At 67.2% G+C, this 55,953-nt stretch carries 53 protein-coding genes and 3 tRNA genes (2 of these 56 cut by a window edge); 35 read left to right on the top strand and 21 right to left on the bottom strand.

Annotated elements, in window-relative coordinates:
* The 21 genes from F7D01_RS02985 to F7D01_RS02890 form a co-directional block, all read left to right on the top strand.
* Positions 1 to 334, top strand: partial view of a penicillin-binding protein 2 gene (locus F7D01_RS02985; RefSeq protein WP_251567015.1) — the 3' portion only. It extends 1,397 nt beyond the left edge of the window; 334 of the gene's 1,731 nt are visible here — the last part of the coding sequence; its start codon lies beyond the left edge, outside the window; its stop codon occupies positions 332 to 334.
* Positions 331 to 1,812, top strand: coding sequence for a UDP-N-acetylmuramoyl-L-alanyl-D-glutamate--2,6-diaminopimelate ligase (locus tag F7D01_RS02980; protein WP_215228771.1), 1,482 nt, complete (start codon positions 331 to 333; stop codon positions 1,810 to 1,812). Before F7D01_RS02985 ends, F7D01_RS02980 begins: the two co-directional genes overlap by 4 nt.
* Positions 1,809 to 3,275 carry a UDP-N-acetylmuramoyl-tripeptide--D-alanyl-D-alanine ligase gene (gene murF / locus F7D01_RS02975; RefSeq protein WP_215228770.1) on the top strand — a complete coding sequence of 489 codons (1,467 nt, stop codon included), beginning with the start codon at positions 1,809 to 1,811 and terminating at the stop codon, positions 3,273 to 3,275. The genes F7D01_RS02980 and murF overlap by 4 nt, the downstream gene beginning before the upstream one ends.
* 20 nt (positions 3,276 to 3,295) lie before the next feature.
* Positions 3,296 to 4,366, top strand: coding sequence for a phospho-N-acetylmuramoyl-pentapeptide-transferase (gene mraY / locus F7D01_RS02970; RefSeq protein WP_215228769.1), 1,071 nt, complete (start codon positions 3,296 to 3,298; stop codon positions 4,364 to 4,366).
* A complete protein-coding gene (gene murD, locus F7D01_RS02965; protein WP_215228768.1) occupies positions 4,363 to 5,694 on the top strand; it encodes a UDP-N-acetylmuramoyl-L-alanine--D-glutamate ligase in 1,332 nt (443 codons plus the stop codon). Before mraY ends, murD begins: the two co-directional genes overlap by 4 nt.
* Positions 5,691 to 6,914 carry an FtsW/RodA/SpoVE family cell cycle protein gene (locus tag F7D01_RS02960; protein WP_215228767.1) on the top strand — a complete coding sequence of 408 codons (1,224 nt, stop codon included), beginning with the start codon at positions 5,691 to 5,693 and terminating at the stop codon, positions 6,912 to 6,914. The genes murD and F7D01_RS02960 overlap by 4 nt, the downstream gene beginning before the upstream one ends.
* Positions 6,911 to 8,134 carry an undecaprenyldiphospho-muramoylpentapeptide beta-N-acetylglucosaminyltransferase gene (gene murG / locus F7D01_RS02955; RefSeq protein ID WP_215228766.1) on the top strand — a complete coding sequence of 408 codons (1,224 nt, stop codon included), beginning with the start codon at positions 6,911 to 6,913 and terminating at the stop codon, positions 8,132 to 8,134. The genes F7D01_RS02960 and murG overlap by 4 nt, the downstream gene beginning before the upstream one ends.
* Positions 8,131 to 9,537, top strand: coding sequence for a UDP-N-acetylmuramate--L-alanine ligase (gene murC, locus F7D01_RS02950; protein WP_215228765.1), 1,407 nt, complete (start codon positions 8,131 to 8,133; stop codon positions 9,535 to 9,537). The genes murG and murC overlap by 4 nt, the downstream gene beginning before the upstream one ends.
* A gap of 47 nt (positions 9,538 to 9,584) precedes the next feature.
* Positions 9,585 to 10,511, top strand: coding sequence for a UDP-N-acetylmuramate dehydrogenase (gene murB, locus F7D01_RS02945; protein ID WP_251567180.1), 927 nt, complete (start codon positions 9,585 to 9,587; stop codon positions 10,509 to 10,511).
* Entirely contained in the window at positions 10,511 to 11,506 is a 996-nt protein-coding gene (locus F7D01_RS02940; RefSeq protein WP_215228764.1) for a D-alanine--D-alanine ligase, read from the top strand. Before murB ends, F7D01_RS02940 begins: the two co-directional genes overlap by 1 nt.
* Complete coding sequence (locus tag F7D01_RS02935; RefSeq protein ID WP_215228763.1) at positions 11,487 to 12,380, top strand: cell division protein FtsQ/DivIB; 894 nt, start codon at positions 11,487 to 11,489, stop codon at positions 12,378 to 12,380. Before F7D01_RS02940 ends, F7D01_RS02935 begins: the two co-directional genes overlap by 20 nt.
* Positions 12,380 to 13,633 carry a cell division protein FtsA gene (gene ftsA / locus F7D01_RS02930; RefSeq protein WP_215228762.1) on the top strand — a complete coding sequence of 418 codons (1,254 nt, stop codon included), beginning with the start codon at positions 12,380 to 12,382 and terminating at the stop codon, positions 13,631 to 13,633. Before F7D01_RS02935 ends, ftsA begins: the two co-directional genes overlap by 1 nt.
* 134 nt (positions 13,634 to 13,767) lie before the next feature.
* Positions 13,768 to 15,564, top strand: a complete 1,797-nt coding sequence (gene ftsZ, locus F7D01_RS02925; RefSeq protein ID WP_215228761.1) for a cell division protein FtsZ — start codon at positions 13,768 to 13,770, stop codon at positions 15,562 to 15,564.
* Positions 15,565 to 15,656: 92 nt separating this feature from the next.
* Entirely contained in the window at positions 15,657 to 17,378 is a 1,722-nt protein-coding gene (locus F7D01_RS02920) for an SPOR domain-containing protein (protein WP_215228760.1), read from the top strand.
* Positions 17,379 to 17,527: 149 nt separating this feature from the next.
* Positions 17,528 to 18,028 (top strand): YbjN domain-containing protein, encoded by a 501-nt coding sequence (locus F7D01_RS02915; protein WP_215228759.1) that lies wholly within the window; start codon positions 17,528 to 17,530, stop codon positions 18,026 to 18,028.
* 153 nt (positions 18,029 to 18,181) lie between these two features.
* Positions 18,182 to 18,928 carry a Bax inhibitor-1/YccA family protein gene (locus tag F7D01_RS02910; protein WP_215228758.1) on the top strand — a complete coding sequence of 249 codons (747 nt, stop codon included), beginning with the start codon at positions 18,182 to 18,184 and terminating at the stop codon, positions 18,926 to 18,928.
* Between the two features lie 185 nt (positions 18,929 to 19,113).
* Positions 19,114 to 20,169 carry a hypothetical protein gene (locus F7D01_RS02905; RefSeq protein WP_215228757.1) on the top strand — a complete coding sequence of 352 codons (1,056 nt, stop codon included), beginning with the start codon at positions 19,114 to 19,116 and terminating at the stop codon, positions 20,167 to 20,169.
* 105 nt (positions 20,170 to 20,274) lie between these two features.
* Positions 20,275 to 20,350, top strand: a tRNA-Ala gene (locus F7D01_RS02900).
* A 165-nt stretch (positions 20,351 to 20,515) separates the two neighbouring features.
* Positions 20,516 to 21,577 (top strand): GTPase ObgE, encoded by a 1,062-nt coding sequence (gene obgE / locus F7D01_RS02895; protein WP_215228756.1) that lies wholly within the window; start codon positions 20,516 to 20,518, stop codon positions 21,575 to 21,577.
* 35 nt (positions 21,578 to 21,612) lie between these two features.
* Positions 21,613 to 22,734, top strand: a complete 1,122-nt coding sequence (gene proB, locus F7D01_RS15125) for a glutamate 5-kinase (RefSeq protein WP_251567014.1) — start codon at positions 21,613 to 21,615, stop codon at positions 22,732 to 22,734.
* Positions 22,731 to 23,639, top strand: a complete 909-nt coding sequence (locus tag F7D01_RS02890; RefSeq protein ID WP_251567013.1) for an NAD(P)-dependent oxidoreductase — start codon at positions 22,731 to 22,733, stop codon at positions 23,637 to 23,639. Before proB ends, F7D01_RS02890 begins: the two co-directional genes overlap by 4 nt.
* A gap of 1 nt (position 23,640) precedes the next feature.
* Here the strand turns inward: F7D01_RS02890 and F7D01_RS02885 are convergent, their stop codons facing one another.
* The 9 genes from F7D01_RS02885 to F7D01_RS15405 form a co-directional block, all read right to left on the bottom strand.
* Positions 23,641 to 24,414: a phosphoadenylyl-sulfate reductase gene (locus F7D01_RS02885; protein ID WP_215228754.1), complete on the bottom strand. Its 774-nt coding sequence runs from the start codon at positions 24,412 to 24,414 to the stop codon at positions 23,641 to 23,643.
* Position 24,415: 1 nt separating this feature from the next.
* Positions 24,416 to 24,808: a DUF934 domain-containing protein gene (locus F7D01_RS02880; RefSeq protein WP_215229634.1), complete on the bottom strand. Its 393-nt coding sequence runs from the start codon at positions 24,806 to 24,808 to the stop codon at positions 24,416 to 24,418.
* Positions 24,809 to 24,884: 76 nt separating this feature from the next.
* Entirely contained in the window at positions 24,885 to 26,513 is a 1,629-nt protein-coding gene (locus tag F7D01_RS02875; protein WP_215228753.1) for a nitrite/sulfite reductase, read from the bottom strand.
* Positions 26,513 to 26,809, bottom strand: coding sequence for a DUF2849 domain-containing protein (locus F7D01_RS02870; RefSeq protein ID WP_215228752.1), 297 nt, complete (start codon positions 26,807 to 26,809; stop codon positions 26,513 to 26,515). Before F7D01_RS02870 ends, F7D01_RS02875 begins: the two co-directional genes overlap by 1 nt.
* Complete coding sequence (cobA, locus tag F7D01_RS02865; protein ID WP_215228751.1) at positions 26,806 to 27,564, bottom strand: uroporphyrinogen-III C-methyltransferase; 759 nt, start codon at positions 27,562 to 27,564, stop codon at positions 26,806 to 26,808. The genes F7D01_RS02870 and cobA overlap by 4 nt, the downstream gene beginning before the upstream one ends.
* A gap of 30 nt (positions 27,565 to 27,594) precedes the next feature.
* The gene (locus F7D01_RS02860) at positions 27,595 to 28,812 is read right to left on the bottom strand and encodes a mechanosensitive ion channel domain-containing protein (RefSeq protein ID WP_371819672.1); all 1,218 of its coding nucleotides are present in this window, start codon (positions 28,810 to 28,812) and stop codon (positions 27,595 to 27,597) included.
* Between the two features lie 4 nt (positions 28,813 to 28,816).
* On the bottom strand, positions 28,817 to 30,025 hold the full coding sequence (metC, locus tag F7D01_RS02855) for a cystathionine beta-lyase (protein ID WP_251567012.1): 1,209 nt from the start codon (positions 30,023 to 30,025) through the stop codon (positions 28,817 to 28,819).
* Entirely contained in the window at positions 30,022 to 30,861 is an 840-nt protein-coding gene (locus F7D01_RS02850) for a sulfurtransferase (protein WP_215228749.1), read from the bottom strand. The genes metC and F7D01_RS02850 overlap by 4 nt, the downstream gene beginning before the upstream one ends.
* 40 nt (positions 30,862 to 30,901) lie before the next feature.
* Positions 30,902 to 32,080 carry a hypothetical protein gene (locus tag F7D01_RS15405; protein ID WP_215228748.1) on the bottom strand — a complete coding sequence of 393 codons (1,179 nt, stop codon included), beginning with the start codon at positions 32,078 to 32,080 and terminating at the stop codon, positions 30,902 to 30,904.
* A 122-nt stretch (positions 32,081 to 32,202) separates the two neighbouring features.
* Here F7D01_RS15405 and queF point away from each other — a divergent pair, with 122 nt between their 5' ends.
* Entirely contained in the window at positions 32,203 to 32,661 is a 459-nt protein-coding gene (gene queF / locus F7D01_RS02840; protein WP_215228747.1) for a preQ(1) synthase, read from the top strand.
* 388 nt (positions 32,662 to 33,049) lie between these two features.
* Here queF and F7D01_RS02835 read toward each other — a convergent pair.
* The 3 genes from F7D01_RS02835 to F7D01_RS02825 all read right to left on the bottom strand — a co-directional run bounded on the left by F7D01_RS02835 (position 33,050) and on the right by F7D01_RS02825 (position 35,336).
* Positions 33,050 to 33,125: transfer RNA gene (locus F7D01_RS02835), tRNA-Thr, on the bottom strand.
* 19 nt (positions 33,126 to 33,144) lie between these two features.
* Positions 33,145 to 34,023: a hypothetical protein gene (locus tag F7D01_RS02830; protein ID WP_215228746.1), complete on the bottom strand. Its 879-nt coding sequence runs from the start codon at positions 34,021 to 34,023 to the stop codon at positions 33,145 to 33,147.
* Complete coding sequence (locus F7D01_RS02825) at positions 34,020 to 35,336, bottom strand: replication-associated recombination protein A (protein WP_215228745.1); 1,317 nt, start codon at positions 35,334 to 35,336, stop codon at positions 34,020 to 34,022. The genes F7D01_RS02830 and F7D01_RS02825 overlap by 4 nt, the downstream gene beginning before the upstream one ends.
* 193 nt (positions 35,337 to 35,529) lie before the next feature.
* Here F7D01_RS02825 and F7D01_RS02820 point away from each other — a divergent pair, with 193 nt between their 5' ends.
* Both F7D01_RS02820 and F7D01_RS02815 read left to right on the top strand, forming a co-directional pair.
* Positions 35,530 to 36,219, top strand: a complete 690-nt coding sequence (locus F7D01_RS02820) for a PadR family transcriptional regulator (protein WP_215228744.1) — start codon at positions 35,530 to 35,532, stop codon at positions 36,217 to 36,219.
* Positions 36,216 to 36,536, top strand: coding sequence for a DUF2218 domain-containing protein (locus F7D01_RS02815; RefSeq protein WP_215228743.1), 321 nt, complete (start codon positions 36,216 to 36,218; stop codon positions 36,534 to 36,536). Before F7D01_RS02820 ends, F7D01_RS02815 begins: the two co-directional genes overlap by 4 nt.
* A gap of 40 nt (positions 36,537 to 36,576) precedes the next feature.
* Here F7D01_RS02815 and F7D01_RS02810 read toward each other — a convergent pair whose 3' ends face one another.
* Positions 36,577 to 37,725, bottom strand: a complete 1,149-nt coding sequence (locus F7D01_RS02810) for a glycosyltransferase family 1 protein (RefSeq protein ID WP_215228742.1) — start codon at positions 37,723 to 37,725, stop codon at positions 36,577 to 36,579.
* A 174-nt stretch (positions 37,726 to 37,899) separates the two neighbouring features.
* On the opposite strand from F7D01_RS02810, the gene F7D01_RS02805 reads away from it, so the two are divergent.
* The 3 genes from F7D01_RS02805 (at position 37,900) to F7D01_RS02795 (ending at position 41,958) form a co-directional block, all read left to right on the top strand.
* Positions 37,900 to 39,024 carry a phosphoserine transaminase gene (locus F7D01_RS02805; RefSeq protein ID WP_215228741.1) on the top strand — a complete coding sequence of 375 codons (1,125 nt, stop codon included), beginning with the start codon at positions 37,900 to 37,902 and terminating at the stop codon, positions 39,022 to 39,024.
* Between the two features lie 123 nt (positions 39,025 to 39,147).
* Positions 39,148 to 40,731 (top strand): phosphoglycerate dehydrogenase, encoded by a 1,584-nt coding sequence (gene serA / locus F7D01_RS02800; protein ID WP_215228740.1) that lies wholly within the window; start codon positions 39,148 to 39,150, stop codon positions 40,729 to 40,731.
* A gap of 120 nt (positions 40,732 to 40,851) precedes the next feature.
* Entirely contained in the window at positions 40,852 to 41,958 is a 1,107-nt protein-coding gene (locus F7D01_RS02795) for an ATP phosphoribosyltransferase regulatory subunit (RefSeq protein ID WP_215228739.1), read from the top strand.
* Here the strand turns inward: F7D01_RS02795 and F7D01_RS02790 are convergent.
* Together F7D01_RS02790 and F7D01_RS02785 are read right to left on the bottom strand one after the other, a co-directional pair.
* Positions 41,955 to 43,073 carry a DUF5694 domain-containing protein gene (locus F7D01_RS02790; RefSeq protein ID WP_251567010.1) on the bottom strand — a complete coding sequence of 373 codons (1,119 nt, stop codon included), beginning with the start codon at positions 43,071 to 43,073 and terminating at the stop codon, positions 41,955 to 41,957. The genes F7D01_RS02795 and F7D01_RS02790 overlap by 4 nt on opposite strands.
* A gap of 23 nt (positions 43,074 to 43,096) precedes the next feature.
* Positions 43,097 to 43,915: an aldo/keto reductase gene (locus F7D01_RS02785; protein ID WP_215228738.1), complete on the bottom strand. Its 819-nt coding sequence runs from the start codon at positions 43,913 to 43,915 to the stop codon at positions 43,097 to 43,099.
* A gap of 284 nt (positions 43,916 to 44,199) precedes the next feature.
* On the opposite strand from F7D01_RS02785, the gene F7D01_RS02780 reads away from it, so the two are divergent.
* From F7D01_RS02780 to F7D01_RS02770, 3 genes are all read left to right on the top strand, one after another.
* On the top strand, positions 44,200 to 45,489 hold the full coding sequence (locus F7D01_RS02780) for an adenylosuccinate synthase (RefSeq protein WP_215228737.1): 1,290 nt from the start codon (positions 44,200 to 44,202) through the stop codon (positions 45,487 to 45,489).
* 7 nt (positions 45,490 to 45,496) lie between these two features.
* Positions 45,497 to 46,066 (top strand): murein L,D-transpeptidase family protein, encoded by a 570-nt coding sequence (locus F7D01_RS02775; protein WP_215228736.1) that lies wholly within the window; start codon positions 45,497 to 45,499, stop codon positions 46,064 to 46,066.
* A gap of 63 nt (positions 46,067 to 46,129) precedes the next feature.
* Entirely contained in the window at positions 46,130 to 47,104 is a 975-nt protein-coding gene (locus F7D01_RS02770) for a MarR family transcriptional regulator (protein WP_251567008.1), read from the top strand.
* Here F7D01_RS02770 and F7D01_RS02765 read toward each other — a convergent pair.
* The 4 genes from F7D01_RS02765 to argH are packed head-to-tail and all read right to left on the bottom strand — an operon-like array spanning position 47,062 to position 50,767.
* A complete protein-coding gene (locus F7D01_RS02765) occupies positions 47,062 to 47,868 on the bottom strand; it encodes a bifunctional precorrin-2 dehydrogenase/sirohydrochlorin ferrochelatase (protein ID WP_215228735.1) in 807 nt (268 codons plus the stop codon). The genes F7D01_RS02770 and F7D01_RS02765 overlap by 43 nt on opposite strands.
* A gap of 12 nt (positions 47,869 to 47,880) precedes the next feature.
* The gene (gene lysA, locus F7D01_RS02760) at positions 47,881 to 49,143 is read right to left on the bottom strand and encodes a diaminopimelate decarboxylase (RefSeq protein ID WP_215228734.1); all 1,263 of its coding nucleotides are present in this window, start codon (positions 49,141 to 49,143) and stop codon (positions 47,881 to 47,883) included.
* Positions 49,143 to 49,394, bottom strand: a complete 252-nt coding sequence (locus tag F7D01_RS02755) for a hypothetical protein (RefSeq protein ID WP_251567006.1) — start codon at positions 49,392 to 49,394, stop codon at positions 49,143 to 49,145. The genes lysA and F7D01_RS02755 overlap by 1 nt, the downstream gene beginning before the upstream one ends.
* Complete coding sequence (gene argH, locus F7D01_RS02750) at positions 49,391 to 50,767, bottom strand: argininosuccinate lyase (RefSeq protein ID WP_215229630.1); 1,377 nt, start codon at positions 50,765 to 50,767, stop codon at positions 49,391 to 49,393. Before argH ends, F7D01_RS02755 begins: the two co-directional genes overlap by 4 nt.
* A 169-nt stretch (positions 50,768 to 50,936) precedes the next feature.
* Between argH and F7D01_RS02745 the strand changes: the two genes are divergently transcribed.
* Entirely contained in the window at positions 50,937 to 51,353 is a 417-nt protein-coding gene (locus F7D01_RS02745) for a TlpA family protein disulfide reductase (protein ID WP_371819671.1), read from the top strand.
* A gap of 48 nt (positions 51,354 to 51,401) precedes the next feature.
* Here the strand turns inward: F7D01_RS02745 and F7D01_RS02740 are convergent.
* Positions 51,402 to 51,477 (bottom strand) — tRNA-Val (locus F7D01_RS02740).
* Between the two features lie 584 nt (positions 51,478 to 52,061).
* Between F7D01_RS02740 and F7D01_RS02735 the strand changes: the two genes are divergently transcribed.
* Positions 52,062 to 53,042, top strand: a complete 981-nt coding sequence (locus F7D01_RS02735) for an asparaginase (RefSeq protein WP_215228732.1) — start codon at positions 52,062 to 52,064, stop codon at positions 53,040 to 53,042.
* A 9-nt stretch (positions 53,043 to 53,051) separates the two neighbouring features.
* Here F7D01_RS02735 and F7D01_RS02730 read toward each other — a convergent pair whose 3' ends face one another.
* Positions 53,052 to 54,158 carry a zinc-binding dehydrogenase gene (locus tag F7D01_RS02730; protein WP_215228731.1) on the bottom strand — a complete coding sequence of 369 codons (1,107 nt, stop codon included), beginning with the start codon at positions 54,156 to 54,158 and terminating at the stop codon, positions 53,052 to 53,054.
* 88 nt (positions 54,159 to 54,246) lie between these two features.
* Here F7D01_RS02730 and F7D01_RS02725 point away from each other — a divergent pair, with 88 nt between their 5' ends.
* The 3 genes in view from F7D01_RS02725 to truB are tightly spaced (at most 44 nt apart) and all read left to right on the top strand, a layout consistent with a single transcriptional unit that may run on beyond the window.
* Positions 54,247 to 54,828: a thymidine kinase gene (locus F7D01_RS02725; RefSeq protein WP_215228730.1), complete on the top strand. Its 582-nt coding sequence runs from the start codon at positions 54,247 to 54,249 to the stop codon at positions 54,826 to 54,828.
* Positions 54,829 to 54,872: 44 nt separating this feature from the next.
* Positions 54,873 to 55,556, top strand: a complete 684-nt coding sequence (locus tag F7D01_RS02720) for a site-2 protease family protein (protein WP_215228729.1) — start codon at positions 54,873 to 54,875, stop codon at positions 55,554 to 55,556.
* A gap of 1 nt (position 55,557) precedes the next feature.
* A protein-coding gene (gene truB / locus F7D01_RS02715) for a tRNA pseudouridine(55) synthase TruB (protein ID WP_215229629.1) crosses the window boundary here: on the top strand, positions 55,558 to 55,953 show its start. It continues 585 nt past the right edge of the window; the window shows 396 of its 981 coding nt (coding positions 1-396); its start codon is at positions 55,558 to 55,560; its stop codon lies off the right edge, out of view.

Here is a 55,953-nt window from a genome sequence, read left to right as displayed (position 1 = left end):
CGCCGACGCGCCGGGCTATCGCGTCGGGGGCAAGACCGGCTCGGCGGAGAAGCCGGGCGCGCACGGTTATCAGAAGAAGCTGCTGATCTCGACCTTCGCGGCGGCCTTCCCGATGGATCATCCGCGCTATGTGGTGATCTCCATGCTGGACGAGCCGAAGGGCACGCTGGCGAGCTCCTACCAGCGCACCGCCGCCTGGAACGCGGCCCCTATCGTCGGGCGGCTGGTGCCGCGTATCGGCCCCTTGCTGGGCGTGCGGCCCGACGAGACTCGCGACGTCGATATCTCCGACCTGCGCCCGATGGTGCCGGAAGCGGGAGTGGCGGCCGAATGAAACTCGCCGATCTCGCCTACCAGGCCGGTTTCGACCTCGCCGACGATCCCGTCGGGGGCAAGAACGTCACCGGCTTCGCGATCGACCATCGCAAGGTCGCCCCCGGTACCGTATTCGGTGCCTTTCGCGGCGCGAAGGTGAATGGCGAGGACTTCATCCCTTCCGCCATCGAAAGCGGCGCGATCGCAGTGGTCGCCCGGCCGGAGGCGCGGGTCGAGGGCGCATTCCACTTCGCCGACGCCAATCCGCGCCGCGCCTTCGCGCTGCTGGCCGCGCAGTTCTTCAAGCCGGTGCCCGATACCATCGTCGCGGTGACGGGCACCAACGGCAAGACCTCCACCGTAGAGATGACGCGCCAGCTGTGGCGCATGGCGGGCGAGCGCGCGGCGAGCATCGGCACGCTGGGCGTCACCACGCCGGACGAGAGCGTTTCGACCGGGCTGACCACGCCCGATATCGTGACCTTCCTGTCCAATGTCAGCGGGCTGGCGCGCGAGGGGGTGACGCACATCGCCTACGAAGCGTCCAGCCACGGTCTGTCGCAATACCGCAACGAGGGGCTGCCCGTCGCGGCGGCCGCCTTCACCAATCTCAGCCGCGACCATCTCGACTACCACGTCGACATGGACGATTATTTCGCGGCCAAGATGCGCCTGTTCGACGAGGTGGTGGTCGATGGCGGCAGCGCGGTGATCTGGACCGATGGCGGCGACTGGTGCGCACGCGCGATCGATCATGCGCAGCGGCGGGGTCTCAAGCCGTTTACCGTGGGCACGGACGGCAGCGACATCCGCCTGGTCGATCGATCGCCGACCCAGCTCGGGCAGGACCTGACGCTCGAAACCGGAGGCGAAACGCGTAAGCTGCGCCTGCCGCTGATCGGCGCATACCAGGTATCGAACGCGCTGGTCGCGGCGGGGCTCGCCATCGCGACGGGTACGGACCCGGCCCGCGTGTGGGACGGGGTCGCGCGGCTTCAACCGGTGCGCGGGCGGCTCGAACGCGCGGTCATCACGCGCGACGGGGCGCCGGTCTATATCGATTACGCCCATACGCCCGAAGCGCTGGAGGCCGCGATCGAGGCGCTGCGCCCGCATGTGAACGGCAGGCTGATCACCGTCTTCGGCGCAGGCGGCGACCGCGATACCGGCAAGCGCGCCCCGATGGGCGAAGTCGCCGCGCGCGCTTCCGACATCGCCATCGTTACCGACGACAATCCGCGCGGGGAGGACCCGGGCGCGATCCGGGCCGCGGTGCTGGCCGGAGCGGGTGATGGCAATATTCGCGAGATCGGCAGCCGACGCGATGCCATCGCGACCGCGATCGGTATGGCCGGCGCGGACGACATCGTCCTGATCGCGGGCAAGGGACACGAACAGGGCCAGATCGTGGGCTCGGGAGACGATATGAAAATATTGCCGTTCGACGATGTGACGGTGGCGCGCGAATGCGCCTCCGGATCGGGAGACGAGGCATGAGCGCGTTGCGCCAGCCGCATCCCGCGCTGCGCCAGTGGCCGCGCGTCGCACGCGACCGGCTCGGCCTGGCGCTGTGGACGTCGGAAGAGATCGCCGCCGCGACCGGGGGTACGGCCAGCACCGCGTTCCAGTGCGCGGGGGTTGAGATGGACAGCCGCGATGTGCGTTCGGGCGACCTGTTCGTCGCGCTGAAAGGCGATGCGATGGACGGCCACCGTTTCGTCGAGAAAGCCTTTGCGTCCGGAGCTGCCGCCGCGCTGGTCGATCGCCCGGTCGATGGACCGCATGTGCTGGTGGAGGATACCACCGCCGCGCTCCACGCCCTTGCCGCCGCCGCGCGGATGCGCTCCGATGCGAAGCGGATCGGCGTCACCGGGTCGGTCGGCAAGACCGGCGTGAAGGAGGCGATCTTCGCCGCGCTGGACCGTTCCAGCCGCGGGCAGGCGCATCGTTCGGTGCGCAGCTACAACAATCATGTCGGTGTGCCGCTCAGTGTGGCGCGCATGCCTGCCCGCGCGCGTTACGGCGTGTTCGAAATGGGCATGAACCACGCGGGCGAGATCGCCGGGCTGACCCGGCAGGTCTGCCCGCATGTCGCGGTGGTCACCACCATCGCGCCTGCCCATATCGAGAACCTCGGCAGCGAGGAGGCGATCGCCGATGCCAAGGCGGAGATCTTCGCCGGGCTCGAACCGGGCGGGGTCGCGGTCATCCCGTTCGACAACCCGCATTTCGAGCGGCTGCGCGATCACCCGACCAAGATCGGCGCGCGGGTCATGGCCTTCGGGCGCGGGGCGGGGGCGGACGTGCGCCTGCTCGATGCGATCCCGGCCGCGAATGGCGGCTCGCTGATTACCGCGCAGGTGGGCGATACGCGGCTGTGCTGTTCGGTCGCGGAGCCGGGCGAGCATTGGGTCTCGAACGCACTCGCCGTCCTGGCGGCGGTGAAGGCAGCGGGCGGCGACCTGGCCGCCGCCGGTCTCGCGCTGGCGGAGATGGGCGGGCTGAAGGGGCGCGGCGCGCGACACCAGATCGGCGTGCCGGGCGGCAAGGCGCTGCTGATCGACGAAAGCTACAACGCCAACCCCGCCTCCATGCGCGCAACGTTGGCGCAACTCGGCCAGACGCCAGCCGGTCGCCGCATCGCGGTGCTCGGCAGCATGAAGGAGCTGGGCGACTTTTCGGATGGTTTCCATGCGCAGCTGGCGGAGCCGCTGCGCGCGACGCAGGTCGACTTCGCGGTGCTGGTGGGCGAGGAAATGCTCCCCCTCGCGCGCGAACTGGGGAAACCGACCGCCACCCCCCTTCCGCCGGCGCACGGCTTCGCCCATTGCGAAGGTCCGGCCGAGGCGATAGCCGCGCTGCAGGAATACGGCCTCGTCCCGGGGGACGCGATCCTGGTCAAGGGGTCGAACTCGGTCGGGCTCGGCAGGCTGGTGGACCACTTCACCCGCCGCAACTGAAGGGGAGCCGGGAAGGCCGCATGCTCTATCTGCTCGCCGATTGGCTGGATTACGCAGGACCGCTGAACCTCGTTCGCTACCAGACCTTCCGCGCAGGCGCGACGCTGATGACCGCGCTCGTCATCGGCCTGATCGTCGGCCCGCGTCTGATCGACCTGCTGCGCGTGCGGCAGGGGAAGGGGCAGCCGATCCGCGAGGACGGGCCGCAGACGCATCTGGCGAAGCGCGGCACGCCCACCATGGGCGGGCTGATGATCCTGCTGTCGTTGATCCTCAGCCTGCTGATCTGGATGGACCTGTCCAGCCCGTTCGTCTGGGCCTGCGTCGCCGTGACCGTGGGTTTCGGCGCGATCGGCTTCATGGACGATCTCGACAAGGTGACGAAGAACAGCCACCGCGGCGTTTCGGGCAAGGTTCGCCTGTTGCTGGAATTCATCGTGGCGGGGATCGCGAGCTACATCGTGGTCAGCCAGATCAGCACCTGGCTCTACGTCCCCTTCATATCGAACCAGGCGATTCCGCTGGGGCCGTTCTACTACGTCTTCGCAGCGGTGGTGATCGTGGGGGCGGGCAATGCGGTGAACCTGACCGACGGGCTGGACGGCCTGGCGATCATGCCGGTCATCATCGCGTCGGGCACCTTCGCCATCATCTGCTACCTCGCGGGCCGTGCCGACTTTTCGAGCTATCTCGGCATTCCGCATGTGCCGGGTGCGGGCGAGCTGGCGATCTTCTGCGCCGCGATCATGGGCGGGGGGCTCGCCTTCCTGTGGTTCAACGCGCCCCCGGCGGCGGTGTTCATGGGCGATACCGGCAGTCTCGCGCTGGGCGGCGCGCTGGGCGCGATCGCGGTGGCAAGCCACCACGAGATCGTGCTCGCCATCGTCGGTGGCCTGTTCGTGTTCGAGGCGCTGTCGGTCATCATTCAGGTGTTCTGGTTCAAGCGGACGGGCAAGCGCGTGTTCCGCATGGCCCCCGTCCACCACCATTTCGAACAACTCGGCTGGAGCGAGAGCAAGGTCGTGATCCGGTTCTGGATCATCGCCATCGTGCTCGCGCTGATCGGGCTGGCGACGCTCAAGCTGCGATGATCACGAACCCCACCTGGTCCGGCAAGCGCTTCGCCGTCCTCGGTCTCGCCCGATCGGGCATGGCCACGGCTGAGGCGCTGCTCGCGAGCGGGGCGGAGGTGCTCGCGTGGGACCGGCAGGACGAGCCGCGCGAGAAGCTGGCCGGGCGCGCCCGCATCGGCGACCCGCTGGCGGAGGACCTGACCGGGTTCGACGGTGTCGTCGTGTCGCCCGGCGTGCCGCTCAACACCCACCCGATCGGCCCGCGCGCGCATAGCTTCGGCGTGCCGGTTATCGGCGATATCGAGCTGTTCGCGCAGGCGCGCCCCACGCTGCCGCCGCACAAGGTGGTCGGCATCACCGGCACCAATGGCAAGAGCACGACCACCGCGCTGGTGCATCACATCCTCCAGACCGCGGGTGTGCCGACGCGGATGGGCGGCAATATCGGCATTCCAGTGCTGGAAGGCGATCCGCTACCCGAGGGCGGGGTCTATGTCCTCGAACTGTCGAGCTACCAGATCGACCTGACGCACACGCTCGATTGCGATGTAGCGGTGTTGTTGAACGTGACGCCCGATCATCTGGATCGGTACGAGAGTTTCGAAGCCTATGCGGCGAGCAAGGCGCGGCTCTTTAAGATGCAGACGCCGACAGGGCTTGCTGTGGTTGAGCAAGCCGCGGAGTCGGACCTGGACGTTCTTGATGGTGCGCCCGATAATCTTCCGATCCAATTTATCGACATGGTCGGACTCCCGGCCAATCAGAGTCAGTGGCCAAGTCTCCAAGGCCCGCATAACCTGCAGAATGCACAAGCCGCAGTCGCCGTGTGCCGCGGATTGGGCATTCGGGATGACCAAATCGTCCATGGTCTGCGCACCTTCCGCGGCCTGCCGCACCGAATGGAAGTAGTCCGCGAGCATGCGGGCGTGATCTATCTCAACGACAGCAAGGCGACCAACACCGCCTCCGCCGCTCCTGCGCTCGCCGCCTGGCCCCCGGACCCGGACCCCCGCGTACACTGGATCGTCGGCGGGCTGGCGAAGGAAGACGGGCTGGGCGAGTGCGAGCAGCATCTCGGAAACATCGCCGCCGCCTACACCATCGGCGATTCGGGGCCGCGGTTTGCGGAGTTGCTGGAAGGCCGCGTACCCGTGAACCGCTGCGAATTGCTGTGCGAGGCGGTGCGCCGCGCGGTTCTGAACGCGAAGCGGGGCGACGTCGTGCTGCTCTCGCCCGCCTGCGCCAGCTTCGACCAGTTTCGTGATTACGAGCAGCGCGGCGATCATTTCCGCCAGCTGGTCGACGCCATTCTGAATGATGGCGGCAGCGGGGACCACGCGGCATGAGTTCGCGGCCCTATGTTCCTGGCAGCCCCGCGCGCACCGGTGCACCGGTGCGGCGCGCGACCGGGCGCTGGTCCGAAGTGAAGATCTGGTGGCGCGAGATCGACCGCGTCCTGCTGGCGCTGGTCCTGTGCCTGATGGCGATGGGCAGCATCGCGGTCGCGGCGGCCTCCCCTGCATCGGCGCGGCGTCTCTCCAGTGGCGAAGTCACCTTGCCCGACCTCTATTTCTTCTGGGCGCACTTGCGCTGGCAGATACTGGGCCTGTGCGCGATGATCGGCGCTTCGTTTCTCGACCGCGAGCATGCCCGCCGGCTCGGCATCGTGCTGGCCGTGGCGATGCTGGGCGCGCTCGTCTTTGTTCCTGTGCTGGGTTACGAGGTCAACGGGGCGAAGCGCTGGATCAATCTGGGTTTCAGCTTCCAGCCGTCGGAATTCCTGAAGCCGGGCTTCGCGATCCTGCTCGCCTGGGTCCTGTCATGGCGGCTGCGCGATCCCAACCTCCCCGTGCTCAGCGTGGCGACCGGGCTGATGGTGCTGGTCGGCGGCCTGCTGATGCTGCAACCCAATTTGGGCGATGCCATCCTGTTCGGCGGGGTGTGGCTGGTGCTACTGACGCTTTCCGGCATGCCGCTGATCCGGGTCGGCGCGTTTATCGGCGGCGGGATGGGCGCGCTCGGCCTGGCCTATCTGTTCTACGACAACGCCCGTCACCGGATCGATTCCTTCTTCGGCGGGGGCGTTGCATTCGACCAGGTGGACCTGGCGCAGCGGACCCTGCTGGCGGGCGGCTGGTCGGGCACGGGGTTCTGGCTGGGGCTGCGCAAGATGCAGCTGCCCGAAGCGCATACCGATTATATCTTCTCGGTCATCGGGGAGGAATTCGGGCTGATCGTATGCGCCATCGTGGTGGCGCTCTATCTCGCCATCGTCACCCGGGTGCTGGTGCGGCTGGTGGAGGAGGAAAACCTCTTCGCGCTGCTCGCTTCGGCCGGGCTGGTGACACAGCTTGGCGGACAGGCCTTCATCAACATCCTCGTCAATTTGCGGCTCTTCCCGTCGAAGGGTATGACGCTGCCGCTGGTGAGCTATGGCGGTTCGTCGACCATCGCGGTATGTCTGGCGGTCGGGCTGCTGCTCGCGCTCACGCGGCGAAACCCCTTCATCACGCGGGAGACGCAGGGGCTCCGGGCCCTGTTCGCGACACGGGAGACATCGCAATGACCGGCACGACCCGCACCGGGGCTTCGCGCCATTACGTTCTCGCCGCCGGGGGCACCGGCGGTCACCTGATTCCCGCCTTCGCGCTGGCGGACGAACTGCACGCGCGCGGGCACCACGTCGCGCTCCTCACCGATGCGCGGGGCGCTGCGATTCCGGGCAAGCCGGACGATCTGCCGATCCACGTCATCCCGGCGGGCCGCTTCGGCAAGAACCCGCTTGGCTGGCCCAAGGCGATCGGCGCGGTGCTGCAGGGCCGGGCCATGGCCCGCCGCCTGTTCGCCAATTTCCAGCCGAGCGCCGTCGTCGGCTTCGGCGGCTATCCCGCACTGCCTGCGGTCATGGGCGCCAATGCCGAAAAAATCCCAGTGGTGCTGCACGAACAGAACGCGGTGCTGGGCCGCGTGAACCGGCTGATGGCAGGCAATGTCCGCGCGATCGCGACCGCTTACCCGGTGGTCGAGCGCCTGCCGGCGCAGCACCGGGACAAGGTGGAACTGGTCGGCAATCCGGTACGCCCGGAGGTGCTGAGCCTGCGCGACGAGCCGTTCCCGCCCTTCACCGAGAACGGCTTGCTCAAGGTGCTCGTTACCGGCGGCAGCCAGGGTGCGCGAGTCCTGTCCGAAGTGGTGCCGGACGGGCTCGCCATGCTGCCGACCGCCCTGCGTCAGCGGTTGCAGGTCACGCAGCAGTGCCGGCCAGAGGATCTGGAGGCGGTGCGCGAGCGCTATCGCAGCCACGACATCCCCGCCGAACTCGGCACCTATTTCGAGAATATGGCGGCGCGGCTCGCCGATGCGCATCTGTTCATCGGTCGCGCCGGGGCCTCCACCATTGCCGAACTGACCGCGGTGGGACGCCCGGCGATCCTGATCCCGCTGCCGATCGCGACCGACGATCACCAGGCGGCCAATACGCGCGAGATCGTGAAAGCGGGCGGCGCGCGGATGATCCGGCAGAGCGAGTTCACCGCGAAGGCCCTGGCCAAGCAGATCCAGGCGCTGAGCCAGCGGCACGAGACGCTCGCCACCGCGGCGCATGCGGCGTGGAATTGCGGGCGACCCGACGCGGCGAAGGACCTCGCCGATCTGGTCGAAAGCTTCGGCGGGGCGGAAATGATGGATGTGATCAAAGTGGGCGCGAACAATGCGCGCGGCGCGTCGCAGGGCGTCGCCGTGGGTCAGGGTGCCAGTCGCGAAGCTGCGCGGGACACCGCGGCATGAGGGGCGTGCCGACCAATATCGGGATGATCCACTTCGTCGGCATTGGCGGGATCGGCATGTCCGGCATTGCCGAGGTGATGCACAATCTCGGTTACCAGGTGCAGGGCTCCGACCTGTCGGAAAGCCAGACGGTCGAGCGGCTGCGCGCCCGCGGGATCGAGGTGATGATCGGCCATGTTGCCGAGAACGTGGAAGGCGCGTCGGTGGTGGTGACCTCCACTGCGGTGAAGCGGACCAATCCCGAAGTGGCCGCCGCGCTGGAAAACCGGGTGCCCGTCGTCCGGCGCGCCGAGATGCTGGCCGAGCTCATGCGCCTCAAAAGCACGGTCGCGATCGCGGGTACGCATGGCAAGACGACGACCACCAGCATGATCGCCGCGCTGCTCGATGCTGGCGGCATCGACCCGACCGTTATCAATGGCGGGATCATCGAGCAGTACGGCTCCAACGCGCGGCTGGGCGATTCCGATTGGATGGTGGTCGAGGCGGACGAGAGCGACGGTAGCTTCCTGCGGCTCGACGGCACGATCGCGGTCGTGACCAATATCGATCCCGAACATCTCGACCATTACGGCGATTTCGACGGGGTGAAGCGCGCCTTCGTCGACTTCATCCACAACGTCCCGTTCTACGGCGCGGCGATCCTGTGTATCGACCATCCGGAGGTGCAGGCGGTGATCGGCAAGGTCCGCGACCGGCGCGTGGTGACCTACGGCTTCTCGCTCCAGGCCGACATCTGCGGCATCAACGTGCAGCCGCACAAGGGTGGTAGCCGGTTCGACGTGATCGTGCGCCAGCGGGGGGAACAGGATCGGCGGATCGAGGGCGTCGAACTGCCGATGCCGGGGCGTCACAACGTGCAGAACGCGCTTGCCGCGATTGCGGTCTCGATCGAGATGGGTTGCGGCGACGGCGTCATTCGCGACGGCTTTGGCCAGTTCGGCGGAGTGCGACGCCGCTTCACCCGGGTCGGTACCGTCGGCGGCGCGACTGTGATCGACGACTATGCGCACCACCCGGTGGAAATTCGCGCCGTGCTGGCCGCCGCGCGCGAGAGCACCGGTAACCGCGTGCTCGCGGTGATGCAGCCGCACCGCTATTCGCGGCTCGGCGACCTGATGGAAGACTTCCAGAACTGCTTCAACGACGCCGACCGCGTCTATGTTACCCCGGTCTATGCCGCGGGTGAGGACCCGGTGGATGGCGTCGATGCGGAGACGCTGGTGGGCGGCCTGCAATTGCGCGGCCATCGCAATGCGCGGACGGTGCGCGACCAGGGCGATCTCGCGCAGGCGCTGGCCCAGGACATCGAAGAAGGCGACCTGATCGTGTGTCTCGGCGCGGGCGACATCACCAAATGGGCGGCCGGCCTTCCCGAAGCCATCGAAAGGGCGCGCGCGTGAGGGGCGGGAATACCCAGCCCGACGATTGGGCGATGCACGACGACGGGATGGCCCCGGACGGGTCGGTGGAGGGCACGGTCGATGCCATCGTGCCCAACGACGCGATCCGAGGAAAGCTGACCCGCGACGCGCCTCTGGCAAAGCTCGTCTGGTTCAAGAGCGGCGGCACGGCGGACTGGCTGTTCGAGCCCGCCGATCTGGAGGACCTCACCCGGTTCTTGGCGCATCTCGACGGGGACGTGCCGGTGATGGCGCTGGGCCTCGGTTCCAACCTGATCATCCGCGACAATGGCGTGCCGGGCGTGGTGGTGAAGCTGGGCAAGGCCTTCGCGCAGGTTGAAGTGGGCGAGGATTGCCTGGTCACCTGCGGCGCGGGCGCGCACGGCGTGCTCGTCGCCTCGACCGCGCGCGATGCGGGCGTGGCCGGGCTTGAGTTCCTGCGCGGCATCCCTGGCACGGTCGGCGGTTTCGTGCGGATGAATGGCGGGGCCTACGGGCGCGAGGTCGCCGACGTGCTGGTCGACTGCGACGTGGTGACGCATGATGGCGCGTTCCTGACGCTGCCGGTGGCGGACCTCGAATACACCTATCGTCACTCCGCGCTGGCGGACGACATGGTGGTGGTCGCCGCGCGCTTTCGTGGCCGGCCAGGCGATCCCGCAGCGATCGGGGCGGAGATGGACCGCATCGCCGAGGCGCGCGAGCAGTCGCAGCCGATCCGTACCAGGACCGGGGGCTCCACCTTCAAGAATCCGGATGGGGGCAAGGCGTGGCAGCTGGTCGATGCGGCAGGCTGTCGCGGGCTGACCCTGGGCGGCGCACAGGTGAGCGAGAAGCACACCAATTTCCTCATCAACACCGGCGACGCGACCAGCGCCGATATCGAGCAGCTGGGCGAACTGGTGAAGCGCAAGGTGTACGAGAATTCGGGCGTGACCCTCGAATGGGAAATCCGTCGGGTGGGGCGCCCGTGATGGCGAGTAAAGCTACCGATCTCCCCAAACTCCACGTCGCCGTCCTCATGGGTGGGTGGGCGAACGAGCGTCCGGTTTCGCTGATGAGCGGCGAGGGCGTCGCCAAGGCGCTGGAGGAGCGGGGCCATCGCGTGACGCGGATCGACATGGATCGGCAGGTGGCGGCGCGTATCGCCGAGGCGGCGCCTGACGTGGTGTTCAACGCGCTCCACGGCGTTCCGGGAGAGGACGGCACGGTGCAGGGCATGCTCGACCTGATGGGCGTGCCCTACACCCATTCGGGCCTCGCCACCTCGGTCATCGCGATCGACAAGGAGCTGACCAAGCAGGCGCTGGTCCCGCACGGCATTCCGATGCCCGGCGGGCGGATCGTCGCGAGCGAGGATCTGTACGAGCGCGATCCGCTTGCGCGACCCTATGTGCTGAAACCCCTCAACGAGGGCAGCTCGGTGGGCGTGGCGATCGTCACCGAGGAAAGCAATTACGGCCAGCCGATCCGGCGCGACGCGGCGGGGCCCTGGCAGGAATTCGACCGTCTGTTGGCCGAGCCCTATATTCGCGGGCGCGAGTTGACGACGGCCGTACTGGGAGCCGAAGATGGACCGCGCCCGCTCAGCGTCACGGAACTGGTCCCGCAGTCCGGCTTCTACGATTTCGACGCCAAATATACCGAGGGCATGACCGAGCATGTGTGCCCGGCGCAAATCCCCGAGAACATCGCCGAGCTGTGCCGCAAATACGCGCTCCAGGCGCATCGCGTGCTCGGCTGTCGCGGCACCAGCCGGACCGATTTCCGCTGGGACGACGAGCGGGGCGAGGCGGGGCTGTTCGTGCTGGAAACCAACACCCAGCCGGGGATGACGCCGCTCAGCCTCGTGCCCGAGCAGGCGAAGCAGTGCGGGATTTCCTACGGCGAGCTGGTCGAGATCGTCATCGCCGATGCGCTGGCCTTCTTCGCAGGGAAGGGGGAGGCCGATGGCCACGGTCGGGCGTAAGCCGCAGGGGGTCCGCCGCGCGACCGCGGCCAAGACACGCGCCGCGCGCGCCCGGCACGCGAAGCGGCAGGGGCAGGGGGTGGTCGATCGCCTCGTCGCGATGCTGCCGATCACGGAAGAGCAGCTGCACCGCGTCTTCCTGTTTCTGATCCTTGGCGTTGCCGCCATGCTCGTCTGGCTGGTCGCGAGCCTAGCCGGCGTACCTGCACTGGCGCAGGCGCAGCTCGCCACCATCGCTTCCGATGCCGGGTTCGAGGCGCGCCACGTCCGCGTGACGGGGGTCGAGCGGATGAACGAGCTCAAGGTCTATGAAGCCGCCTTCAGTCAGAAGGACAAGCCGATGCCGCTTGTGGACCTGGAGGCGCTGCGGGCCGATCTGGTCGCCATGCCGTGGGTGGAGGATGCGCGCGTGTCGCGCCAGCTGCCCGATCGGCTGGTGATCGACATCGTCGAGCGCACGCCCCACGCGGTGCTGGCCCGGAACGGCAAACTGACCCTGATCGACGGCGACGGGGTGGAGCTGGAGCCGATATCGGCTGCCAATGCCAAGGGCATGCTGCGCGTTTCCGGGGCTGGTGCGGCGAAGCAGGTGACGAACCTGTCTCGCCTGCTCGACACAGCGCCCGCGCTGAAGCCGCAAGTGGTTTCCGCCGAATGGGTCGGCAACCGGCGCTGGAACCTGACTTTCGCCACCGATCAGCTGCTGGTCCTGCCGCAGGGGCGCGAGGAAGCGAGCAAGGCGCTGATCCATTTCGCCCGCATGGACGGGCAGAACCGGCTGCTGGGGGGCAAGGTCGCGGCGTTCGACATGCGCGTGCCCGACCGCATCTATATGCGCGTTCCCGGCCGCGGCGATCTGGGGGAGGCGAACTGATGGGACTGCCGCGCATCGCCCGGGTCTTCGGCGCCGTAAATATCGGCAGCTTCCGGGTCTCGGCCATGATCATGGGCCAGTCGGAAACCGGCGAGATGGTCGTGCTGGGTGCCAGCCATCGCCAGAGCCAGGGGGTTCGCCGCGGCTATATCACCGACATGGCCGCGGCGACCTACGCCATCCGCGCCGCGGTGGAGCGGGCGGAGGACAATGCCGACACGCGCATCTCCAGCGTGTGGGTCGGGGCCGCGGGAGGCGGGCTTTCCAGCCGGATCGCACGGGTGGAAGTGCCGGTGGGTGGTCGGCGGATCGAGGACGAGGATATCGCGCACCTCCTCTATTCCGCGCGCGAGGCGATCGAACCCGACGGGCGCATGGTCCTGCACGCGCAGCCCGCCAGCTATATTCTCGATGGCGCGCACGGGGCAACGGAGCCGCGCGGCCTCTATGCGGAGCGGCTGGGGGTCGACATCCATATCATGCTCGCCGAGACCGCACCGGTGTGCAATCTGCGCGAGGCGGTGGAACGCGCGCATCTGACGGTGGAGGGGGTCGTCGCCTCGCCGGTGGCGGCAAGCTATGCCTGCCTCACGCAAGAGGAACGCGAGCTCGGCACGGTCCTGATCGAGATCGGGGGCGACGTGGTCAATGTCGGGCTGTTCTCGGGCGGGCTGTTGCAGGCGCTGCATACGGTGCGCATGGGATCGGGCGATATCACCGATGCCATCGCCTCCGCCTTCGGCATCCGCCGGACCCAGGCCGAAAGGCTCAAGAACCTCGCGGGCTCGGCGATCGCGAGCCCGACCGATCACCGCGAGATGGTGCCGGTCAACCCGCCGGGTGAAGATGCGGCCGAAGGCGATAAGGTCAACCGCGCCGAACTGGTTTCCGTCATCACCGAATCGCTAGGGCAGATGTTCGGCGAAATCGGTCGCATCCTGCGCCACGATACCTTTGCGAAGACGAAGGGGCAGGTCGTGATCACGGGCGGCGGGGCGCAGCTCGCTGGCATCGCCGAATTCGCGCAAGGGGCGCTGGGCCGCCAGGTCCGCATCGGCCGCGCGCCGGAACTGCGCGGCATGCCGGACGCGATGGCCAATCCCGGGTTCGCCACACTGGCCGGCCTGTGCCTCTATGCTGAGGCCGACCCGATCGACGTTCGCAAGGTTTCGGGCAATTTCACGGAGACCACCCGGTATGGCGGGCTCGCGCTGGCGCGGCGGCTCTGGCACGCGGCGCGCGACTATTTCTGACCGGGCGGGGTATCGCCGCCGCCCGTGGACATGCTTGTGGAAAAATGGCTGGATAACAATACAGCCCCAGCCGTTTGTGCCACAATAAAGCAATCAAGGGTCCGCCTCGATCGGACTGACGGAGTAACAGCGTTATGAGCATCAATATCGGCCCCGCTTCCGGCGACGAATTGCGCCCCCGGATCACTGTGATCGGGGTCGGCGGCGCGGGCGGGAACGCCATCGCCAACATGATGGAGGCGGAGGTCGAAGGCGTCGATTTCATCGTCGCCAACACCGATGCGCAGGCGCTCAACAATTCGACGGCGGAACAGCGCATCCAGCTCGGCCCCGATATCACGGGCGGCCTGGGTGCGGGCGCGCGGCCCGAAGTGGGCAAGGCGGCGGCGGAAGAAACGCTGGCCGATATCGAGGGTATGCTCGAGGGCGTGAACATGTGCTTCATCGCCGCGGGCATGGGCGGCGGCACCGGCACCGGTGCCGCGCCGGTCATCGCGGAGGCGGCGCGCCGCATGGGTGTGCTGACCGTCGGTGTCGTGACGAAGCCGTTCCTGTTCGAGGGGACGCGCCGCATGCGCGCCGCCGAATCGGGTATCGAGGAGCTGCAGAAGCACGTCGATACGCTGATCGTCATTCCCAACCAGAACCTGTTCCTGATCGCCAAGGCCGAAACCACGTTCAAGGAGGCGTTCCAGCTCGCCGACGAGGTGTTGCAGCAGGGCGTACGCTCTATCACCGACCTGATGGTGATGCCGGGTCTCATCAATCTCGACTTCGCCGACGTGAAGTCGGTGATGGAGGAGATGGGCAAGGCGATGATGGGCACCGGCGAGGCCGAGGGCGAGAACCGCGCTCTGGAAGCTGCCGAGCGCGCCATCGCCAACCCTCTGCTCGACGGCGTCTCGATGGCCGGGGCCAAGGGCGTGATCATCTCCATCATCGGGGGCGAGGATATGCGCCTGCTCGAGGTGGACGAGGCGGCGAACCATATTCGCGACCTGGTGGACGAAGATGCGAACATCATCTGGGGTTCGGCCTTCAACCCCGACCTCGATGGCAAGATCCGCGTATCGGTGGTCGCGACCGGCATCGATTCGGTGGGCGATCGACGCGAAGCGGCTCTGCCTCGCCAGGCCGCGGCTTTCGGCAGCAGCCAGCCCCTGCGTACGCCCGGCAGCGGTGCGCAGACCGGTGGCGAGTCCGGCGACAGGTCCGGCGGCGGGGAAGAGCGCGGTGCGACTGCCTTCGGATCGCCCGCTCCACGCTTCGATCGGTTCGATGAATCGGCGGACGAGGATACGCATCGGGACGGCGACCGGTCGTCCGATGATTTGGCAAGCGACGCGCTCGCCGATCTGCGCAACGACTCTGCCGGGCGAGAAACCGCAGCGGCCGCCGCGACGGACGATAGCAGCTTTGCCGCAAGACCGGGCTCCGACGGTGGCTATCCCAGCGCTGAACGTCGTGAAGACGACCGGTCTGCCCGCGCGGCTGAGGATGACGATGCGCTCGACCTGGCGGGCAGCGAAGTCGACCGGCCCCACTCGTTCGACGCTCCGTCCGACACTGCGACCCAATCTCCCGCGTCGAGAACGCGCGATAGCAATCGTGGGGGCAACGAGCGTGGCGAATTGCTGCTCGGCGACGAAGCGGAAGACGGCGGGGCCGCTGGCGACGACGAAGAGCGCGGCGGCCTGCTTCGTCGCGGTCGGCGTCTGGCCGATGGAGAGCAGACTGGTGGGCGATCCGAGCGGCCCGAACTCCCGCGCAAATCGCCGGGCGGGGGCGGCACCTTGTTCGAGCGTATGGCCAACCTCTCTCGCGGGTCTGGAGATAGCAAGGCCAGCCGCGCGGATGCAGACGGCGATGACGACGATTCGGACGGCTCATTGAACATTCCGCGCTTCTTGGGGCGGCAGAACAACCAGTAACGAGACGAGCCGCCTGCCTTGTCGGGTCTCCGTCGCCCCGTTCCCGCTTCGTTCAGGTGGTATCGCTACACGCGTCGGGGCATATGCGATTCATGATCCGAGCGTTCCCAACTCCCTTCGCGCTGGCACCGGTGGCGCTGGCGCTGACCGTGGCGGGTGTGGCCATCCCGGCGCATGCGCAGACTCGGATGGTCAGCCGCGAGGTCGTGCAGCCGCTTCCCGCGCAGACTTCCGCCGATCTTACCCGGGCGCTTTCGCGGCTGGCGCAGGATACGAAGGACGTCACCGCGCTGATCGATGCCGGGGTCGCCTCGCTCGAACTGGGCGACACCGATGCCGCGCTCGGGTTCTTCGGTCGTGCGCAGGAACTCTCGCCCCAGGATGCGCGGATCAAGGCGGGGTTTGCCGCGGCCTATGCGCGCCAGCAACGCCCGGTCGAGGCACTGCGCCTGTTCGACGAGGCGGAGCGCGCGGGCGTTGCCATCACGCGCCTCGCTGGGGAGCGGGGCCTGGCCTACGATCTCGTCGGTGCGGGGAAGGACGCGCAGCGTAACTACCATACCGCGCTCGACCTGTCGGACGACCCCGAGGTCAGGCGTCGCCTTGCCCTGAGCTATGCCATCGGCGGGGATCGGACGGCCTTCGAATCGACGCTGCGTCCGCTGCTGGACCTGCAGGACCCCGCCGCCTTTCGTGCGCGCGCGTTCGGGCTGGCCATTCTGGGGGATGGCGAGGCCGCCGTGGCAATCCTGGAAGCGGCAATGCCGCGCGAGACCGCGCGCAAGCTGACTCCCTATCTGCGCTACATGCCGCAACTGACTGCGGCGCAGCAGGCCGCCGCCGCGAACCTGGGCGTGTTTCCGCGCGCCACGCAGATCGGACGCGACGATCCGCGCATTGCCTCGGCCGCCGGATCCTTTGGAGCAGCCGAGGCTCGGCTGCGCCCCAGCGGCGCGCCGCTCGGTCCGGCGGTGACGCAAGCTGCCCCGGCAGCCAAGGCCGCTACGCCTGCGCGCAAGCTCGCGGCCGCCCCTGCGCCCAAGTCCAAGCCCGAGCGGGCACGTGCCGAAACCACGCAGGCCGGTGTCCGCGTGGCGGAAGCGGGTCGACCGCGCGGCGAACTGCCGCCCGTGACCGCCGCCGCGGTCCCGCCCACTACCTCGGCCAACACCGCGCCCGCGCGGGCTCTCATCTTGCCCGACGACGAAACGCCGGCCCCTGCTGCGGTGACGGTCGCCGCGAGCGCCCCCTCCGCGCCTCGCTTCGATCTCAGCAAGGTGCCCGATACGCCGCTCGCCCAGACCGGTCGGTCGGCATCGACGGAGCCTGCGCCGAGTCCCACGTCCGCACCGGCATCTGCGCCGGCTCCAGCCGCCAGCGTGGCGAGCGCCTTCGCCGATCTCACTCTGCCTGCCGACCCGATTCGCGCCCGGCCCGGAAACGCGGTCGACATCACGCGGATCAAGGTCCGCCGCGAGGTCGCGGCGGCACCCGAACCCGAACCGGCCGCAAAGGCGGAGCCGCCCAAACCGGCCAAGCCAGTGAATCCCAGCCGAATCTGGGTGCAGGTCGCGACCGGGAAGGATCGCGATGCGCTGGGATGGGATTGGCGACGCTTCACGAAGAAGGCGGGCAAGGTCCTCGACGGGAAGGGCCCGTTCACGGCCCCCTGGGGCGAGGCCAATCGCTTGCTCGCGGGTCCTTACACCAGCCGCAAGGAAGCCGACGCCGCGCTCGACGAACTAAAGGAAGCGGGGATCGACGGCTTCCTCTTCACCAGTCGGGCGGGCGAGGAGATCGCCCCGCTAAGCTAGGGGAATAGAACCGGTTTTCCCCGGAAAGCTGTGCACATGGTTTTCACAGGGAAGGGCGAATTTCCCCAGCCGCGATGGCCTCGCCAGGTTGCCAGCGGAGGGGTCGGCAAGCGATGTAGCGGCCATGCCCGATCGCTATGGTAAATCCCATGCTCGCTAACGCCGCCCTGCTGGCCGACGACGCCCCGCCGATGGAGATGCTCGCCGCGCTGTTCGACGCGCGCGGATGGCATATCGCCGCCAGCGAGACCGACGATTTCGCCGGTGAGATCAAGGGGGCCTGGTCGACCTATCAACTGCGCGCGATCTGGCGCGGGCACGACCGGGTCCTGCAATTGCTGTGCCTGCCCGACATCCGTGTCGCGGCCGACAAACGAGCCGGAGCGCACGAATTGCTGGCGCTGATCAACGAGCAGCTCTGGCTCGGCCATTTCGATATCTGGTCCGATGGCGGAATCCTGGTCTATCGGCACGGGGCGATGCTGGGAGACGACAACACCCTGACGCTGGCGCAGGCGCAGGCGATGGTCGAAACTGCGGTCGAGGAATGCGACCGGTTCTATCCTGCTTTCCAGTTCCTTTTGTGGAGCGACAAGCCCCCGCGCGAAGCACTGGAAGCGGCGCTGATCGACGCGCTGGGAGAGGCCTGAGCAGGGCGCTTTCCCGCCACTCAGCGATGGTTAATGGCGGGCGTGGCATTTCTGCCTCACGAAGCTTGAATTTCCGGCGGATACGCCCGATATTCGACTGACAGCGCAGGGGCAATCCGCCACTCGCGCGATCTTGAGGAGTAGGACTTAGACATGGCCGATTGGAACGACCCGCAACGAACGCAAGGCGGCTTCCGCGCCGTACCGCGCGCGGGGAGCGACGTCGCATCGCGCACGACCTTCGACGCGGGTCTGCGCAAGTACATGCTCTCGATCTACAACTACATGGCCTCGGCCGTGCTGCTGACCGGCGTCGTTGCGCTGCTCACCGCGCGCAGCGGCCTCGCGTACACCTTCGCCAGTGGCCCGCTGATGTGGCTGGTCGCGCTGTCGCCGCTTGCGATCGTTTTCGCGATGAGCTTCGGCATGAACAAGTTCTCGAAGACGACGCTGCAGGCGCTCTATTGGGGCTTCGCGTTCCTGATGGGTCTGTCGCTGTCGACCATTTTCCTGGTCTATACCGGCGGTTCGATCGCGGCGACGTTCTTCGCCACGGCGGGCGCGTTCGCGGGGCTCAGCCTCTACGGCTACACCACCCAGCGCGACCTGTCGGGCATGGGCAGCTTCCTGATCATGGGTGTGATCGGCCTGATCATCGCTTCGGTCATCAATATGTTCCTGCAGTCGACCGGCCTGATGTGGGCGATCAGCTTCCTCGGTGTGCTGATCTTCGCTGGCCTCACCGCCTACGATACGCAGAAGCTGAAGGCGATTTACAGCCAGGTGCGCGGGACGCAGATGATGGACAAGGTCGTGATCATGGGGGCGCTGAACCTCTATCTCGACTTCATCAACATGTTCCTTTTCCTGCTTCGCTTCATGGGCAACTCGCGCGGTTGATCCACGCCTGATGCTCGCGGTCCAACGGACTGCGGCAGGAAAGACTCAGTTCATCGTGCCCGGAGTGCCCAAGCGCATTCCGGGCATTTTCATATCCGGACCAAGCGATTAGGGTGCCCATTCAGCGCCGGGCCATGCCCCCGGCAATAGACAAAACGGCATTGCCGGAGGGAGCCCCGATTTTTATGAATTCCGAACTGTCACGCGCATCCCGCCTCATCGTTGCGCTGGCCGGTCTCGCCGCGCTGGCCGCGTGCGCCACGCCCCCGCCGCCTCCTCCGCCCCCGCCGCCGCCGCCGCCCCCCCCGGTGGTGATCCCGCCGCGTCCCACGCCGCCCCTGGGCGCAGCCGCCACGATGCTGATCCCGCCGGTCGGGCCCAACGGGGTGCGCCAGACGGTCAATAGCGATATCTCGCAAGCCCAGGTGACGTGGAACCTGCGTTCTGCGCTCAACGTCGCAGCGCTCAATTGCGTCGATCCGCAATATGCCGCGATGATCCCGAACTACACGATCTTCCTCAAGAATTTCGAGAAGCCGCTGCGCGCCACCAACACGGCGGTGGAGAAGGAATTCCGCGAACGGTACGACACCGTGCGCGAGGCACGCGCAGCACAGGACAGCTACAACACCCGGGTCTACAACTATTTCGCGATGCCGCCGGCGCAGGAGTATTTCTGCGACGCGGCCATGCAGATCAGCCAATCCGCGCTGTCCGTTGCCCCCGGGTCGCTGGATGCCTTCGCGGCAGGTGCGCTGCCGCAGATCCAGGCCGCGTTCGAGAAGTTCTTCAGCGCATTCGAGAGTTATCGCGTGGCTGTGGCGCAATGGGACGCACGGTATGCGCCGGAGACCGTACAGTCCGCGGTCGTCTTCACCAGCAACGATACAGGTGTCGCCACACCGGGTATGGGGGCGACCGGAACCGGACTCGCTTCGGCGGATACGGTTGCGCCTGCCCAGCCTACTATTGCACCGGGGGAAAGCCCGACCACCCCGCTGGCGAGCGAAGCCTATCCCCGTGCCACGCAGGCACCAGCCCCCGGTGCAACGGTCATGGCCGAAACGCCCGCGGAGCCTGCCGCGAGCGATGCGACACCCGCGCTGGCATTGCCCGGCGAGGCTGCCGCGCCGCAGGCGCAGGCAGGCCCGTCGCTGACCCTCCCAGGCGAGGATCCGGCAAACGGATCGACGGATGGTGAGGAAGAACCCGCGATGCAGGGCCAGCCGCTCGGCCAGTAGCAGGAATTCGCGGCAAAAACCCTTTGCAGCACCTCTCCGCATTCGCTAAGGGCGCCCTCCTTGGCAATGCGGGAGACTGCTCCCGCCGCCTGGAAAACCTGGAACGGGGCCGTAGCTCAGTTGGGAGAGCGCGTCGTTCGCAATGACGAGGTCAGCGGTTCGATCCCGCTCGGCTCCACCAGGTTTTTATCTTCGAGCAAGTCCTGGATTTTCGGGGCCGACGGGCCATCCGCAGTTCCGACAGGTGCGAGGATAGCCGGAGGACTGGCTGGCGCTGTCGGCGCTTTAGGCGAAAACAAGTACCCCGGCGCTGGCGTAACCCCTCGAAAATCACTACTTCGCCACGATGCATTTTCTCGATCAGGCCAAAATCTACGTGCGCTCCGGCGCGGGAGGGCCCGGCGCGGTCAGCTTCCGGCGTGAGAAATATATCGAATATGGCGGCCCCGACGGCGGCAATGGCGGGCGCGGGGGCGATGTCGTGTTCGAAGCGGTGCCCGGCCTCAATACCCTGATCGACTTCCGCTACGCCCAGCATTTCAAGGCCAGCAGGGGCGCGCACGGCATGGGCAAGGACCGCACCGGGGCGGGTGCGGACGACCTCGTGATCGAGGTGCCGGTGGGAACGCAGATCCTGTCGGAGGACAAGGAAGAGGTGCTCGCCGATTTCACCGAAGTCGGGCAGCGTATCGTCTTCCTCGAAGGCGGCATGGGCGGGCGCGGCAATGCCAGTTACAAGACCAGCACCAACCGTGCGCCGCGCCAGCACCAGCCGGGCGAGGCGGGGCAGGAGATGTGGGTCTGGTTGCGGCTGAAGCTGCTGGCGGATGTCGGCCTGGTCGGTCTGCCCAATGCGGGCAAGAGCACCTTCATCAACGCGGTGTCGAACGCGGGGGCCAAGACCGGCGCCTATCCCTTCACGACCCTGATCCCGAAGCTGGGCGTGGTGCGCCACAAGGCGCGCGAGTTCGTTCTCGCCGACATTCCCGGCCTGATTGCGGGCGCGGCCGAAGGCGCGGGGATCGGCGACCGGTTCCTGGGCCATATCGAGCGGTGCCGCGTGCTGATCCACCTGGTGGATATCGCAGGCGAGGACCCGGTGGCGGCGCTGCGGACGGTCGAGGGCGAGCTGGAGGCCTACGGCGCCGATCTCGCGGATAAGCCGCGCCTGATCGCACTCAACAAGCTGGACCTCGCCGACGCTGAACTGGGCGAGGCGTTCGCCCAGGAGTTGAAGGAAGCGGGCGCGGACGAGGTCTTCGTCGTCTCGGGTGCCACCGGGGAAGGCATCGAACAGCTCCTCGACGCCGTTCTGGGCTACCTGCCCGAACGCACGGCCACGGAAACGCGCGGCTCCGAACAGGAAGAGGCGGAGGCCGAGCCCGCCCCCTGGTCGCCGCTCGATTGACGCGACCGCCGCGCGGACTCTAGACGCGAGGATAGATGGCGATCGCCACCCTTGAGGACCTGCGCCGCGTGCGCCGTGTCGTGCTGAAGATCGGCAGTGCCCTGCTGGTCGAGCGCGGTGAGCCGCGCGCCGCCTGGCTGCGGGCGCTCGCCGGGGAAATCGCCGCCATGCGCGAGAGCGGCCAGCAGGTCGTCGTGGTCAGCTCCGGAGCGATCGCGCTGGGCGCGGCGCAGTTCGGGCTGGAGCGGGGCGGGCGCGCGACGCTGGCGGATGCGCAGGCCGCTGCATCGCGCGGGCAGCTCGCGCTCGCACGACTTTGGGACAAAGCGCTGGACGCGCACGGTCTCGCCGCGGCTCAGATGCTGGTGACGCTGGGCGATCTGGAAGACCGGCGGCGCTATCTCAACGCCTCCGCCACGCTGGATCGGCTGCTGGAGCTGGGCGCGGTGCCGGTGGTGAACGAGAACGACAGCGTCGCGACCGAGGAAATCCGCTTCGGCGACAACGACCGGCTTGCCGCCCGGGTCGCGCAGGCGGCCGGTGCCGATGCGGTGCTGCTGCTATCCGATGTCGACGGGCTCTACGACCGCGATCCACGGGAAGCGGGCGCGACACGCCTGTCGGTGGTGGAGACGATCGACGAGACGATCCGCGCCATGGCCAGCGACCGCTCGGGTTCCGGGCTCGGCTCGGGCGGGATGCAGGCGAAGATCGCCGCGGCCCAGATCGCGACCCGCGCCGGGATCGCGCTCGCCATCGGCAATGGGCGCGAGGGCGCCCCGATCGCGCGCGCGCTGGACGACGGGATCGGGACGCTCTTCCTGCCCGGCCAAGGGGCCGCGGCGCGCAAGGGATGGCTGGGCGGTCGCATCGCGCCGGCAGGCACGCTGACGGTGGACGAGGGCTGCGCGCGCGCGCTGACGACCAGCGCCAGCCTGCTGGCCGCCGGGATCGTGGCGGTCGAGGGAGATTTCGGGCGCGGCGATCTGGTTCGCGTGGCCAGCGCGTCGGGTCGGGCGATCGCGCAGGGGCTGGTCGAATACGACGCCGCCGCCTGTCGTGCGATCATGGGGCTGCGGGCGGAGGATCAGTCCACCGCGCTCGGCCATGCGCCCCGCTCCGCGGTCATTCACCGCGACCATCTGGTGCTGCTGTGACGCTGGCGATCACCGGCGGGACCGGCTTCGTCGGACAGGCATTGCTCGACCGGCTGGCGGCCGAGGGGACCGGCGCGCGCGTCCTCGCCCGCACGCCACCCGCGGACCGACCCGGGTTCGAATGGATCGAGGGTAGTCTGACCGACGGTTTCGCGCTCGAGGACCTGTTGAAAGGGGCCGAGACGGTCATCCATATCGCCGGGCTGACCAGCGGTACGCGGCCCGAACACTTCCAGATCGCCAATGCCGAGGGGACGTTCAACATCGTCAAGGCGGCGCGCGAAGCGGGGGTGCGGCGCTTCGTTCTGGTCTCCTCGCTCGCCGCACGCGAACCCGAGTTGTCGGCCTATGGTGCGTCAAAACGCCGGGCTGAGAAAATCGTCGCGAGCAGCGACATGGAATGGACGATCGTGCGCCCCCCTGGCGTCTATGGCCCGCGCGACGTCGACTATCTGCAGATGTTCCGGGCCGCGAAATGGCATGTCCTGCCCCTGCCGCCGGCGGGCCGTAGCTCGCTGATCCATGTGGACGATCTGGCTCGACTGTTGATCGCACTGATCCCGCGCGGCGAAGGGGCGAGGGGTGAAATCCTGGAGCCCGACGACGGGCGTAAGGGCGGATGGACCCATGGCGAGCTGGCCCACGCAATCGGGAAGGCAACGGGCCACTGGGTCGTCGGCCTGAACCTGCCGCGACCGCTCATGGAACTGGGCGCGCGCCTCGATTTGGCAATGCGCGGAACGCAGGCGCGGTTGACCCCGGACCGCGTCGGCTATCTCGTCCACCGCGATTGGGTGGCGGCGCGCGAGCGGGCTGTCCCCGAACGGCTCTGGACGCCTGAGATCGCGACCATGTCCGGCCTCGCGGCCACCGCGCGCTGGTATCGCGAGCAGGGCTGGCTCTAGCCTAGAGAAACGGCTCCAGCCCGGACGACGCGCCGCCATCCTCGCCGTCGGTGTGGATGCCGCATTCGACCTTGTCCCAGCCTTGCCACCGCCCCGATCGGGGGTCTTCGCCCGGAGCGACCGCACTGGTGCAGGGCGAGCAGCCGATGGAGGGGAAACCCTTGGCGACTAGCGGATGCGCAGGCAGCTCGTGTTCCGCCATATAGGCGGCGATACGCTCCGCATCCCAATCGATCAGCGGATTGATCTTGAGCCGACCCGCGGCGTCGGTCGTGTCGATCTCGAACCGGGGCAGGTTCGCACGGGTGCCGCTCTGGAACGCCTTGCGCCCGGTCAGCGTGGCGTCGAAACCGGCCAGCGCGCGGGCGAGGGGGCGAACCTTGCGCAATTCGCAGCAGCCATCGGGATCGTAGGACCAGCGCAGGCCGCTCTCGTCGCGCGCGGCGATGTCTGCCGGGTCGGGCGTCAGGACGCGCAAGCCGGTCAGGCCGAGATGATCGACCAGCGTATCGCGATAGGCAAGCGTCTCGGCGAAATGCTTGCCGGTATCTAGGAACAGGACGGGCAGCGATGGATCGACCTCGGCCACCAGATGCAGCAGCACCGCGCTTTCCGCGCCGAAGCTGGAGACGAGCGCGATGTGTCCGGCCGCGGCTTCATCGACCAGCGCGCGCAACATGTCCGCCGAATCGTCGGCGCGGAAGCGCCGGTTCAGCGCAATCGCGTCGCTTTCGGAAAAGCGCGGGCCCGTCTCGAGCCGGTCGATGGCGCGCATCTCATTGATGGCGCAGGCTCCAGATCGGGCGCGCCTGATCCGCGGCGGGCTGATAGACGTGCGGGAAACGAGCAAGCGCCGCCTCGACATCGGCCTCGTCCAGCGGGTGATCGGGCGCGAAGGCATCGAAGCCACAGCGGCGCATATAGGCGATCTGGTCGACCAGCACGTCGCCCACCGCGCGGAGTTCTCCGGTGTAACCTGCTTCGCGCAGGATGCGGGCGGCGGAATAGCCGCGCCCGTCGCCGAAGCTGGGAAAATTGACCTCGACCAGCTTTAGCTTGGCAAGCAGGGGCAACAGCTCGCGCGCGTCGTCGCCGGGTTCGATCCGTACCGCCGCGCCGCCGCCTGCAGCCACGAAGCTGTCGACGGTTACCGATCCGTGATCGGCCATCGCGTCGTCGCGGAAGCGGAATTGCACTTCGTCGCGGCCGGTGCCGAGCCCGCCCTCGCCGGGGGATTGGGTTGCGTCAGCCATACAGCGCCTCCTTGAACGGCTCCATGCCGATGCGGCGATAGGTATCGAGGAAGCGCTCGCCATCGGTGCGCTCGCGCAAATAGAGGTCGGTCACGGTTTCGATCGCATCGACCACGCCCGCCTCGTCGAAGCCGGGGCCGGTGATCTTGCCCAGCGAGCAATCCTCCGCCTCGCTACCGCCGAGAAGGAGCTGGTAGTTTTCGACGCCTTTTCGGTCGACGCCGAGGATGCCGATATGGCCCGCATGATGGTGCCCGCAGGCATTGATGCAGCCGGAAATCTTCAGCTTGAGCTGACCCAGCTCGCCGGTCTTGCCGGTGGCGGCGAACCGCTCCGAAATCTTCTGCGCCACGGGAATCGAGCGAGCATTGGCAAGGCTGCAATAGTCTAGCCCCGGGCAGGCGATGATATCCTCCACCGTGTCGAGATTGGGTGCGGCAAGCCCCGCTTCGGCGAGCTTTTTCCAGATCGCGGCCAGATCGGCCTCGGCCACATGCGGTAGCACGATGTTCTGCGTGTGCATGACCCGCAGCTCGTCGTGGGAATAGCGCTCGGCGAGGTCGGCCATCAGGCGCATCTGTTCCGCGGTGGCATCGCCGGGGATGCCGCCGACGGGCTTGAGCGAGATCACCGCGGCGACGTGGCCCGGCACCTTGTGCGGATGAGTGTTGCGTTCGACCCAGAGCGCGAAGTCCGGGTCCGACCGATCGATTTCCTCACCCGTCTCCGGCAGGTCCGGATCGCCAAAATAGCCCTTGATCCGCTCCAGCTCTGCCAGGGGCGGTTCGATGCCCTGATCGAGCAGGTGCGCGAACTCTTCCCCCACCTGGCGGGTATATTCCTCCGCGCCCAGCTCGTGGACCAGGATTTTGATCCGCGCTTTGTACTTGTTGTCGCGCCGACCGTGGCGGTTGTAGACGCGCAAGCAGGCTTCCGCGTAGGTGACGAGCTGGTCGAGCGGCACGAAGTCGCGGATCATCGGCGCGATCATCGGGGTGCGGCCCATGCCGCCGCCGACGTAGAACTGCGCACCAAGCTCTCCGTCACGCTCGACGATGCGGATGCCGATATCATGCAGCCGCATTGCCGCGCGGTCGGTTTCCGACGCGATCACGCAGAACTTGAACTTGCGCGGCAGGTAGCTGAATTCGGGGTGGAAGCTCGACCATTGGCGCAGCAGCTCGGCATAGGGGCGCGGATCGGCGACTTCGTCCGCGGCGGCGCCGGCGAAATGGTCGGAGCTGATATTGCGGATGCAGTTCCCGCTGGTCTGGATCGCATGCATCTCCACCGTCGCCAGATCGGCGAGGATGTCGGCGGCATCCTCCAGCTTGATCCAGTTGTACTGGATGTTCTGGCGGGTGGTGAAATGGCCGTAACCGCGGTCGTACTTCTCCGCGATGTCGGCGAGTGCGCGCATCTGCGTGGAACTGAGCGTGCCATAAGGCACCGCGACGCGCAGCATGTAAGCGTGGAGCTGGAGGTAGAGGCCGTTCATCAGCCGCAGCGGCTTGAACTGGTCCTCGGTCAGCTTGCCTTCCAGCCGGCGCTGCGCCTGGTCGCGGAATTCCTCCACCCGGGCGTCGACCATCGCCTGGTCGTATTGGTCGTATCGATACATCAGATCACCCAGTTGCCGGCTTCGGGATCGGCGGGTTTGAGAGTGAGGTCGGGGCGGACGGTCGGGCCGAGCGCGCGGACGCGGTCCTTGATATGCGCGGGCCGCACGCCGTCGGCGGTCTGCTCCGCCTCGATCGCGTAGGGCACGTTGACGTGCCGCGCCGCCTCTTCGCTGCGCGCGATGGCGTCGGCCTGATCGCCCACATCCACCGCGTCGTCCACCTGGAGCGACCAGGCTCTGCCGGTCCACCACACCACCGCGCCGGTTTTCAGATCGTTGCCGGTAAGGATTATCACAGCGCCGCCTCCATCGCTGTCTGTGCGAGCACGGTGTCGGTCCGTGCGGTCACCGCGCCGATCACGATCAGCGCCGGGCTCACGACCTGTTCGTCCACGATTAAGTCCGGCAGACCAGCCAGTGGCGCGCGCAACACGCGCATCTCCGGCCGCGCGCCGTTCTCGATCACCGCGACGGGCATGTCGGGCGCGAGGCCATCGGCCATCAGCTTTTCAGCGATCTGCGGTGCGGTCTTCACACCCATGTAGATCACCAGCGTACGGCCCGGCCCGGCAAGCCCGGCCCAGTCCTGTTCGGACAGCCCCTTGCACTGGCCCGCGACGAAGCTGACGATGCTGGAGGCGTCGCGATGGGTCAGCGGGATTTGCGCCGCAGCCGCCGCGCCGTTCGCGGCGCTGATGCCGGGCACGATCGCGACCGGGACGCCCGCCGCTCGCGCCGCCTCGGCTTCCTCGCCCCCGCGACCGAAGACGAACGGATCGCCGCCCTTGAGGCGCACGACATCGTGGCCGGCGCGCGCTTCGCGGACCAGCAGGGCGTTGATCTCGTCCTGCGGCAGCGTATGGCGCGCGCGCTGCTTCGCGACGGAGACCAGCCGGGCGTCGGAACGCGCGAGGGCGAGTATCTCGGGCGAGACGAGCCCGTCGTGCACGATCAGGCGGGCTCGCCCGATCAGGCGCGCCGCGCGCAGCGTGAGCAGGTCGGGGTCGCCCGGACCAGCGCCGACGAGGTGGATGGTTCCGCAATCTTGCATGCGAAGATAGATGCGCGTGCCCGGCGACCTTCACCAACGAGAATGCGTGGCCGCTCTGGTAGCTGAAATTTTGAAAGCGCGCGTTTGCGGGGCGCTAGCTATCCTTGTCGGCGATATCCCGGTTTTCGCCTTCCCCCCCCTCTTTTTTCTGCGGCGGAGCGACCCGCTGCGCGATCGCGGCGACGAGCTGGTCGAACTGTTCGTTGTGCCGCAGGTTGAGATCTCGCTGCGGGAAGGGGATTTCGACGTCGTTTTCCTGGAACAGGTCCCACAGCCGCTTGAGCACGTCGGACTTGATGTTGCCGACGCCCGCCTCCGGATCGTTGATCCAGCACTGATGATGAAATCGACCGAGCTGTTGCCGTAATTGTCGAGCCAGACGAGCGGCGGCGGCGAGGCAAGTACGCGCTTGGCGCTCTTCGCCGCCTCGAGCATCAGTTCCTCGGCCAGCTTGATGTCGCATTGGTAGGAAACGCCGACGGGCACCTGAATGCGCACGTTCTTGCTCGAATAGGACCAGTTTTCGACCTGATTGACCATCAGGTTCTCGTTCGGGATCAGGTATTCGCGCTGATCCCGCGTGGTGATCGACACCGCGCGGATGCCGATCTTGCGGATTTGGCCGAACACGAAATTGCCGGTGGAATCGGCCGTCGCGATGACGTCGCCCGGCTTGATCGAGCGATCCATCAGCAGGATGATCCCCGCGATCAGGTTGCCGAAGGTCTTCTGCAAACCGAAACCGATGGCAAGGCCGAACGCGCCGGAGAAAACCGCCAGCGCGGTCAGGTCGATCCCTAGCAGATCGATGCCGAGCAGGATCGAGCCCGCCCACACTGCGATCGAGACCAGTTTCTCGGCCAGCAGCCGCTGCGCCATGTCGAGCTTGGTCAGGCGCTTCAGCAATGCGTGCGAGGCCTTGGTCAGCAGATAGGCCAGCACGATGACGAGGGCGATAATCATCGCCCAGACCATCACGTCCCACACAGAGATGTGGAACTTGCCGACGGTGATCGCCATCGAATCGAGCTTGTCGACGATGTCGCCGACGGTCTGGCTCTTCTGGTTCACCGCCTCGCGGATGTCGTCCGCGGCCGCCGCGGTTTCGGCGGGCGACGGGGTCGCGGTGGGCACCGGCGTGGCAGAGGCGCTGGCCGTGGCGCTCCCCGTGTCGGTCGGGATCGGCGCTTCGCTCGGCGCGAGATCGGTGATCGACTGGGGAACGGAGGAAGAGGCGAACAGCAGCATGCGGTTACGGGGTATCCATCGCGGCAAATGCCCGGTCAAGGTCGGCGATCAGATCGTCCGGGTCCTCCAGCCCGATGGCGAGCCGCACGCCGAGCCGGTCCTCCGGCGCGAAATCACGTGGCGGCCAGCCGCTCGCCGGGCGGATCGGGGCCGGGTCGAAGGGGACGACCAGGCTCTCGAAGCCGCCCCAGCTATAGCCGATGCCGAACATTTCGAGCGCATCGACGAAGGCTTCACGCTGCTGCGCCGTGCGGTCGTGCAGGACGAAGCTGAGCAGGCCGCAACCGCCGGTGAAGTCGCGTTGCCACAGCTCATGATCGGCGGAGCCGGGCAGCATCGGGCACAGCACCTGCGCCACCTCCGCCCGGCCACCCAGCCATTCGGCAATCCTCAGGCCGCTCGCCGCGGTGCGGTCCAACCGCAAGCCCATCGTGCGCAGGCCGCGCAGCATCAGCGCCGCATCGTCGGGCGACACGATCTGGCCGAGTAGCTGCGCAGTATGGCGTAGCTTGCGATAGAGGGACGCGTCGCCGGTTGCGGCGGACCCCATCATCGCATCCGAATGCCCGCCGACATGCTTGGTCAGGCTCATCACCGTGATATCGACGCCGCGTTCCAGGGCGGGAAAGCCGAGCGGCCCGGCCCAGGTGTTGTCGAGCAGGCTCACCGCCCCATGCTCGCGCGCGATCGCGGCGAGGGCGGGGACGTCGCACAGCTCCATCGTCAGGCTGCCGGGATTTTCCAGCATCACCGCCGCCTTCCGATCGCAGAACAGCGCGGCGAAACCATCGAGATCGCGCGGGTCGAAATAGCGCGTTTCGATGCCGTACCGTGCAAGCAGGTCGTCCGCGATGGCGCGTGTGGGCTCGTACACGTTGTCGGTGCACAGCAGCACGTCGCCTGCCTTGAGCACCGCCAGCAGAGCGCCTGCCAGCGCGGCGGTGCCGCTGGGATAGAGCATTGTGCCGTGCGCCCCCGGCTCCAGCTCGGTCAGCGCATCGGCCAGCGCCCATTGCGTGGGTGCGCCCCGGCGACCGTAGTGAAAATGTCCGTCCGCATTCGCGCGGCCGCCTGCGCGCCGGTCGGCATCGCTGTCGAACAGATGCGTGCTGGCGCGCCAGACCGGCGGATTGACCACCGGCCCCGTCCATTCGCGCCGCCGCCCGGCCTCGACCAGTCGCGTCCCGGTGCCCTTCTCGCGCTTCTCGCTCATGCCGCTGGCCCTTTTTCCTTTGGAGTGTCTGGATCCGCCCCCCATTCCGACCAGCTCCCGTCATAGAGGGCGACGTGCGGTGCACCGATCAGCTTGAGCGCGAAGACCAGCACCGATGCGGTCACTCCGCTGCCGCAAGTCGCCACGACGGGCCTATCGGGATCGATCCCCGCGCCGAGGAATGCCTCGCGGATTTCGGGAGCGGGCAGGAAACCACCGTCCTCCCGCAGCAGCCGAGTGTACGGCAGATTGCGGGCCCCGGGGATATGCCCACCGGGCAGATTATGCACATTATCCTCGGTTTCGCCGGTGAACCGACCCGCATCGCGCGCATCCACGACCTGGTCCGCATGGGTGGTCAGATTGTCGAGCATTTCCTGCTTGTCGCGCAGCTTCGCGCGGTCGGCCGCGATGGGGCCGAGGGGGGCCGCTTCGCCGTGCCATGCGCGGGAAGCGGTCGGGCGTCCGCTCTCCCGCCAGGCGGAGAAGCGGCAGTCGAGCACCTGCGCGTCCAGCCCGAACAGATCGAACAGAAACCACGCCCGACAGGCACTGCGCAGCGCGCTATCGTCGTACAGTACCACCGCGCTGCCATCGCCGATGCCGCGCGCTTCCAAGTGGTGCCGGAAGGTCGCGGGCGAAGGTATCTTTCCCGGCAGGGGGCTGTCGGGCTCCGCCAGCTCGGCCAGGGTCAAATACCGGGCGGACGGGATATGCGCCCTCTCGAAATCTGCGCGCGCGTCGCGTTCTGCCGACGGAAGGTGGAGCGAGGCGTCGGCGTTGGCGAGAGCGGGTTCGCCCAGCCGGGCGGCGAGCGTGTCGGGATGGATCAGCATTGCGGGCCGCGATAGCGTGCAAGTGGCGCGCGGTCGAGGATCAGGCGAGCGCGCGGGTCGCCACGTCGCGATAGGTCTGCACCTGCTCGTCCAGCCGGAAGGGTTGCAGCCGCGCGCCCGGCTCGGCCGGACGCCGCCCGACGACCAGCGTATGCGGAGCCGGAGCGATCTCGTCTGCCGACAGCACCAGCCGCAACAGCGGCACGATCAGCGGGGCCTTGCCCTGCCAGATCGGTTGCACGGACTGGAGCGGCAGGCGGACCTCGCCCTTGAACTCGTGTTCCTCGCCCGGCGCGAGGCTCTCGACCTCGTGCAGCAGGGGAAACGCGGCGGAGGCATCAGCCAACTGGCGGTCGACCGGCGCGCTACCGTGCGCGCTGGCGAGATCGCCCGCGATCCGCAGGTGCGTTACCGGCGCACTGCCGCGATTGGCGATAGCGAAGCGATAGGCGAGCGTAACGTTGGCAAAGCTGCGAACCACGCGCAGCGCATCGGCGGTGAGTTCCAGCCGATGCTGCACCGATCCGCCGACAGGGCCGGGTTCGGCGGACGCCGGTGTGTTTGTTGCGGCGGCAGGGGCGGCGGTGCGATCGACCCGCGGCCGCTCGATCACAGGCGCTTCGACTGTGGAACCATGGGAATGCCGACGCCCGCGGAAGATCGCGAAGCCGATACCGGCGGCGATCAGGACCGCAAGCGCGACCATCCACCATTCCAGACCCCCGTCCGGCTCGGTGGGTTGGGCCGCCGCGGCGGTATCTTTATCGGTGCCGGGCGGCGGGAGCGCGGGCGAAGTGAAGTCGGACAGCGGTCCGGCAGGCTCCTGGGTCGCGCCCGTCTCCGGTGCGGCAGACCCGGTCGGCGAGGGTGCGACGCGCGCCGGGGCCGCTTCGGAACGGCGCACGGGAGTCGCGGATGGCACCGTGTCGGGCAGGACGATAGTCGGCTGGCGTTGCGGCGTGCCGCGGGTGGGTGCAGCCGTGGGGTTCGGCGTCGGGATGGCGGTCGCGCGCGGAGTGGGCGAGGCGGAAGGCGTCGGCGTGCGGATCACGCGCGGCTGGGCGGGGACGGGATTGTCCGGATCGACCGGCCCTTGCACGTGCGGCGTCGGCGTTTCCTGCGGCGGCAGGCGGAAATCCGGCACGGACTGCGCCGCGGCGGGCGCGCTCGCCACTGTCAGCAGCAGGATGGACAGACGTATCGAGGCGGGGCGGATCATTTGCGGCGACACCAGGCAAGCAGGCAAGGCACGGTAAGACAGAGGCGGCGCTGAATACGCTGTTAATCCGCATGGTCAATCGGCGGCTTGTGTCACGCGCGCGATCGCGGCACATGCGGCGCATGAGCGACACAGGCACTCCCCGTTTTCTCGGCCAATCGAGCCCGCTGCCCGCCTCGCCGGAAGAGGCCGAGCTGGACTACGTCCCCAATCCGCGGGCCGGCAGCCTGTATCTGGTGCGGTTCGCCGCGCCGGAATTCACCAGCCTGTGCCCCGTGACCGGCCAGCCGGATTTCGCGCATCTGGTGCTCGATTACGCGCCCGGCGAAACGATCGTCGAGAGCAAGAGCCTGAAGCTGTTCCTCGGCTCCTTCCGCAACCATTGCGGGTTTCACGAGGATGTGACGGTCGGTATCGGCCAGCGGCTGGCGGAAGAGATGAAGCCCCGCTGGCTGCGGATCGGCGGCTATTGGTATCCGCGCGGCGGCATCCCTATCGACGTGTTCTGGCAGACCGCCGCCCCGCCCGAGGGGCTCTGGGTGCCCGATCAGGGCGTGGCAAGCTATCGCGGGCGGGGTTAGGACGAGCTTGAGAGGAAATCAGTTACTGGACGAGTAAGAGGCCCACCCAATCGGGGCGCTCTTCCCGGCGAGCCAGGATGCGGCGCGCGGCGGGGCCTGTAATCTCCCGCAATGCGCTCCGGATCGAAAACCCGTGCTACGGCCTACAGACATCACCGTGTCGCGCGCGCCGCGGCAATATCAATAACGGGCGACCTTAGCGGAGGCAAACGGGAGGGGTGATGCGCGGCGAGGACTCCCATGTCCCTCGCATCGCGCTCCGGACCGGCGGGCCCGTGCTACGGCAGGGAGATTCACCGTGTCGCGCGCATCGATTTCATGGAATACGATAGTCCGGCGTTCGTCGCAACGGTTCAGAACACGTCACGTCTGCGGCTTGCGGAGATCTTGGTGCCGGCTGCAGGATTCGAACCCGCGGCCCCCTGATTACAAATCAGGTGCTCTACCACCTGAGCTAAGCCGGCACTGAACAGCGCCTTTCGATCAGGCGACGCCGAAAGTCCAGCCCTCGGTATGGGCGATCTCGGGCGTCAGCCCCGCCGGGTTCCAGCGTGCGGGTTCGCCCGCGACCTTTCTCAGCCACGCGGCGGTGAGCAGCGCGTCGGCGCTGTGATCGTCGATCGGGCCGGTCTGGGCAAGAGTGGGCGAGCCCAGTGTGGCGAGCGCTCCGTTCAGTTCCTCGTAGCTGCGCATCTTCGAGCGCGAGGCACTGCGCCCCGCCTCCAGCGCGGCGAGAGCGGTGTAGATCTCGACGATTACCGACCCGCTGTCGGGCAGCGGATCGACCGGCCACACCGGCACCCGGTCGCCGAGCCGGTGCAGCACGCGCATGCCGGTCAGGCTCGACTTCCCCACCTGCGCCGCGCCGACGAGGTTGAAGTTTGAGTAGGGCTTGCACCCCATCTCCGCCTGCCGCGCCTCGGTCACGCGAAAGCGACCGCGCCCGTGCGCGGCGTCGTCACAGCGGAAGCGTTCGCCTTCGCGACCGCCATGGCGGCGAAAATACGGGGCGAAGCGTGGATCGTCGACGAACGCCGACGCGGCAAGATGATCGTCTTGCGCGCATACCCGGTCAACCAGAGCCCACAGCGATCGCGCATCGGGCGGGCTTTCGGGGAGGCCCGGGAAAAACGCCCCGCAATCGGCGAAGGGCAGCGATATTCCTAGGTCGACCCCCACCAGCGTATCTTCCGGCAGGTCCAGCGAAGCTGCGAGCACATCGGTCCGCGACCAGCTCGGGCGACCGGGCAGAAGCACCGGCGGCCCGCCCCGCGCCTCGGCTATGGCCAGCGCGATCCCCTTGTGTCGTTCACCCGCCGCGCCCGACCAGTCCACGGCGAGGAAGTGGCGGAACCGGGTCATGCGCGTTCCCGCCGCAGCCGGTCCCAGTATTCGAGGCGCTTGGCGATTTCGCGCTCGAAACCGCGCCCGACCGGGCGATAATAGGTCTGCGGCTCCATTTCGGCGGGCCAGTAGTCGTCGCCGGAGAACCCCTCGTTCGCATCGTGGTCGTAGGTGTAGCCCTTGCCGTAGCCGACATCCTTCATAAGCTTGGTCGGCGCGTTGACGATGTTCATCGGCGGCATCAGGCTGCCCGTCTCCTTCGCGCTGCGGAACGCGGCCTTCTGCGCCTTGTAGCCGGCGTTCGATTTGGGTGCGGTGGCAAGGTAGAGGCAGGCCTGCACCAGCGCCAGCTCGCCCTCCGGGCTGCCGAGGAATTCGTAGGCGTCCTTCGCCGCGACGCATTGCGGCAGCGCCTGCGGGTCGGCGAGGCCGATATCCTCCACCGCCATGCGGATCAGCCGCCGGGCGAGGAACAGCGGCTCCTCCCCAGCGACCAGCATGCGCGCGAGATAATAAAGCGAGGCCTGCGGATCGGACCCGCGCACCGCCTTGTGCAGCGCGCTGATGAGATTGTAGTGCCCCTCGCGGTCCTTGTCGTACACCGCCACGCGGTGCTGAAGGAACTGGCCGAGTTCTCCCGGGCCGAGCGGTTGCTCGATCTTCGCGGCGTAGAGCGTTTCCGCCTGGTTGAGCAGGAAGCGCCCGTCGCCGTCCGCGCTCGCGATCAGCGCGGCTCGTGCCTCTCCGGTCAGGGGGAGGGGGCCTTCGAGCGCCTCGGCCTTGTCCAGCAGTTCTCCCAGCGCCTCGGCATCCAGCCGGTGGAGGATCAGCACCTGCGCGCGGCTCAACAGCGCGGCGTTCAGCTCGAAGCTGGGGTTTTCGGTCGTCGCGCCGACCAGAGTTACCGTGCCGCGTTCCACGAAGGGGAGGAAACCGTCCTGCTGCGCGCGGTTGAAGCGGTGAATCTCGTCCACGAACAGCAAGGTGCGCTGTCCCGCCTCAGCCGCCTTGTCCGCCGCGGCGAACGCCTTCTTGAGATCGGCGACGCCCGAGAACACCGCGCTGATCGCCTCGTAGCGCATGCCCACGCTGTCGGCGAGCAGACGTGCGATGCTGGTCTTGCCGGTGCCGGGAGGTCCCCACAGCACCATGCTGGAAAGGCGACCGGCGGCGACCATCCGCCCGATCGCGCCCTCCGGCCCGGTCAGGTGGGCTTGCCCCACGACCTCGTCCAGCGCGCGCGGCCGCAGCTTGTCGGCCAGCGGCGCGCCCTCGCGCGGCTCGGCGGGTGCGGCGCTTTGCGGTGGATCGTCGTTGAAGAGATCGGCCATCGCAAGCCTATCTAGGTCGCATGCCGGCACTTTCCCACCCACTCGCGAACCGCACCGGACGGACAGGGACGTCGGTTCGCCTCGGGTTCGACGGAGGCGCGCAAACATTTTGCGGCAGGCCGCCAAATTGGACTTGTCTTCGACACATCACGATATATCTTAGTGCATCTCTAATAGTGAAAAGGAATATACCATGACCAGATGCAATGATGAGCGCAGCGAGGATGGGCGACGAGGCCGCGGTCGCAAGGGCTCCGGCTGGAACTGGAGCGGTGGCGCGGACGGTCTTTTCGGTGCCGACGGTCCCTTCGGCCCGAGCGGTCCGTTCGGCCCCAGCGGCCCCTTCGGGCCAGGTGGTCCCTTCGGACCCGGCGGGCCCTTCGGTGGCGATCGCGGGCGAGGCGGTCACCGTTCCGGCCGCCGGCGGCGCATGTTCGGGCAGGGCGAGCTCCGGCTGGCGCTGCTGCGCATGCTCGCCGACGAACCGCGCCACGGCTACGAGCTGATCAAGGCGGTCGAGGATCTGACCGGGGGGACCTATGCGCCCAGCCCCGGCGCGGTCTATCCGACGTTGCAATTGCTCGCCGACGAAGGCCTGATCGAGGAGCGCGACGACGATAGCCCGCGCAAGGCGTTCGCCGCCACCGCGCAGGGCCATGCCGAGCTGGAAGAGCGCGAAGAGGAGGTTCGGACCCTGTTCGAGCGTCTGTCCGCCGTGGGCGACGAACAGCACGGATCGCCCAATCTGCGCGTCCATCGCGCCATGGAAAACCTGCGCAACGCGGTTCGCCTCCATCGCCATCAGGGCGAGCTGGAAGGCGAGAGGCTGGATCGGCTGGTCGACTTGATCGACGACGCCGCACGCGCGATCGAGCGGCTATGACTGTCACCGCCACAGCGCATGTTCCGACCGCTGCCGGGTCGCGTTACCTGCAGCAACTCTGCAAGCACTGGTCGCACAACCTGGCTGTCGAATACGACAGCCAGGCGGGCCGCGTAACCTTCCCCTCGGACGGGCGCGGCGGTTCGTGGGCGGGCGAGGGAGTGCTCTCGCTCGCCGCGAAACCGGACACGCTCGAATGCACGATAACCGCCAGCGAGGAAGGCCAGCTGGAAATGCTCAAGCGGGTCGTGGCGGAACATCTCGACCGTTTCGCCTTTCGCGAGGCCCCACTGACATTCGACTGGCAGGACCGCTAACGGTCTCACCTGCTATGTTCATGGCGAGGCCCGGCGGCGATCAGATCAGCCGGGCCTCGATCATGTCGCGATAGGTTTCGACGACGGCTTCGTTCACGGGGTCCCAGGCCCATTTGTGGCTGTGCCTTTCGCCCGCGGCCCCGTGGGCTGCGCGCAGCTCCGGCTGGCGGATATAGGCTTCCAGTGCGTCAGCGAACCCGCCGGTGTCGTCGGGCGGGATCATCCGCCCCGTCTCGCCATCCAGGACCAGGTGGTTGCTGCCCGTAGTATCCACCGCGACCACCGGCAGGCTGCAGGCCATCGCCTCCAGCGTGACGTTGCTGAACGCCTCGGTGATGGAGGCATTGAACAGTACGTCCATGCTGGCGACCGCGCGGCCCAGGTCCGCTCCGGTCTGAAACCCTGCGAACCGCGCCTTGGGGACACGTTCGCTGAACCACTCCCCGGCTGGACCCTCGCCAACCACCAGCACGCGGAACGGAACCCCGCGCCGGGTCAGTTCCGTGGTGACGTCCGCGAACCGGTCGAGCCCCTTTTCCAGCACGAGCCGTCCCAGGAACCCGATCGCCACCTCGTCGTCCGCGATGCCGAGCGACCGGCGCCAGGCCAGGTCGCGGCGTTCGCGATCGAAAATCTCGCGATCGACCCCGCGCGCCCAGATGCGGATATCGTCGTTCATGCCCTGCGCTAGATAGTCCTGCCGGATCACCTCGGTCGGCGCGAGCACCGCGTCGCAACGGCCGTAGAACCGGCGCAGGATGGCGCGCAGCGGCGGCTCCATCATGCCCAGCTTGTAATAACGCGGATAGGTGTCGAAGCGCGTATGGACGCTGGCGATCGCGGGAATGCCGCTGGCCCGTGCCCAGGCGAGCGCCGCATGGCCACTGGGATCGGGGCTCGACAGATGGACTACGTTGGGCGCGAACCGGGCAAGATCGCGCCGGACCGCGCGGCTGAGCCCCAGCGGCATGCGATATTCGCCACGCCCCGGCAGGGGCACGTTGGGCACATTCACCAGTTCGCCCGTCGCCTCGAACGCCGGGTTTTCCACCTTGGGCGAATACACGCGCACCGATGCGCCCTGCCGCAGCAGGTAGCCGACCAGGCGATTGAGCGCCTGGTTCGCCCCGTCCCGGGTGTAATTGTAGTTCCCGCTGAACAGCGCGACGCGAAGATCGGTGGTATGCATGTGACCTCGCGCCATATCGCCGCCCTGCTGGCTTGGGAAGCGCGAGACACCGTGGCCGCATGCGGTTTCAGATGCAACCGCATGCGCGCTTGACTCAAGGGTCGCGCTCCACCACTTGCGCCGACGGGCCACGCGGTCCCAACGCCGCGCGCGCTCTCTGCAAGGAGAGAATACATGACTGATACCTCCCCCCCGGCGCGCAAGCCTGCGCGTCCGTTCTTCTCGTCCGGCCCGTGCGCCAAGCCGCCCGGATGGTCCCCCGAAAAACTCGCCACCGAATCGCTCGGCCGCTCGCACCGGTCCAAGCTGGGCAAGGCGCGCCTCGCCCATTGCATCGACCTGATCCGCGACGTGCTGGAGGTGCCGGAGACGCACCTGATCGGCATCGTGCCGGGCTCCGATACCGGCGCGGTCGAGATGGCGATGTGGACCATGCTGGGCCAGCGCCCCGTCACCACGATCGCGTGGGAAAGCTTCGGCGAAGGCTGGGTCACCGACGCGCTCAAGCAGTTGAAGATCGACCCCACCGTGATCCGCGCCGATTACGGGCAATTGCCCGATTTGGCGCAGGTCGACTGGTCGCACGATGTCGTCTTCACCTGGAACGGCACCACCAGCGGCGTGCGCGTGCCCGATGGCGACTGGATCGCGAGCGACCGCGAGGGGCTCTCCATCGCCGATGCGACCAGCGCCGTGTTCGCGCAGGACATCGCCTGGGACAAGACCGATGTCCTCACCTTCTCCTGGCAGAAGGTGCTGGGCGGGGAGGGTGCGCACGGCGTCCTGATCCTGGGCCCGCGCGCGGTCGAGCGGCTGGAAAGCTACACCCCCGCATGGCCGCTACCCAAGGTGTTCCGCCTGACCAAGGGCGGCAAGCTGATCGACGGTATCTTCCGCGGCGAGACGATCAACACTCCGTCCATGCTCGCTGTGGAGGATGCGATCTTCGCGCTGGAATGGGGGAAATCGCTGGGCGGCTTGTCCGCGATGAAGGCCCGCGCCGACGCCAACGCCGCGGCGCTGGACAAGTTGGTGCAGGATCGCGACTGGCTCGGCCACCTCGCCGCCGATCCCGCCAGCCGGTCGAACACCAGCGTGTGCCTGACGGTCGAGGGTGCGGACACGGATTTCATCAAGAAATTCGCCGCCCTGCTGGAGCAGCACGAAGCCGCCTACGACATCGCCGGCTATCGCGACGCGCCGCCGGGTCTGCGCATCTGGTGCGGCGCGACCGTCGACGCCGCCGACATCGAGGCGCTCGGCCCCTGGCTCGACTGGGCCTGGGCAGAGCTCAGCTAGCCGTCTCCCGCTCGCCCTGAGCTTGTCGAAGGGCCGTACTTTCCTTCTGAAGACCCGTCGAAGGTGAAAGACGATCCTTCGACATGCTCGGGATGAGCGGTCTTATTCTATCGAGGTTACATCATGACCAAGCCCAAAGTCCTCATTTCCGACAAGATGGACCCCAACGCCGCGCGTATCTTCGAAGAGCGCGGCTGCGAGGTCGACGTCATTACCGGCGAGACGCCGGAAGAGCTCAAGGCCCGCATCGGCGAATATGACGGCCTCGCCATCCGCTCCTCCACCAAGGTGACGGCCGATATCCTCGACGCCGCCGACAATCTGAAGGTCATCGGCCGCGCCGGTATCGGGGTCGACAACGTCGATATCCCCCATGCGTCGGGCAAGGGCGTGGTGGTGATGAACACCCCGTTCGGCAATTCTATCACCACCGCCGAGCATGCGATCGCGATGATCATGGCGCTCGCTCGACAGATTCCGGAGGCGAATACCCGTACGCAGGCGGGCGAGTGGCCCAAGAGCGCGTTCATGGGGGTCGAGGTCACCGGCAAGACGCTGGGCCTGATCGGGGCGGGCAATATCGGCTCGATCGTCGCGGCGCGGGCGCAGGGCCTGCGGATGAAGGTGATCGCGTTCGATCCGTTCCTGACGCCCGATCGCGCCGTGGAACTCGGCATCGAGAAGGTCACGCTGGACGAGCTGCTTGCGCGCGCAGATTTCATTACGCTGCACACCCCGCTGACCGACGAGACGCGCAACATCCTCAGCCGGGAAAACCTGGCCAAGACCAAGGAAGGCGTGCGGATCGTCAACTGCGCGCGCGGCGGGCTGATCGACGAAGCGGCGCTGAAGGACATGCTCGAAAGCGGCCATGTCGCGGGCGCGGCGCTCGACGTGTTCGCGCAGGAACCGGCCAAGGACAACGTGCTGTTCGGCGCTCCCAACTTCATCTGCACCCCGCATCTGGGCGCTTCCACCACCGAGGCGCAGGTCAATGTCGCGCTGCAGGTGGCGGAGCAGATGGCCGATTACCTGGTCAATGGCGGCGTCACCAACGCGCTCAACATGCCGAGCCTTTCGGCCGAGGAAGCGCCCAAGCTGCGCCCCTACATGGCGCTGGCAGAAAATCTCGGCTCACTGGTGGGGCAGCTCGCGCATGGCAATCTGCCCAAGATCAGCGTCGAGCTGGAAGGGGACGCGGCCGAGCTCAATCCCAAGCCGATCACCGCCGCCGTGCTTGCCGGGCTGATGGCGCGCTATTCGCAGAGCGTGAACATGGTCAACGCGCCGTATCTGGCGAAGGAGCGCGGGATCGAGGTGCGCGAGATCCGCAACACGCGCGAGGGCGCCTACAACACGCTGGTGCGCGTCACCGTGGCGACCGACAGCGGCGATCGGTCGGTTGCCGGCACGCTGTTCGGGTCCAGCGCGCCGCGCCTCGTGGAGATCTTCGGCATCGGGATCGAGGCGGAGCTGGCGGGCAACATGCTCTATATCGTGAACGACGATACGCCGGGCTTCATCGGTCGGATCGGTACGCTGCTGGGCGATAGCGGCATCAATATCGGCACCTTCAACCTCGGGCGGCGGCAGACCGGCGGGGAGGCGGTGCTGTTGCTGAGCGTCGATCAGCCGATCCCGCAGGAGGTCATCGACCAGGCTTGCCAGGTGCCCGGTGTGCGTACGGTGAAGGCGGTGGCGTTCTGATCGGACCCCGCTCGTCCTGAGCTTGTCGAAGGACCGCTTTTCCCTATAGCGGCGGTCCAAAGAGAAAGGACAGCCCTTCGACAGGCTCAGGGCGAGCGGTCGGGGGACGGTGGGAGTGTCATGACCGAACCCGAAGACCTGCTGCCGATCGGCCTCGAAGATCGCCTCCCGCGCGAGGCGGCGGCGATCACGCGCGCGAAGCGCGAGGCGCTCGATGCGATGGACGCGCACGGTTACGACCGGGTGCGTCCGCCGCTGATCGAGTTCGAGCGTTCGCTGGCGGGCCGGATGGGGCACGAGAGTGCGCGCACGCTGTGCCGCTTCGTCGATCCGGCCAGCTTGCGCACGCTGGCGGTGCGCAGCGACATCACCCCGCAGATCGGGCGCATCGCCGATACCGGCCTGTCGCAAGCGCCGCGCCCCCTGCGCCTGTGCTATGCGGGCGAGGTCGCCGCGCTCAGCGCAGATCAGCTCGACCCCGCACGCCAGCGTTTGCAGCTGGGGGCCGAACTGGTCGGGGCGGACACGCTGGAGGCGATTTCCGAAATCCTGTCGCTGGCGGTCGAAACGCTGGAGGCGATGGGAGCGCAGGGCCTGACCATCGACCTGACGCTGCCCGATCTCGTCGATACGCTGGCCGCCGGGCCGATGCCGCTCGCTCCCGAACGGATCGAGCCAGTCAAGGTGGAGCTCGACAGCAAGGATGCGGGCGGGCTCGTCGCGGCGGGCGGGGAAACCTACCTGCCGCTGATCCACGCGACCGGCCCGGTCGATACCGCGCTGGAGCGGCTGCGCGCGATCGATGCGGGCGGCGCGCTCGCCAGCCGCATCTCGGGGATCGAGAAACTGGCCAAGAGCCTGGAAGGGCGCGCGCGCGTCACGCTCGACCCGACCGAGCGGCACGGGTTCAAATATTACAGCTGGTTCGGCTTCACCGCCTATGGCGCCGGAGCGAGCGGCGCACTTGCGCGCGGCGGGACCTATCGCGTGCAGCGTTCGGGAGAGGCGGCGACCGGCTTCACCTGCTATCTCGACCGCTTGCTGCCCGCGCTTCCGCCGGCTCCGGCGCGCGACATGCTGTTCCTGCCGACCGACCACGATCCCGCCGTCGCGCGGCGGTTGCGGGCGGAAGGCTGGCGCACGCTCAATGCTCTGACGGAGGGCGACGATCCGCGCGCGCTGGGTTGCACCCACCGCCTGGCGGGTGCCGAGCCGACGCGGCTTTAGTCCCCTGCCAGCACTGCCTGGGTATCGGCGATCGCGACATCGCTCGTCATGCCCAGATAGCGGTCGTAATAGGGAACGTGGCTGGCGCCGACGATGGCGAGCGTCCGCGTTCCCGGGCCGATCACCTCGCGCAGATTCGCGACCATGCGCAAATTGCGGGTTTCCCAATAGGCGAGATAGGCGCGCCCGGTGGCGGGGTAGCGGGTCGACCCCGCCGCCGTGCCGAAGTCGGTCGCCATCGCTAGACGCTGCGCGTCCGGCGAATTGAGCGAGCGGTAATAGGCGACGACATCCATCGATCCGTCGTTCAGCGCGGCGCTTTCCGCATTCATCCGCGCGATCCGTTCGTCGAGCGCGGGACTGTTCCAGATTTCGGGCAGCTCCTTGCCATAGGCTTCCTCATCCGCCACCCGGCCCGCGCGATCGCCCGTGTGATCGTCCACGCGATAGACCCGGTCGAGGCCCAATCGCGCCGCCAGCCGCGATCCGATGATGACACTCTCGCTCGACTTGCCGGACTGTTTTTCGATCGTCGCGACCAGATCGGGCGTCAGCCCGTCGCCCGCATGCCGCTCCGCCTCGGGCAATTGCCACCATTGCGCGATCGCCGATTCGGGTTCGCCCATGGCCAGGAACAGCGCCGCCAGCCGCCGCCGCGTAGCCGGTTCGCGCGTGGCTGCGTCCAGCAGCGCGAGCGCCTCCTCCTCAGCTTGGGCGCCGCTCAGCCCTAATGCCTCTCGGGCCGGACCGGCGTCCGGGCAATATGTCTCGGCCGTATCGGTGTAGACGAAGGCATATTCACGCAGATAATCGCATTGCGGGCCCGACAGGCCCTCCACGGCGATCGCTTCCGGTGCCCATTTCGCCAGCCGATCAAGCAGCGGATCGAACCGCGTGCGGTCGAAATCCTTGGGCAGGGACGACAGATGCGCACTGCCCAGCACCAGCACCGGTGTGCGATCGCCGCGCGTCTGCGCCGCCGCATCCACAATCGAGACGGGATCGGCAGTCGGCGCGGGGGGCAAGGTTTGCGGTGACGCGACCGTTACGGCGGCGAGGGCGAGGGCGCTCAGAAGCGGCATGACGATCCCTTCGGAAAAACCGATGGGTGTCATGCCGCCATAGGACGGTCAAGCGGCTAGATACGCATCTTGGACGGTTCCGGCCCCATCCGCCCGCTGGCGCTGTCGAGCTCGTCGATCCGCTTCATCTGTTCGTCGGTCAGTATGAAATCGAGCGCCTTGAAATTGGCCTCGATATGATCGCGGCTGGCCGATTTGGGGATCGGGGCCAGACCGTGCTGCAGGTGCCAGCTGATGATGACGGCGCTGGCCGGTTGCCCGGTCTCGTCCGCGATCTGCTTGATCGTGTCGTTGGACAGTCCTTCGCCCTGGCCCAGTGGCGACCAGCTCTGCGTCACGATGCCCATCTCGTCATGCACCTTGCGCAGCTGGCGTTGCTGGAAGGTCGGATGCAGCTCGATCTGGTTGAGCGCAGGCACGACACCGGTCTCGTCGACGATCCGCTTCAGGTCTTCCTCGCGGAAATTCGAAACGCCGATCGACTTCGCCTTGCCCTGATCGCGCAGTTCGATCAGCGCCTTCCAGGTGTCGACGAACAGCTCGTCGTCAGGGCAGGACCAGTGGATCAGCAGCATGTCGACATGATCGCGGCCGAGCCGATCCAGGCTGCCATCCGCCGCCTTCAGCGTTTTGTCGTAGCCCTGGTCCTCGTTCCAGATCTTGGTCTGGAGGAAGATATCCGACCAGTCGCCGACGCCTTTGCCGACACCGCGTTCGTTTTCGTACACCTTGGCCGTGTCGACCAGCCAGTATCCCGTGTCGATCGCGATCTTCACGGCCTCGTCGGCCTTGTCGTCGGGAATCTGATAGGTGCCGAAGCCCAGCTGCGGGATCTGGCGGTCGTCGTTGAGGGTGAGGGTAGGGTAATCGGTCATGGTATCTCCTTTTGCCCGATCAACGCCGCGCCGCCGCGTCGGGTCCGTACTTTCCTACCCCGGACGGCGCTGGCACAACGAAGGCGATGCATCCTCTCTTTTCCCTTCGCGCGCCGAACACCCGTTCTCCGCATCGGACCGGGCATGTTTTCCGCGCCAGGACACTGTTCCATGTGTTCCATCCTGTAGGATTTCTAAGGCGGCGCGGTATGCGATCCGCATTGCCGGGGGGGTGCTAAGCGCCTAGGGCGCGGGCGGCTTTCGCAGGAACAGGGAACAGCGCTTTGGCTAACGTCACCGTTATCGGCGCCCAATGGGGCGATGAGGGCAAGGGCAAGATCGTCGATTGGCTGGCCAGCCGCGCCGATGCCGTCGTGCGTTTCCAGGGCGGCCACAATGCCGGGCACACGCTGGTGGTGGACGGCACCACCTACAAGCTCAGCCTGCTGCCCAGCGGCATCGTGTCGGGCACGCTGTCGATGATCGGCAACGGCGTGGTGCTCGACCCGTGGGCGCTGCGCGACGAGGTGGAGAAGCTGGAGGGGCAGGGCGTCGCCATCAACGACGACAACCTCGCCGTCGCCGACAATTGCCCGCTGATCCTGCCGCTACACCGCGACCTCGATGGCTTGCGCGAAAGCGCGGCGGGCGCGGGCAAGATCGGCACCACCGGTCGCGGGATCGGCCCGGCTTACGAAGACAAGGTGGGTCGGCGCGCGATCCGCGTGTGCGACCTCGCCCATCTCGACCAGCTCGATCCGCAGATCGATCGCCTGTGCGCGCATCACGACGCGCTGCGCGCCGGTTTCGACCAGCAGCCGGTCGATCGCGAACAGCTGAAGGCAGACCTGGCCGAGATCGCGCCCTTCGTCCTGCGCTTCGCCCAGCCGGTGTGGAAGCGGCTGAAGAAGGTGCGCAAGGCCGGGGCCAAGGTGCTGTTCGAAGGCGCGCAGGGCGTTCTGCTCGACGTCGATCACGGCACCTATCCCTTCGTCACCAGCTCCAACACTGTCAGCGGCACGGCCGCGGCGGGCAGCGGGCTGGGTCCGAACGCGACCGGTTTCGTGCTGGGCATCGTGAAGGCTTACACCACGCGCGTCGGCAGCGGTCCGTTCCCGACCGAGCTGGACGACGAGATCGGCCAGCGGCTGGGCGAGCGGGGCCATGAATTCGGGACCGTCACCGGACGCCAGCGGCGCGTCGGCTGGTTCGACGCGGTGCTGGTGCGCCAGACCTGCGCGATCAGCGGCGTCACCGGCATCGCGCTGACCAAGATCGACGTGCTCGACGGGATCGACACAGTGAAGATCTGCACCGGCTATCGTCTCAACAACAACGTCTACGACTATCTGCCCAGCCATACCGCGAGCCAGGCGGCGGTCGAGCCGATCTACGAAGAGATGGACGGCTGGCACGAAAGCACCGCGGGCGCGCGCAGCTTCGCCGACCTGCCGGCGAACGCGGTGAAGTACATCCAGCGCATCCAGGAACTGATCGAGACGCCGGTGGCACTGGTCTCCACCAGCCCGGAGCGCGACGACACCATCCTGATGCGCGATCCGTTCGAGGATTGATGGTGTGATGCCCACCCCGCTGCGCCTAGCCAGCAAGCTGGCAAGGCTCGCTCCCCTCCCGCGTGCGGGAGGGGCTGGGGGTGGGCTTCTCGCAGTACTGTCGGCTGCGGCTCTAGCATCCTGCGCGCCAACCTCACCGCCGCAGGAAATCGCGCAGCCGCAGGTCGACTTCCTCCGCGTCGACAAGTCCGACCGGACGCTGGTCCTTTACGATCACGGTCGCGCCGTGCGGCGCTATACCGGCCTGCAATTCGGCGACGCGCCTCTCGGCCACAAGCATTTCGAAGGCGACGAGCGCACCCCGGAAGGGCGCTACACGATTGATGCGCGCAATCCGCAAAGCGCCTATCACCTGTCGCTGCGCGTCTCCTATCCGAACGAAGCCGATCGCGCCTACGCCGCCGCACGGGGACGTAATCCCGGTGGGGACATCTACCTCCACGGGCAGCCCAACGCCCTGCCGCTGGGCCGTATGCTAGGCGACTGGACCGATGGCTGCATCGCGCTCTCCAACGCCGAGATCGAGGAGGTTTACGCCTTGGTGCCCGAGGGCACGCCGATCGAGATTGTCCCCTGACTTGACTCGGGCTCCGTAGTGTTCCTTATATGTTCCGATGTATCGGCAAGAGGATTCGGAAAGATGATGGAACGGCTCACGCTCGAATATGCGCCCACCGCGCGTGCCGCGGTCGGCCCGGCCAGTGTTTCGATCTTTGCCGATCGCGCCCATGTGCGCGCCGAACTGGTCGAGGACCTGCTCGCCGTCGGATGCGGTATCGCGGGTGAAGTGGCGCTCCGGGACCTCGCCACCGATTTGGGGCCGCTGCAGGGCGCGGTGGTCGTGCTCGACTGTCCCGCGCTCAACGCGGCCCGGCTGGCGGCGCTGTCACGGATCGACGATGCGGTGTTCCAGGCAGGTATCGCGTTGGTGGTATCGACGTCGATCGGCGCGTTGGAGGAGGTATTCGCCTGCCTCGACCGATCGGAACCGATCCTGCTGGTCGAGCCGTCGCGGGGGGAGCGATTGGCCGCGATCGGTCGGGCGCTGGCACGACCATCTTCTGCAAGGGTGCGCGATTTCTCGCAAGAGGACCGCATCGCGATGCTGCGCCTCGCCGAACAGGTGGAACGGCTCGCGCAGCAAACGAGCGGCGAGAGTGGAGGGCTGGATACCTTGACGGTGCGCTCGCCTGCCATTTCCTTCAATGCCGAAAGCGAAGCGGGAAATAATGAGGGTGATCGGTTGGTCCGTCGCACCCGGCCTTCGCTACCCGATCCACGGCTGGTGCGGCGGATGATTCGCCAGCGGCAGGCGCGCGGGCGCTTTTTCGACGGCGCGTTGTTCGCTGATCCGGCGTGGGACATATTACTCGACCTCACTGCCGCGCGGGCGGAGTACAAGCGCGTGTCCGTGACCAGCCTGTGTATTGCCAGTGGCGTGCCGCCCACCACCGCGCTGCGCTGGATCGGTCAAATGACGGAGGACGGCCTGTTGCAGCGGGTCGCCGACACCATCGATCGCCGCCGCGCCTATATCGCGCTCAGCGACGGGGCGGCGGATGCCATGGCGCGCTATTTCGCGGAGATTGGCGAGGTCGCCGACTCCTCTTCCTGATGCAGCCGCAGGATTACCGTCAGGCCTTCCTCGGGCGGCGCGGCGGGAAGGACATCCCGCACGGCATCCGCGCGCGCGCGATCCAGGATAGCAGGCGGAATGGCCGGATCGTGGAGCAGGGTGTCGCAGGTTCCGAGCAGCCTCGCCTGGCGCAGCGTGAGCTCCTCCGGATCGGTCGATCGCAGCCGGAACGTGTGGACGGTTTCATGCGGCAGATTGCTATCGCCGCGTACCCAGCCCGCGACCCGCTGGGCGGACCCGGGATCCAGCGGGTCGAGCGGGCCACCCTGGGCGAGCGCATTGTCGAGCGCGAAGCGCCGCATGTCGGGATTGGTCCAGCGCTGGCGAATGGCATCGCGCGATCCGGCAAGTCGCGCGGCGAGGAGGCCGAGCGTATGGGGCAGCAATTGTTCGATCCGCAGACGCAGATGCTTCGCCAGTCCCGCCGACGCCCCGCCGGTCGCGATCGCGATGATCACGGGGTCGCGGTCCAGCATGCTTGGGGTGGTGAAATCGCACAGGTCGGGCCGGTCGGCGACATTCACCAGCAGGCCCTTCGCCCGCAAGCGGGAGGCCGTGGCCTCCGCCTCGTCGTCATCATCGATCGCCACGAAGGCGATCCTCACCTTGTCCGCTTCTTCTTCCGGGCAGGGGATACCCCCGGCGCGCTCGACCAGGCGCCGCTTCGCCCCTGCCATCGGTTCGTCGCCGGTAACTACCACCCGCGTCCCCGCGATGCGATGGAACAGCGGCAGGCTATGCATGGCACGCGCCCATCAGGCGAGCCAGTCGGGCACGCGTTCGGCCTCCATGATCGCCGCGGCATCGATCCGGTCCGCGACGACGGCATAGCGTTCGCCATCGACCAGCACCTCGGGCACGAAACCGCGCGAATTGTACGAACTCGCCATGGACGCCCCATAGGCCCCGGCGGTGCGAAACACCCCGAGATCGCCGGCGACCAGCGCGTCGCAGTCGCGGTCGGTGGCGAAGGTGTCGCCGGTCTCGCAAATAGGCCCGACGATATTGGCGGTCATCCGCTCGCCGCTCGGCGTCACGGCGTCGAAGTCGTGCCAGGCACCGTACATGGCCGGGCGGGCGAGGTCGTTCATCGCGGCATCGACGATCAGGAAGGGCGCGCCGTTGCCGCCCCGCTTCACCCTGATGACCCGGGTCAGCAACACCCCCGCATTGCCGGCGATCAGACGACCGGGTTCGAACGTCAGGCGAACGTCCCACCCCTTCGTGGCGCGCGCGACCATCGCGCCGTACTCGGCAGGGGAGGGGAGCACTTCGCCCTTGCGATAAGGTACGCCGAGCCCGCCGCCCAGATCGACATGCGTGATCCGGTGGCCGGCTTCGCGCAAGTCGCTGACGAGGGATTCAACCTTGGCGAACGCGGCTTCGAGCGGGGCGAGATCGGCTATCTGGCTGCCGATATGGATCGCCACGCCGCGCAGGTTCAGCCCGTCGAATGCGGCCAGCTCGGCAAAGATTTCGCGCGCTAGGATCAGCGGTACGCCGAACTTGTTCTCTGCCTTGCCGGTCGAGATTTTCTCATGCGTTTTCGCATCGACATCGGGGTTGATGCGCAGGCAGGCAGGCGCGGCGATCCCGCGTGCTGCGGCGATCGCCGCCAGTTCCCGGCCTTCCTCGACCGATTCGATGTTGAACTGGCCGATCCGCTCGTCGAGCCCCAGCTCGAGTTCGGTGCGCGTCTTGCCCACGCCGGAGAACACGATCTTGTCGGGCGCGATTCCGGCGGCCAGCGCGCGGCGCATCTCGCCGCCGGAGACCACGTCGGCACCGAAGCCCTGCTTCTGCAAGACCTTCAGCACGGCAAGGTTCGGGTTCGCCTTTACCGCGAAGGCGATCAGCGAGTCGGCAAGCTGGTCCAGCGCAGCGCGAAACTCGCGCGCATGGCGCTCCAGCGTGGCGCGCGAATAGACGTAGACGGGCGTGCCGACTTCTTCCGCAATCCGCGGCAGAGGCACATCTTCGGCGTGCAGCACGCCGTCGCGTAGTGAGAAATGGTCCATTATTCGGGCGGCAGATCGAAAGGATCGTCTTCGCGCTCTTCCGAGCGCGTGCGCAGTTCCACCGCCCGCTGGGGTGCGGCGACCGGCGGCAGTTCCAACAGTTCCGCCGGTTCCGGCTTCACCACGGCACCATAGGGCGCAAGGGGCAGATCGTGCCCGGCCAGCGGGCGCAGGTCTGTCTGCTGGGCACAGGCGCAAAGCGCCAGCGCGGTGGGTGCCAAAGCAACGGTAGCGGCGGGACGTCGCATCATTCCTCCATGCCGAGCGCAGCGCGCGCCTCGGCGACGCGCTGCCTTACCTGATCGGGTGCGGTCCCGCCATAGCTGGCCCGCGCGGCGACAGAGGCATCGACGGTGAGGTGGTCGAATACCCGCTCGTCGATCCGCGTGTCGATCGCCTGTAGGTCCGCCAGTGGTATCGCGTCGAGCGCTATGCTGCGCTCTTCGGCGAGCCTGACCGCCGCCCCGGTGATATGATGCGCCTCGCGGAAGGGAATGTTTGCCTCGCGCACCAGCCAGTCCGCAAGATCGGTCGCGGTCGCGAAGCCGAGTTCCGCCGCCGCGCGCATTCGCTTGGTCTGGAAGGTGCATCCACGGACCATGCCGGTCATCGCGGCCAGAGACAGGTCGAGCAGGTTCGCCGCCTCCAGCACCGGTGGCTTGTCGTCCTGCATATCCTTCGAATAGGCGAGCGGGAGGCCCTTCATCGTCACCATCAATGCCGTCGCGCAGCCGACGATGCGCCCCGCATGGCCGCGCACGAGCTCGGCCGCGTCGGGGTTCTTCTTCTGCGGCATGATCGAGCTGCCGGTCGACAGGGCATCGGGCATCCGCGCGAAACCGAAGGGCTGGCTGGCCCACACGATCATCTCCTCGGCCAAACGAGACAGGTGAAGCGAGCACTGGGCCGCCGCCATGAGGTAGTCGAGCGCGAAGTCCCGATCGGACACGGTGTCGAGGCTGTTGGCCGTGGGCCGGGAAAAACCGAGCTCCGTAGCGGTGAAATCCCGGTCGATGTCGAAGCCCGTTCCGGCGAGTGCCGCCGCGCCCAGAGGGCATTCGGCAAGCCGTTCCTGCGCCGCCGCGAACCGGGCAACGTCGCGCCGCGTCATCTCGTAATAGGCCATCAGATGATGACCCAACGTCACGGGCTGCGCGGTCTGCAGATGGGTAAAACCGGGCATGACGCTATCGGCATGCTCGCCCGCGCGGGTGACGAGCGCTTGTTGCAGCGCGTCCAATCCCGCCAGCGCGCGTTCGTTGGCGGCGCGAACCCACAGGCGGAAATCGGTCGCGACCTGATCGTTGCGGCTGCGGGCGGTATGCAGCCTGCCAGCAGCCGGACCGATCAGTTCGGTCAGGCGGCTTTCGACCGTCATGTGGATGTCTTCGAGATCCCAGTCTTCAGGTACGCCATCGCGTTCGAATTCGCTCGCTATCGTGTCGAGCCCCTGCGTGATCGCATTGGAATCGTCCGACGTTACGATCCCCTGACGTGCGAGCATCGCGACATGGACCTTCGACGCACGGATATCCTCGCGCCACAGCGCCTTGTCGAAAGGAATAGAGGCGTTGATTTCGCGCATGATCGCGCTAGGCCCTTCGGCGAACCTGCCGCCCCACATCGCATTGGAGGCCGAATTGTCCCGCTTCTCGTCCATCGCCGCCTTGTCTTTGTTGCTGCTCGCCGGCTGCGATAGGCAGACTTCCGACGGCCCGCAACAAACCGAGACTACTGCGGCGCAAAAGACCTCCACTAAGGCCGAAATCGATCGCAGCCATGCGGGCGATCTCATGCCGACGCAGAATGTCACCGATCCCTCCGGCAACGCGCTCAATCTGGGGGCACTGCAGGGTACGCCGGTGCTCCTCAATCTGTGGGCGACATGGTGCGCCCCTTGCATCGAGGAGATGCCGCAGCTCGACGAACTCGCAGCCGAGCTCGGCGGCAAGGTGAGGGTGGTTACCGTCAGCCAGGATCTGGAAGGGGCCGAAAAGGTCGAGCCGTTCTTCGCCAAGAACGATTTCGCCAATCTTCAACCCTGGCTCGATCCCGACAACCGCCTCGGCTTCGCCTACGGGGCGAACCTGCCGATCACCGTGCTCTACGATGCGAGCGGTCGCGAGGTGTGGCGCGTGGCAGGCGGCTATGACTGGTCGTCGCCCGAAGCGCGCGGGGCGATCGACGAGGGTATCGCGCCAAAGGGGTGAGCAAAGTCCACCCTTCGCTTTTCCAAGCATATGTCGTGTTGGGGAGCCTGGTGGGCGGTGACGGGTTCGAACCGCCGACCCTCTCGGTGTAAACGAGATGCTCTACCAGCTGAGCTAACCGCCCGGAGCGCGACACGCCCATAGCGCCGAAAGCCGAATGGTCAATCATGAGATTGAATTCGCTAATGAGAATTATTTGCAAATAGTGGCGGCCGTGGCACGGTCTCCCTGTCCGATTCGCCGAGGGAGCTGCCGTTACCATGTACCAGTATGTCGATCGCCCGCTTGCTGTCCTCGATCGCCGCGAGCGGCTCCTCTTGCTGGCCATGCGGGACTGGGTCTTCGCCGCGAAGAGGGGGCGCTGCCCGGTCGAGGCGGTATCGCTACGCTTCGTGTCGCACCGCGTGGTCGGCGGGATCGAGCCGTTCCATGCGACGATGGCGATCATCGCCCGGCATGGGCGGGAACGGTTGGTGCTCTCGTGTCCGTGCACACCATGCATCGGGGAAGGGGAAGCCATTCTGCTCGTCGCGCTGACCGGTTCTTCCGGAGCCTTCAGGAACGCGCGTTCGATCGATCATCTGATCGCGCCTGCACATGCGGATGCGCTGACCGCCTCGATCACGCAGCTCGACACTGCCCTTTTGTTAGGGGGATGTGCTGACGCGCCCATTGCGCCGCGCCTTTGCGTCCCCCAAACGGGCGGGCATGACGCAGGCAAGAATTCATGTCCTCGCCACCGGCGGTACCATTGCCGGTCGCGCCGGCTCCCCCGTGCGGCGCGACTATCGCCCTGGGCAGATCGGTATCCAGGATTTCATCGCGCGGATCGAAAGCTTCGGCCTCGATGCCAGACTGACCGGACGCCAGATCGCCAATATCGGGTCCGAAGACATCGATATGACGGTGTGGCGGGAACTGCACGCGATCGCGCTGGCGGCGATCGAGAACCCCGAGTGCGACGGGATCGTCATCACCCACGGAACGGATACGGCGGAGGAAACCGCGTTGCTGCTCGACCAGACGCTGCCGACGCACAAGCCGGTGGTGCTGGTCGGCGCGATGCGGCCCGCCGATGCGGTGGGGAGCGACGGTATGCGCAATTTTGCCAACGCGGTGGTTGTAGCGCGCGACCGGGAGGCGGCCGGGCGCGGGGTCCTGGTGGTGATGGGCGATCTGGTTCACGCAGCGCGCGACGTGCGCAAGGCCGTGACCACCGGAACGAACGCCTTCCGCAGCTTTCCGCGCGGCCCGATCGCGGCGGTCACGCCGACGTCGCTCGAATGGTTCGCCGAACCGTGGCGGCCTGCGCAGGAAGCGCGCTATCCCTTGCCGGATGAACTGCCCCCGGTTGCGATCGTCCATGCGTGCGCAGCGGCCGATGTCGAACTCGTCGCGCTGCTCGTCCGCCACGGGACGAGGGGCATCGTTCTGGCCGGAATGGGGGAGGGCAACGCGTCGCGCCGTTTGCGCGATGCGCTGGCCGATGCGGTCCGCGCTGGCGTGCCGGTGGTCCGCTCGAGCCGGGTGGACGAAGGGTTGGTCGATCGCGAACCGGAGGACGACAGCGCCGGTTTCGTCGCCGCACGCGCCCTTGGCCCGGCGAAAGCGCGCATCCTGTTGCAATTGCTGCTGGCAAACGGGATCACCGATCCCGCCGCCATTCAGGCCGCTTTTCAGCGCCGCTAGGCGCCTCGGTCAGGGCGTGACGAGATATTTCTCGCCCGTCCGCATCGCAGAATACTGCATTACTGCGTCCTTCTCCAGCATCTCTTCCAGCGTAACCTTGCGGGTATAGTTGCTGGCGAATGTGGTCGTCAGTTCGTCGATCACGCGCTGGCGCATCCGCATGACGGTTTCCATGCCCGCCTGCTGGAGGAAGGGCGTCAGCAGCCAGCCGCCCAAGGTCCAGCCGAAGCCGTAACTGGGCGTCAGGATCGTCGGCCCTAGGTCGAGGCGACCGTAGATATACATCTTCTTGGGCTGGTTCGATCCGTAGCGGTTGTATTCGCTCATCTTACCGACTGCGACCTGCTCCATCGCCTTGAAACAGTGGTCGACCGTCTTGCCTCCGCCGATCGGATCGAAACCGAAATAGGCGTCGGTCGCGTCGATGGCGCCGCGCAGCTGCGCCATGAAATCGTCGTCGCTCGAATTCACGACGTGCTCCGCACCTTGCCCTCTCAGCAGCTCGACCTGCTCCTGCTTGCGGACGATATTGACCAGCGCCATCCCGTCGGCACGGCAGATACGGCCGAGCATCTGCCCGAGATTGGAGGCCGCCGCGGCGTGGATTATCGCGTCCTGCCCTTCGGCCTTAGCGGTCTCGACGAAACCGAGCGCTGTCATGGGATTGACGAATGCGCTGGCACCGTCCTGTGCCGAATGGTCGCCCAGTGGCAGGCACATCGTCGCATCGGCGATGGCATATTCGCCGTAGGCGGTGCCGGGTACGCAGGCCACACGCTGTCCGGCGAGAGCCTTCGCCATCTCACCCTCTCCGGTTGCCACGACGGTACCCGCGCCCTCGTTACCCACGGGCAGGCGCTGCCCATGACGACCCTTCGCACCGGAATTGAACGGTTCGGGCATCTTCGCGACGAGCTTGCCCGGCGAGTAGTCTGCATTTTCCAGATCGGCAGGGCCGAGCAGCAGCGCCAGATCGCTGGGATTGATCGGCGCGGCTTCCATCTTCACCAGCACCTGATTGCCGGTCGGGGCCTGCCATTCGCTGTCCGCGAGCTCCACGGTCAGGGTGCCGTCGCTCTCCAGCGTGGTGAAAATCTGCTTTCCGGTCGTGCTCATGCCTGTACCTCGTGGTCGCTGCATTGGATGGGGATGATGTCGTGTGCAGGCGTATCGCGCTGCGCGAGCCGCAGGTAAAGGGTGGGCGATGGCGAAGCTCTATTTCTATTATGCGAGCATGAACGCGGGAAAGTCGACCACGTTGCTGCAGGCCGACTTCAACTATCGCGAGCGCGGCATGGCGACCATGCTGTGGACCGCTGCGCTCGACGACCGGTCGGAAGGGAAGCCCATCGCCAGCCGCATCGGGCTGGAGGCGGAGGCCAATCTCTATCGCCCCGATACCGATCTGTGGGCGGAAATCGGCGCCGCCAACCGCAGCAGGCCGCTCGATTGCGTGCTGGTGGACGAAGCGCAGTTCCTGACCCGCGATCAGGTATGGCAGCTGGCCCGTCTGGCGGACGAAGAGGGCATCCCCGTTCTGTGCTATGGCTTGCGCACCGATTTCCAGGGCGAGCTCTTCCCCGGCTCCGCCGCGCTGCTGGGTATCGCAGACTCCCTGATCGAGCTGAAGGCTGTATGCCATTGCGGTCGCAAGGCGACGATGAACCTGCGGGTCGATGCGGCAGGCGCGGCGGTGCAGGAAGGCGCGCAGACGGAGATTGGCGGCAACGACCGCTACGTGGCGCTGTGTCGACGCCATTTCGTATCCGCCCTGGCGGAGTGCTGACGGGTGCTATGGCAACAAGGCGCGGCTGACCCTATTTCCCCGTTATGACCGATACCCTTTCCCTCGCTGTGGTGCTCGTGCCGGCGTTGATCGTCGCCATCGTATTCCACGAGGTCGCCCATGGCTGGGTGGCGCTCGCGCTCGGCGATCCCACGGCGAAGGAGCAGCGCCGGCTCAGCCTCAATCCTCTGCGCCATGTCGACCCGATCGGCACTTTGCTCGTGCCCGGGTTCCTCGCCGTGGTGGGCGGGCCGATATTCGGCTGGGCGAAGCCGGTGCCGGTGATGAAGAACCGGCTCGACAATCCGCGCTACGGGATGATGGCGGTTGCGGCGGCGGGACCGGGAACGAATCTGCTGCTCGCCGCGATCGGTGCGGTGGTTCTCGGCCTTGTCACCCACGGCATGACCGCGCAGGAAATGGCCGCGCCGGACATGCTCGTGCAGGGCCTGTTCTATTTCCTTCTGATCAATATCTTCCTCGCCTTCTTCAACCTGCTGCCGATCCCGCCGTTCGACGGCTCGCATATTCTGGAAGGACTGCTGCCGCCGCGTTGGGCGCGCGCCTATGAGCGGCTGCGCCCGATCGGCATGCTGCTATTCGTCGGCCTCATCGCGCTCACATGGTTCCTGCCCGGTCTGGGATTGATCGAGAACACGGTGGGGCCGCCGGTCGATTGGGCGATGCGCAAATACCTTGCGCTGGCCGACGCGGTCGCAGGGGGCTGATATCCCGCACGGCTGGATCATTCTCGACAAACCCCGTGGCCTCGGTTCGACGCAGGCAGTTGCCGCGGTCAAGCGCAACCTGCGACAGGGTGGCTATGCGAAGACTAAGGTAGGCCATGGTGGCACGCTCGACCCGCTGGCCGAAGGCGTGCTGCCGATCGCGCTGGGAGAAGCGACCAAACTTGCCGGGCGGATGCTCGATGCTAGCAAGATCTACGAGTTCACGATCCAGTTCGGCGAGGAAACCGACACCCTAGATACCGAGGGGGAGGTAATCGCACGTTCGACCCGCCGGCCCCCGATGGAGGCGGTCGCGGCCGTGCTCGACGCGTTCGTCGGCGAAATCGAGCAGGTGCCACCGGCCTATTCGGCCGTGAAGATCGACGGCAAGCGTGCC

Origin of the sequence: Erythrobacter sp. 3-20A1M (assembly GCF_018636735.1) — a bacterium.
Classification (GTDB): domain Bacteria; phylum Pseudomonadota; class Alphaproteobacteria; order Sphingomonadales; family Sphingomonadaceae; genus Alteriqipengyuania.
Note: the sequence above shows the minus strand (reverse complement) of the source record. Positions and strands in the feature narration are given on the sequence as shown.

Coding starts and splice junctions, on each gene's coding strand:
- F7D01_RS02980 (WP_215228771.1), top strand. CDS start 331: ATGAAACTCGCCGATCTCGCCTACCAGGCCGGTTTCGACCTCGCCGAC.
- murF (WP_215228770.1), top strand. CDS start 1,809: ATGAGCGCGTTGCGCCAGCCGCATCCCGCGCTGCGCCAGTGGCCGCGC.
- mraY (WP_215228769.1), top strand. CDS start 3,296: ATGCTCTATCTGCTCGCCGATTGGCTGGATTACGCAGGACCGCTGAAC.
- murD (WP_215228768.1), top strand. CDS start 4,363: ATGATCACGAACCCCACCTGGTCCGGCAAGCGCTTCGCCGTCCTCGGT.
- F7D01_RS02960 (WP_215228767.1), top strand. CDS start 5,691: ATGAGTTCGCGGCCCTATGTTCCTGGCAGCCCCGCGCGCACCGGTGCA.
- murG (WP_215228766.1), top strand. CDS start 6,911: ATGACCGGCACGACCCGCACCGGGGCTTCGCGCCATTACGTTCTCGCC.
- murC (WP_215228765.1), top strand. CDS start 8,131: ATGAGGGGCGTGCCGACCAATATCGGGATGATCCACTTCGTCGGCATT.
- murB (WP_251567180.1), top strand. CDS start 9,585: ATGGCCCCGGACGGGTCGGTGGAGGGCACGGTCGATGCCATCGTGCCC.
- F7D01_RS02940 (WP_215228764.1), top strand. CDS start 10,511: ATGGCGAGTAAAGCTACCGATCTCCCCAAACTCCACGTCGCCGTCCTC.
- F7D01_RS02935 (WP_215228763.1), top strand. CDS start 11,487: ATGGCCACGGTCGGGCGTAAGCCGCAGGGGGTCCGCCGCGCGACCGCG.
- ftsA (WP_215228762.1), top strand. CDS start 12,380: ATGGGACTGCCGCGCATCGCCCGGGTCTTCGGCGCCGTAAATATCGGC.
- ftsZ (WP_215228761.1), top strand. CDS start 13,768: ATGAGCATCAATATCGGCCCCGCTTCCGGCGACGAATTGCGCCCCCGG.
- F7D01_RS02920 (WP_215228760.1), top strand. CDS start 15,657: ATGATCCGAGCGTTCCCAACTCCCTTCGCGCTGGCACCGGTGGCGCTG.
- F7D01_RS02915 (WP_215228759.1), top strand. CDS start 17,528: ATGCTCGCTAACGCCGCCCTGCTGGCCGACGACGCCCCGCCGATGGAG.
- F7D01_RS02910 (WP_215228758.1), top strand. CDS start 18,182: ATGGCCGATTGGAACGACCCGCAACGAACGCAAGGCGGCTTCCGCGCC.
- F7D01_RS02905 (WP_215228757.1), top strand. CDS start 19,114: ATGAATTCCGAACTGTCACGCGCATCCCGCCTCATCGTTGCGCTGGCC.
- obgE (WP_215228756.1), top strand. CDS start 20,516: ATGCATTTTCTCGATCAGGCCAAAATCTACGTGCGCTCCGGCGCGGGA.
- proB (WP_251567014.1), top strand. CDS start 21,613: ATGGCGATCGCCACCCTTGAGGACCTGCGCCGCGTGCGCCGTGTCGTG.
- F7D01_RS02885 (WP_215228754.1), bottom strand. CDS start 24,414: ATGCGCGCCATCGACCGGCTCGAGACGGGCCCGCGCTTTTCCGAAAGC.
- F7D01_RS02880 (WP_215229634.1), bottom strand. CDS start 24,808: ATGGCCGATCACGGATCGGTAACCGTCGACAGCTTCGTGGCTGCAGGC.
- F7D01_RS02875 (WP_215228753.1), bottom strand. CDS start 26,513: ATGTATCGATACGACCAATACGACCAGGCGATGGTCGACGCCCGGGTG.
- cobA (WP_215228751.1), bottom strand. CDS start 27,564: ATGCAAGATTGCGGAACCATCCACCTCGTCGGCGCTGGTCCGGGCGAC.
- F7D01_RS02860 (WP_371819672.1), bottom strand. CDS start 28,812: ATGCTGCTGTTCGCCTCTTCCTCCGTTCCCCAGTCGATCACCGATCTC.
- metC (WP_251567012.1), bottom strand. CDS start 30,025: ATGAGCGAGAAGCGCGAGAAGGGCACCGGGACGCGACTGGTCGAGGCC.
- F7D01_RS02850 (WP_215228749.1), bottom strand. CDS start 30,861: ATGCTGATCCATCCCGACACGCTCGCCGCCCGGCTGGGCGAACCCGCT.
- F7D01_RS15405 (WP_215228748.1), bottom strand. CDS start 32,080: ATGATCCGCCCCGCCTCGATACGTCTGTCCATCCTGCTGCTGACAGTG.
- queF (WP_215228747.1), top strand. CDS start 32,203: ATGAGCGACACAGGCACTCCCCGTTTTCTCGGCCAATCGAGCCCGCTG.
- F7D01_RS02830 (WP_215228746.1), bottom strand. CDS start 34,023: ATGACCCGGTTCCGCCACTTCCTCGCCGTGGACTGGTCGGGCGCGGCG.
- F7D01_RS02825 (WP_215228745.1), bottom strand. CDS start 35,336: ATGGCCGATCTCTTCAACGACGATCCACCGCAAAGCGCCGCACCCGCC.
- F7D01_RS02820 (WP_215228744.1), top strand. CDS start 35,530: ATGACCAGATGCAATGATGAGCGCAGCGAGGATGGGCGACGAGGCCGC.
- F7D01_RS02815 (WP_215228743.1), top strand. CDS start 36,216: ATGACTGTCACCGCCACAGCGCATGTTCCGACCGCTGCCGGGTCGCGT.
- F7D01_RS02810 (WP_215228742.1), bottom strand. CDS start 37,725: ATGCATACCACCGATCTTCGCGTCGCGCTGTTCAGCGGGAACTACAAT.
- F7D01_RS02805 (WP_215228741.1), top strand. CDS start 37,900: ATGACTGATACCTCCCCCCCGGCGCGCAAGCCTGCGCGTCCGTTCTTC.
- serA (WP_215228740.1), top strand. CDS start 39,148: ATGACCAAGCCCAAAGTCCTCATTTCCGACAAGATGGACCCCAACGCC.
- F7D01_RS02795 (WP_215228739.1), top strand. CDS start 40,852: ATGACCGAACCCGAAGACCTGCTGCCGATCGGCCTCGAAGATCGCCTC.
- F7D01_RS02790 (WP_251567010.1), bottom strand. CDS start 43,073: ATGACACCCATCGGTTTTTCCGAAGGGATCGTCATGCCGCTTCTGAGC.
- F7D01_RS02785 (WP_215228738.1), bottom strand. CDS start 43,915: ATGACCGATTACCCTACCCTCACCCTCAACGACGACCGCCAGATCCCG.
- F7D01_RS02775 (WP_215228736.1), top strand. CDS start 45,497: ATGCCCACCCCGCTGCGCCTAGCCAGCAAGCTGGCAAGGCTCGCTCCC.
- F7D01_RS02770 (WP_251567008.1), top strand. CDS start 46,130: ATGATGGAACGGCTCACGCTCGAATATGCGCCCACCGCGCGTGCCGCG.
- F7D01_RS02765 (WP_215228735.1), bottom strand. CDS start 47,868: ATGCATAGCCTGCCGCTGTTCCATCGCATCGCGGGGACGCGGGTGGTA.
- lysA (WP_215228734.1), bottom strand. CDS start 49,143: ATGGACCATTTCTCACTACGCGACGGCGTGCTGCACGCCGAAGATGTG.
- F7D01_RS02755 (WP_251567006.1), bottom strand. CDS start 49,394: ATGATGCGACGTCCCGCCGCTACCGTTGCTTTGGCACCCACCGCGCTG.
- argH (WP_215229630.1), bottom strand. CDS start 50,767: ATGTGGGGCGGCAGGTTCGCCGAAGGGCCTAGCGCGATCATGCGCGAA.
- F7D01_RS02745 (WP_371819671.1), top strand. CDS start 50,937: ATGCCGACGCAGAATGTCACCGATCCCTCCGGCAACGCGCTCAATCTG.
- F7D01_RS02735 (WP_215228732.1), top strand. CDS start 52,062: ATGACGCAGGCAAGAATTCATGTCCTCGCCACCGGCGGTACCATTGCC.
- F7D01_RS02730 (WP_215228731.1), bottom strand. CDS start 54,158: ATGAGCACGACCGGAAAGCAGATTTTCACCACGCTGGAGAGCGACGGC.
- F7D01_RS02725 (WP_215228730.1), top strand. CDS start 54,247: ATGGCGAAGCTCTATTTCTATTATGCGAGCATGAACGCGGGAAAGTCG.
- F7D01_RS02720 (WP_215228729.1), top strand. CDS start 54,873: ATGACCGATACCCTTTCCCTCGCTGTGGTGCTCGTGCCGGCGTTGATC.